The sequence below is a fragment of the Cellulosimicrobium cellulans genome (genome assembly GCF_007679345.1).
GTDB lineage: Bacteria > Actinomycetota > Actinomycetes > Actinomycetales > Cellulomonadaceae > Cellulomonas > Cellulomonas cellulans_A.
Genome location: NZ_VEGH01000004.1, coordinates 286,398 through 336,660, shown reverse-complemented (window position 1 = coordinate 336,660; position 50,263 = coordinate 286,398). Strand labels below are relative to the sequence as shown.

The 50,263-nt window shown below is 76.3% G+C and carries 37 protein-coding genes (1 of these 37 running past the window's edge); 11 read left to right on the top strand and 26 right to left on the bottom strand.

Annotation, left to right across the window (positions count from 1 at the left end):
• A partial coding sequence (locus tag FS882_RS07900; protein WP_158372498.1) for an HNH endonuclease signature motif containing protein occupies nucleotides 1-1,209 on the top strand: 1,209 nt, incomplete at its 5' end.
• Between the two features lie 25 nt (nucleotides 1,210-1,234).
• Here the strand turns inward: FS882_RS07900 and FS882_RS07895 are convergent.
• From FS882_RS07895 to FS882_RS07835, 13 genes are all read right to left on the bottom strand, one after another.
• A complete protein-coding gene (locus FS882_RS07895; protein ID WP_158372497.1) occupies nucleotides 1,235-3,199 on the bottom strand; it encodes an RDD family protein in 1,965 nt (654 codons plus the stop codon).
• A complete protein-coding gene (locus FS882_RS07890; RefSeq protein WP_158372496.1) occupies nucleotides 3,196-5,844 on the bottom strand; it encodes a transglutaminase-like domain-containing protein in 2,649 nt (882 codons plus the stop codon). Before FS882_RS07890 ends, FS882_RS07895 begins: the two co-directional genes overlap by 4 nt.
• On the bottom strand, nucleotides 5,841-7,010 hold the full coding sequence (locus FS882_RS07885) for a DUF58 domain-containing protein (protein WP_158372495.1): 1,170 nt from the start codon (nucleotides 7,008-7,010) through the stop codon (nucleotides 5,841-5,843). The genes FS882_RS07890 and FS882_RS07885 overlap by 4 nt, the downstream gene beginning before the upstream one ends.
• 37 nt (nucleotides 7,011-7,047) lie before the next feature.
• Nucleotides 7,048-8,001, bottom strand: a complete 954-nt coding sequence (locus FS882_RS07880; protein ID WP_158372494.1) for an AAA family ATPase — start codon at nucleotides 7,999-8,001, stop codon at nucleotides 7,048-7,050.
• 78 nt (nucleotides 8,002-8,079) lie between these two features.
• Nucleotides 8,080-13,947, bottom strand: a complete 5,868-nt coding sequence (locus FS882_RS07875; RefSeq protein WP_158372493.1) for an Ig-like domain-containing protein — start codon at nucleotides 13,945-13,947, stop codon at nucleotides 8,080-8,082.
• A complete protein-coding gene (locus FS882_RS07870) occupies nucleotides 13,944-15,563 on the bottom strand; it encodes a serine/threonine-protein kinase (RefSeq protein ID WP_158372492.1) in 1,620 nt (539 codons plus the stop codon). Before FS882_RS07870 ends, FS882_RS07875 begins: the two co-directional genes overlap by 4 nt.
• Entirely contained in the window at nucleotides 15,560-17,005 is a 1,446-nt protein-coding gene (locus FS882_RS07865; RefSeq protein ID WP_158372491.1) for an FHA domain-containing protein, read from the bottom strand. The genes FS882_RS07870 and FS882_RS07865 overlap by 4 nt, the downstream gene beginning before the upstream one ends.
• The gene (locus tag FS882_RS07860) at nucleotides 17,002-17,838 is read right to left on the bottom strand and encodes a PP2C family protein-serine/threonine phosphatase (protein WP_158372490.1); all 837 of its coding nucleotides are present in this window, start codon (nucleotides 17,836-17,838) and stop codon (nucleotides 17,002-17,004) included. Before FS882_RS07860 ends, FS882_RS07865 begins: the two co-directional genes overlap by 4 nt.
• Nucleotides 17,839-17,914: 76 nt before the next feature.
• Complete coding sequence (locus FS882_RS07855; RefSeq protein ID WP_316043627.1) at nucleotides 17,915-19,411, bottom strand: alpha/beta hydrolase family protein; 1,497 nt, start codon at nucleotides 19,409-19,411, stop codon at nucleotides 17,915-17,917.
• Nucleotides 19,412-19,479: 68 nt separating this feature from the next.
• The gene (gene era, locus FS882_RS07850; protein WP_158372489.1) at nucleotides 19,480-20,397 is read right to left on the bottom strand and encodes a GTPase Era; all 918 of its coding nucleotides are present in this window, start codon (nucleotides 20,395-20,397) and stop codon (nucleotides 19,480-19,482) included.
• A gap of 1 nt (nucleotide 20,398) precedes the next feature.
• Entirely contained in the window at nucleotides 20,399-21,715 is a 1,317-nt protein-coding gene (locus FS882_RS07845) for a hemolysin family protein (RefSeq protein WP_158372488.1), read from the bottom strand.
• A complete protein-coding gene (gene ybeY / locus FS882_RS07840) occupies nucleotides 21,712-22,164 on the bottom strand; it encodes an rRNA maturation RNase YbeY (protein ID WP_154729469.1) in 453 nt (150 codons plus the stop codon). Before ybeY ends, FS882_RS07845 begins: the two co-directional genes overlap by 4 nt.
• A complete protein-coding gene (locus FS882_RS07835; protein WP_222848164.1) occupies nucleotides 22,161-23,171 on the bottom strand; it encodes a PhoH family protein in 1,011 nt (336 codons plus the stop codon). Before FS882_RS07835 ends, ybeY begins: the two co-directional genes overlap by 4 nt.
• Nucleotides 23,172-23,377: 206 nt before the next feature.
• Here FS882_RS07835 and ppdK point away from each other — a divergent pair, with 206 nt between their 5' ends.
• Both ppdK and FS882_RS07825 read left to right on the top strand, forming a co-directional pair.
• On the top strand, nucleotides 23,378-26,089 hold the full coding sequence (gene ppdK / locus FS882_RS07830; RefSeq protein WP_158372486.1) for a pyruvate, phosphate dikinase: 2,712 nt from the start codon (nucleotides 23,378-23,380) through the stop codon (nucleotides 26,087-26,089).
• An 87-nt stretch (nucleotides 26,090-26,176) separates the two neighbouring features.
• Nucleotides 26,177-26,596 carry a PIN domain-containing protein gene (locus FS882_RS07825; RefSeq protein ID WP_316043628.1) on the top strand — a complete coding sequence of 140 codons (420 nt, stop codon included), beginning with the start codon at nucleotides 26,177-26,179 and terminating at the stop codon, nucleotides 26,594-26,596.
• A gap of 57 nt (nucleotides 26,597-26,653) precedes the next feature.
• Here the strand turns inward: FS882_RS07825 and FS882_RS07820 are convergent, their stop codons facing one another.
• The 8 genes from FS882_RS07820 to FS882_RS07785 form a co-directional block, all read right to left on the bottom strand.
• Entirely contained in the window at nucleotides 26,654-27,598 is a 945-nt protein-coding gene (locus FS882_RS07820) for a carbohydrate ABC transporter permease (protein WP_262348142.1), read from the bottom strand.
• Nucleotides 27,595-28,542 (bottom strand): carbohydrate ABC transporter permease, encoded by a 948-nt coding sequence (locus FS882_RS07815; RefSeq protein ID WP_262348141.1) that lies wholly within the window; start codon nucleotides 28,540-28,542, stop codon nucleotides 27,595-27,597. Before FS882_RS07815 ends, FS882_RS07820 begins: the two co-directional genes overlap by 4 nt.
• 48 nt (nucleotides 28,543-28,590) lie before the next feature.
• Nucleotides 28,591-29,859, bottom strand: a complete 1,269-nt coding sequence (locus tag FS882_RS07810) for an ABC transporter substrate-binding protein (protein ID WP_158372484.1) — start codon at nucleotides 29,857-29,859, stop codon at nucleotides 28,591-28,593.
• A gap of 102 nt (nucleotides 29,860-29,961) precedes the next feature.
• Nucleotides 29,962-31,914: a glycoside hydrolase family 127 protein gene (locus FS882_RS07805; RefSeq protein WP_158372483.1), complete on the bottom strand. Its 1,953-nt coding sequence runs from the start codon at nucleotides 31,912-31,914 to the stop codon at nucleotides 29,962-29,964.
• 263 nt (nucleotides 31,915-32,177) lie between these two features.
• Nucleotides 32,178-33,293 (bottom strand): LacI family DNA-binding transcriptional regulator, encoded by a 1,116-nt coding sequence (locus FS882_RS07800; protein ID WP_262348140.1) that lies wholly within the window; start codon nucleotides 33,291-33,293, stop codon nucleotides 32,178-32,180.
• A complete protein-coding gene (locus tag FS882_RS07795) occupies nucleotides 33,290-34,297 on the bottom strand; it encodes a LacI family DNA-binding transcriptional regulator (protein ID WP_158372482.1) in 1,008 nt (335 codons plus the stop codon). The genes FS882_RS07800 and FS882_RS07795 overlap by 4 nt, the downstream gene beginning before the upstream one ends.
• 117 nt (nucleotides 34,298-34,414) lie before the next feature.
• Nucleotides 34,415-35,731, bottom strand: coding sequence for a S1C family serine protease (locus tag FS882_RS07790; RefSeq protein ID WP_158372481.1), 1,317 nt, complete (start codon nucleotides 35,729-35,731; stop codon nucleotides 34,415-34,417).
• 201 nt (nucleotides 35,732-35,932) lie between these two features.
• Nucleotides 35,933-37,156, bottom strand: a complete 1,224-nt coding sequence (locus tag FS882_RS07785; protein ID WP_158372480.1) for an amidohydrolase — start codon at nucleotides 37,154-37,156, stop codon at nucleotides 35,933-35,935.
• Nucleotides 37,157-37,263: 107 nt separating this feature from the next.
• On the opposite strand from FS882_RS07785, the gene FS882_RS07780 reads away from it, so the two are divergent.
• Nucleotides 37,264-38,265 (top strand): ketopantoate reductase family protein, encoded by a 1,002-nt coding sequence (locus tag FS882_RS07780; protein ID WP_158372479.1) that lies wholly within the window; start codon nucleotides 37,264-37,266, stop codon nucleotides 38,263-38,265.
• 202 nt (nucleotides 38,266-38,467) lie between these two features.
• Nucleotides 38,468-38,845: an RNA-binding S4 domain-containing protein gene (locus FS882_RS07775; RefSeq protein ID WP_158372533.1), complete on the top strand. Its 378-nt coding sequence runs from the start codon at nucleotides 38,468-38,470 to the stop codon at nucleotides 38,843-38,845.
• A gap of 166 nt (nucleotides 38,846-39,011) precedes the next feature.
• On the opposite strand, the gene FS882_RS07770 is transcribed toward FS882_RS07775, so the two are convergent.
• Nucleotides 39,012-39,905 carry a DUF72 domain-containing protein gene (locus tag FS882_RS07770; protein ID WP_158372478.1) on the bottom strand — a complete coding sequence of 298 codons (894 nt, stop codon included), beginning with the start codon at nucleotides 39,903-39,905 and terminating at the stop codon, nucleotides 39,012-39,014.
• A gap of 125 nt (nucleotides 39,906-40,030) precedes the next feature.
• On the opposite strand from FS882_RS07770, the gene FS882_RS07765 reads away from it, so the two are divergent.
• Nucleotides 40,031-41,503 carry an MFS transporter gene (locus FS882_RS07765; protein WP_158372477.1) on the top strand — a complete coding sequence of 491 codons (1,473 nt, stop codon included), beginning with the start codon at nucleotides 40,031-40,033 and terminating at the stop codon, nucleotides 41,501-41,503.
• On the top strand, nucleotides 41,500-42,468 hold the full coding sequence (locus FS882_RS07760; protein ID WP_158372476.1) for an alpha/beta hydrolase: 969 nt from the start codon (nucleotides 41,500-41,502) through the stop codon (nucleotides 42,466-42,468). Before FS882_RS07765 ends, FS882_RS07760 begins: the two co-directional genes overlap by 4 nt.
• A gap of 9 nt (nucleotides 42,469-42,477) precedes the next feature.
• Here the strand turns inward: FS882_RS07760 and FS882_RS07755 are convergent, their stop codons facing one another.
• Nucleotides 42,478-43,074 (bottom strand): TetR/AcrR family transcriptional regulator, encoded by a 597-nt coding sequence (locus FS882_RS07755; RefSeq protein WP_222848163.1) that lies wholly within the window; start codon nucleotides 43,072-43,074, stop codon nucleotides 42,478-42,480.
• A gap of 96 nt (nucleotides 43,075-43,170) precedes the next feature.
• Here FS882_RS07755 and FS882_RS07750 point away from each other — a divergent pair, with 96 nt between their 5' ends.
• The 4 genes from FS882_RS07750 (at nucleotide 43,171) to mtnN (ending at nucleotide 46,367) form a co-directional block, all read left to right on the top strand.
• Nucleotides 43,171-44,004 (top strand): alpha/beta fold hydrolase, encoded by an 834-nt coding sequence (locus tag FS882_RS07750; RefSeq protein ID WP_158372474.1) that lies wholly within the window; start codon nucleotides 43,171-43,173, stop codon nucleotides 44,002-44,004.
• Nucleotides 44,005-44,065: 61 nt separating this feature from the next.
• Nucleotides 44,066-45,055 (top strand): DNA-3-methyladenine glycosylase family protein, encoded by a 990-nt coding sequence (locus FS882_RS07745; protein WP_262348139.1) that lies wholly within the window; start codon nucleotides 44,066-44,068, stop codon nucleotides 45,053-45,055.
• A gap of 116 nt (nucleotides 45,056-45,171) precedes the next feature.
• Nucleotides 45,172-45,624 carry an S-ribosylhomocysteine lyase gene (locus tag FS882_RS07740; protein ID WP_158372530.1) on the top strand — a complete coding sequence of 151 codons (453 nt, stop codon included), beginning with the start codon at nucleotides 45,172-45,174 and terminating at the stop codon, nucleotides 45,622-45,624.
• Entirely contained in the window at nucleotides 45,621-46,367 is a 747-nt protein-coding gene (gene mtnN / locus FS882_RS07735) for a 5'-methylthioadenosine/S-adenosylhomocysteine nucleosidase (RefSeq protein WP_262348138.1), read from the top strand. Before FS882_RS07740 ends, mtnN begins: the two co-directional genes overlap by 4 nt.
• Nucleotides 46,368-46,405: 38 nt before the next feature.
• Here the strand turns inward: mtnN and FS882_RS07730 are convergent, their stop codons facing one another.
• The 3 genes from FS882_RS07730 to FS882_RS07720 form a co-directional block, all read right to left on the bottom strand.
• Entirely contained in the window at nucleotides 46,406-48,007 is a 1,602-nt protein-coding gene (locus FS882_RS07730) for a sensor domain-containing diguanylate cyclase (RefSeq protein WP_187365200.1), read from the bottom strand.
• Nucleotides 48,008-48,135: 128 nt separating this feature from the next.
• The gene (locus FS882_RS07725) at nucleotides 48,136-49,902 is read right to left on the bottom strand and encodes a glycoside hydrolase family 35 protein (RefSeq protein ID WP_158372472.1); all 1,767 of its coding nucleotides are present in this window, start codon (nucleotides 49,900-49,902) and stop codon (nucleotides 48,136-48,138) included.
• Nucleotides 49,903-50,002: 100 nt separating this feature from the next.
• Nucleotides 50,003-50,263, bottom strand: the final stretch of a protein-coding gene (locus FS882_RS07720) for an ABC transporter substrate-binding protein (RefSeq protein WP_154729590.1). Its footprint extends 1,053 nt past the window's final position; only the last 261 of its 1,314 coding nucleotides appear in the window; the start codon falls outside the window, past its right edge; it ends in the stop codon at nucleotides 50,003-50,005.

Genomic DNA, 50,263 nt, shown 5'->3' with positions numbered 1-50,263 from the left:
TACCAGGCCGCGCACGCCGTGGAGGACGCGGTCCTGCCCGACGCCGCCCAGTGCTCCCGCCGGCAGCTCGAGCAGCGGGTCGCCCGCGAGGTCCGGATCGCCGACCCCCAAGGGGAGGCCGGACGCCACACGCTTGCCCGCCGCGGTCGGCGGGTCACCCGCCCCCGGCGCCGCCCGCACGGGATGGCGGCGATGTGGGTGGTGCTGGCCGCCGAGGACGCCACCCGCGTCGACGGGGTCCTGCACCACGCGGCCCGCACCGCCAAGGCCCTGGGCGACCCCCGCACCCTGGACCAGCTCCGCGCCGACGGACTCCGGGACCTGGTCGTGGGTGACGTCCCCGAATCGGACGGGCCGGCGTTCGAGGTCCACCTCGACCCACCCGCACCGGTCCCCACCCAGCGCCGGGCATCACGCCGGTGGCCGGAGACCACCACCCGTGGCGCTCCCACCCGGCCGGCCGAGCCGATCCCGACCGCCACGCTCACCCCGGTGAGCGACCCCGAGGCCAGCACGGCACCGACCGAACCGACGGCGACGGCGACGGCGACGCCGACGGCGACGGCGACGGCGACAGTCCCAGGCATGCCCTCGACCCCGGGCATGCTCGCTTCCGATCGCGCGACCGCCGCCGCGCGCCGCAGCTGCACCCGGTGCGCCGGGCGCCCCGGCGCCGAGGTCAACCTCACCATCGCCGCCTCCACCCTCCTGGGCCTGGACGACCACCCCGCCGACCTCGACGGCTACGGACCCATCGACGCCGTCCGCGCCCGGGCCCTGGCCGACGGCGGCACCTGGCGGCGCATCATCACCGACCCCCTCACCGGCCAGGTCCTGGACGTCGGACGCCAGCGCTACCGACCACCAGCCGGCCTCGTCGAGTTCGTCCGCACCCGCGACACCACCTGCGCCGCACCCGGCTGCACCGTCCCGGCCCGCAGCGCCGACCTCGACCACACCATCGAGTACCACCCCCAGCCCGGGGCTCCACCCGACACACCCGTGGGCAGAACCGACGCCGACAACCTCGGACCCCTGTGCCACCGCCACCACCGCCTCAAGACCGACGGCGGCTTCCGGCTGCGCCAGATCGCACCCGGACTGTTCGAGTGGATCACCCCCGCCGGACACCGGTACCTCACCCGACCCGGCACCGGGCGTGCGCACGACGCGACGGCCGACCGCGCCGACACGCCCCCGCCGTTCTAGGGGCGGTCCGCTCCTCCGTCGACGCCTACGCGAGCAGCCCCACGGCGAGCGCCAGGTCCCCGAACGCCACCAGGGAGCCGTCCGCGAGCCGCACCCGCCGGTCCGGCAGGCACACGATCCGCTGCCCGTCCGCGAGCGTCACCAGGGTGCCGTTGGTCGAGCCACGGTCCACGACCCACGGGCCGTGCTCGTCGGCACCCAGCATCAGGTGGGTCTTCGACACCGAGCGGCCCGGGTCCGCGACCGCGACCACCCGCACGCCGTCCTGCGGGTCGGGGTTCCGGCCGATGAGCAGCGGGGCCTCGAGGTCGGCGACGGTGCCGTCCGGGAGGCGGACCGCCCACCCCGCGCGGACGGCGGGGACGGGCGCTGCCGCGGGGAACGGCGCGGGCGGCAGCGGCGCGGCGGGCGGCACGGACGGCTGCGACGCCGCGTGGGGTGCCGGGGGCGGCGGGACGGGGGGCACCGCGGGCGCGAGCGACGGCCCGGGAGCCTGCCACGGCGCCCCGGAGGCCTGCCCCTGAGCAGGCGGGACCGACGGCGCGGGGGGCGGCGCGGCGTCCGGGTGCACGGGGGCGCCGGGGACGACCGCGTGCCGGCCGGTCCGGGTCGGTGGCTCGGTGGGGCCCGGGCCCGACACCGGGCCGAGAGCATCCCGCCACGCGGCCTGCTCCGCGGAGGGCGCTGCCGGCGACGGCCAGCCACCGGGGCCTGCGGGGTCCGCGGCCGACGCCGGGGGGACCGACGGCCGGGCGTCCGGCCCCGCGGGCTCTGCAGCGGGCGCGGACGCGACCGGCGGCCAGCCGCTCGAGCCCGCCGGGTGCACGGCCGGCAGGGGCTCGTGGGCGGGCGCGGACCCCGGCACGGTCGGCGGGGGCTCGTAGGCGGAGGCGGACCCCGGCACGGTCGGCGGGGGCTCGTAGGCGGAGGCGCCCCCCGGCACCGCCGGCGGGGGCTCGTAGGCGGAGGCGCCCGTCGGCACTGCGTGCGGGGGCTCGTGGGCGGGCGCGGCCCCGGGCATGGGCGGCGGGGGCGTCGAGGTCGGCCAGGTCGCTCCCGGGGGCTCCGGCGCCGGCGCCGCCGGGCCGGCCGCAGGCGTCGCGGCCGCGGGCCCGGGCGCGAGCGGCACGGGCGCCGCGGGGTGCGCGGGCACGACCGCGGCCGGGACGACGGGGATCTGCCGGGTGTCGAGGTCCGGACCGAGGCCCGGCGTGCCCAGCGGCGGCAGCACGAGGTCCGGGGCGTCGAGCCGGCGGTCGGCGGCGAGGGCGCTCCACCGGGTGCGGGTCGGCTCGGACGGCGTGGGGTCGGTCGGGGCCGCCACGGCGTCGCCGGGCGCGGCCGGGTGCGGCACGCCCGCCCTGGCGGGTCCCTCGCCCGCAGGCGCGCCGGGTCGGGTCGCGCCGGCCAGCCCCGCCGCGGCGTCCGCGCGGACCGGTCCGTCGCCCCAGGCCGCGACACGCCGCGCGGGGACGAGGCCGCGCACGTCGACGACCACGCCCTCCCCCACCCGGTCGTGCCAGCCGCGCCGGCGGCCGGTCGAGTCGAAGAGGGGTGACAGCAGCACCACGAGCTGACCGACCCCGCAGGCGAGCGAGCCCAGCGCGACGATCAGGGCGCGCACGAACGCCCGCCCGAGGCCGACCGGCCGACCGGTGCGGACGTCCACCAGGCGCAGGCCGAGCAGGCGGCGCCCGACGGTCCAGCCGCGCGTGCCGTTCCACACCCACTGCGCGACGCCCCAGGTGGCGAGCAGCACGGCGCCGACCGCGAGCAGGACGCCGGACGGCGCGGCGGGCTCGGCGACGGTCGCGGAGCCGGGGGCCGACGCCGCACGCACCGTCGCCGCGAACGCCGGGGCCCAGGCGAGCCACAACGGGGCCGCGGCCACGGCGGTCAGCGCGGCGTCGACCAGGGAGGCCGCGACGCGGCGCCCGACGGGTGCGGGGGGTGCGCCGGGCGGGACCACGCCGCCGGTGGTGCTGCTCATCCGTCCGCTCCGTCCGCTCGTCGTGCCCGTCGTGCCCAGCGCCCCCGCTGCTCCCGCCCGTCGGGCACGCTCCGGCGCGCCCTGTCCGCCGCCGCGGCCGCCCTGCGCCGCTCCGAACGGCGCAGGGACCGGGTCGCCACCCGCCCGCGCCAGCGCTCCTTGCGCGGGGTCGCCGCGCGCATCGAGGCGAGGGTGCGGTCGACGTCCGCCCAGTACTCCCGGGCGTCAGCCGTCGTCGGTGCGGCGGCGCCGAAGACCGCCGCGTCCGCCCGGTGCGCGAGCGCGACCACCGCCGCGCCCGCCTCGGCACCGGCCGGGGTCGGGGCGACCGGCGCACGGGGCGCCCGCCGACGGCGGCGGCCCTCGTCGGGCGCGGGCGGCGTCGTGAACGCGCGGTCCAGGGCGCGCGCGCCCTCGCGCCGGGTGGCGACCGGGTCGACGTCGCGGCGCAGGTCGGTCGCGAGGTCGAGCACCTCCTGCCAGCCGCCGACGACGCGGTTCACCGGCACCGGGTCGCGCCGCCGACGCCGGCGGCGCCGCGCCTTGAGCCCGGCGATCACGAGGAAGGGCGCGAGCAGCACCAGCAGCAGGCCGGAGCCGGCCGCGACGCCGAGGGCGACCCGCTGCCAGAGCGCCAGCGCGGCGTCGTCCTCGCCGTCCTGGGTCTGGGGCTGGTCGGTGTCGTCCGACGGCGGGTCCACCGGGTCGGCGGGCGGCGGCGGGGGCTGGGCGACCTGGGGCTCCGGGTCGGCCTGGCTGGTCTCCTGCTCGTCCTGCGGGGTCTGGCTCTCGGGCGGGGTCGGGTCGAACGTGACCCAGCCGTGGCCCTCGAACGCGATCTCGACCCAGGCGTGCACGTCCGCGCCGGTGACGACCACCGGCGCGTCCGGGTCGACCGGGGCGTCGGGCGCCGGGGCGGCCGGGTCCTCGTCGTCCTCGCCGGGCACGAAGCCCATGACGACCCGGGCGGGCAGGCCCATCTCCCGGGCCATGAGCGCCATCGCGGAGGCGTACTGCTCGTCGTCGCCGACCATCAGGTCGCCGCCGAGCAGCGTCGCCACCCGGTCCGCCCCGTGCCCGGACAGCGACGGGTAGTCGCCCTGGTCGGCGCGGCCGTGCGAGAAGAAGCCGCGCTCGGACAGCGCCTGCTCCAGCGCGCGGGCGACCTGCGCGGGGGTCTCGGCCTCGCGCGCGGCGTCGCCGGCCGCGGTGGACACCGCGTCGGGGACGGCCTGGGGCTCGGGGAGGTCGAGGGCGCTGCCGGCTGCGGAGCCGAGCTGCTCGTCGTCGGGCTCGGCCGGCACGACCGCGTCGAGGGAGTAGGTCAGTCCGTCGTCGAGCCCGCCGGTGAGCACGGCCGCACCGGTCGCGTCGTTGAACCGGAGCCGGGACTGCGCCTCGGTGTCGTCGAACCGCACCGACACCGCGTCGCCGACGGTCGGCAGCCACACGCCGGTCAGGCCGTCCACCTGGACCCGCACCTCGACGCGCTCGCCGCCGGTGCCGGACGCCTCGACCGCGTCGGCCTCCTCGGCCGCCTGCTCGCTGACGACCTCGCCGACCCGGCGGAACTCGCCGGACGCGCGCGAGGAGCCGTCCCCGGCGACGTTCCACACGACGCCGTCGAACCGGTCGAACGTCGCGAGCCGGACCCGGGCGCCCGCGGGCAGCCCCTGCACCGTGAACAGCTCCACCGTGTCGTCGTCCTTGACGTACTTGCGGAACGCGGACAGCGGGCTGGCGTAGTCGCGGGGGTCGAACGGGGGCACGAGCGCGTCGCGCAGGACGTACCGGTCGCGGCCGGACTCCACCGCGGTGCCCGCGGCGACGCCGGCGCCGCCGGCCAGGGCGACCAGCAGCACGAGCGCGACCGGGCGCCGGGTCCGCAGCCGGCCGGACCGCCAGGACGCCCAGACCAGCAGGACGACGGCGACGGCGGTGCCGACGGCGACCGGGGCGACGGTGGTGTGCGCGCCGAGCAGCACGGCGCCGGCGAGGACCACGGGCGGCAGCAGGGCGGCGGCGGGGGCGGCACGGCCGGAACCGAGGGCGAGCCGCACCGCCACGGCGGTGCCGACGACGGCGAGCAGGTAGGGCGGGACCAGCAGCCAGCCCGACCCACCGAGCGGCGGCTGCAGGGTCAGCACGTCCTTCCAGCCCAGCGCGGCACCGCGCACGACCGACACGATCGAGGCCAGCGTGGGCACGACGCCCCCGACCGTCTGGTCCGGCGTCGCCAGCGGCCCGCCGAGCACCACCGTCACCACGAGCAGCACGGCGGTGGTGACCGGCGGCGACCAGCGCGCCCAGGCGGACAGCACGGCCACGCCTGCGCCGAGCAGCACGCCGCCCAGCACGGGGGCGAGCAGCACCGAGCCGCCGTACACGGGCAGCAGCGGCGTCAGGGCGGCCAGCACGGCGCCGGCGAGCACCAGCACGTCGACGACGGCCCGGCCACCGCGGGGCACGCCGCGGCGTGCACGCTCCGCGCCCGCGGGCTGCGGGCCGGAGCCGCCGGAGCGCGGGCGGCCGTCGTCGGGCGGGCCGGGCGGCGTCGGGACGCCGGGCGCCGGGGTCCCGCTCGCGGCGGCGGTCGGGGGGCCGGCGGGGCCGGGCCCCGTGTGCGTCTCGGTCGTGGTCGTCATGCCGCCGCCGCCAGTCGCAGGGCGCGGGGCAGGTCGTCCAGCGCGCCGAGCCGCACCAGGCTGAGGGTGCGCTGCGTGCGCACCTCGACCTCGGCGCCGGGCACGCAGCTCACGACGAGCGTGCGGGTGCCCTCGGGCACGTGCCGCGCGGCCGCGCGCAGGTCGGCCGCGGGCACGACGGAGCCCGTGACCAGGAACGCGAGCGTCACGTCGGGCGCCTCGCGGGCGACCCGCCGGCCGAGCAGGCGCGAGCCCGTGCCGTCCGGGCCGCAGGTGATGCCGGAGCAGTCGTCGAGCAGCGGGCGCCGGGCGGTGGTCCGGACCCGGCCCGGGCCCGCGAGCACGGCGAGCGGGTGCTCCTCGGCCAGCACGTGCACGCCCAGGGAGGCGACCACGCTGACGGCGAGCTCGAGCTCCGCGTCGTCCTCCGCGTGGCGGTAGTCCCGCGGGTCCGTGGCGAGCGCGACGGCGGTCTGGGTGCGCCGGGTGTCCTCGTACTGCTTCACGGTGAGCTGTCCGCGGCGCGCGGTGGTGCGCCAGTGGATCGACCGCCGGTCGTCGCCGACCACGTAGTCGCGCAGCGCGTGGAACGCCAGGTCCATGTCCGACAGGTCGCGGGTCGACCCGCCCTCCAGGTCGCGGAGCAGGCCGGCGTCGGCGCCGGTGAGCATGACGACGCGCGGGTGCACGTAGAGCTCCTCCGAGCCGGTGGTGACCGCGTGCCGCGTCGCGAGGCCGAGCGGGTCGCCGCGCACCGCGCGCACGGGTCCCACGGTGACGACGGCGCGCCGGTCCGTGGGGACGGCGAACAGCTCCTCGTGCTCCGCGCCCGGGGCGAGCGACGGCACGTCCAGCTCGGCCCTGCCCTCGCCGACCTGCAGCTCCAGCCGCACGGCCCGCGTGCGGCGACCGCCGGGGGCGGACACGACGACGCCGCCGAACGCCCGCTCCCCCACGCGCACCCGCCGGTCGGCCAGGTCGAGCCGCACCGCGTGCGGCAGCCTGCCCCAGGTCATCGCGACCGCGACCAGCAGCGCGGCGACGCCGACCGCGCCGAGCGCGGTCAGCTCGGCCCAGCCCAGCAGCACGCCGGCGGTCAGCGCGGCCGCGCCGAGCAGCCCCGCGCCCCAGCCCACGCCGGAGAGCCGGGTGCGCGAGCGCCTCACGCCGCACCTCCCGGGTGCACCCCCACGTCGGCCGACCTCACGCGCGCGCCACCGGCGGCGGGGTCGCGGACAGCACGCGCTCGACCACCTGGGTGGTCGTCGCCCCGAGGAAGTCGGCCTCGGGGTCGAGCACCAGGCGGTGCGCCAGCACGGGCACCGCGAGCTCCTTCACGTCGTCGGGGACGACGTACGCGCGGCCCGCGGCCGCGGCCTGGACCCGCGCGGCGCGCACCAGCGCCAGGCCGCCGCGGACGCTCGCGCCGAGCGCGGTCTGCGGGTCCTCGCGGGTGCCCTCGATCAGGCGGGCGACGTAGTCGAGCACCGAGCCGTCGACGTGCACCGTCTGCGCGAGCTCGGCCATCTCCACCACGCCGGCGGTGGTGACGACGGGGTCCAGCTCGCGGGTGCGGTCCCGGGCGCCGGACAGGATCTCCACCGTCGCGGTGCGGTCCGGGTAGCCGAGCGAGGTGCGCACCAGGAAGCGGTCGAGCTGTGCCTCGGGCAGCCGGTAGGTGCCCGCCTGCTCGATCGGGTTCTGCGTCGCGATCACGACGAACGGCCGGCCCACCGGGTGGGTGTCCCGGTCGACCGTGACGTGCCCCTCCTCCATCACCTCGAGCAGCGCGGACTGCGTCTTGGGCGAGGCGCGGTTGATCTCGTCCGCCAGCAGCACCGAGGTGAACACCGGGCCCGGGTGGAACTGGAACGTGCGCGCGCCCTGGTCCCAGATCGTGACGCCGGTGACGTCGCTGGGCAGCAGGTCCGGGGTGAACTGGATGCGCTGGTGGGTGCCCTGGACGGACGCCGCGATCGCCTTGGCCAGCGAGGTCTTGCCGGTGCCCGGGGCGTCCTCCAGCAGCACGTGGCCCTCGGCGATCATCGCGGTCAGCACGAGCCGCACCGGGCGGTCGGCGCCCAGCACCGCGCGGGACACGTTGCCCACCAGGCCGGCGAACGTCTCGGCGAACCAGGCGGACTGCTCGGGGGTCATCGGGGGTGTCTCCTGTCGGTGCTGTCTGTCGTGGGGTCGTGTCGTGCGGGGCCCATCACCCGATCGGCAGGTGGGGGGTCATCCGGAGGAGCCGTCGCCGCCGGGCTGCGGTTCGCCTCCAGGGTCCGGCTCGGTCGCCGGCTGCCACGGCAGGTTCACGTCGCGCGTGGCCGTCCCGCCCTCGAACCCGTCGGTGAGGGACTGGACCCGGACCCGGAACTGCCCGTCCTCCGGCACGTCGGACAGGGGGATCGTCGCGCTGGTGGCGCCGCCCTCGTACCGCCCGATCTCGTTCCAGGAGCCGCCGAAGAGGCCTGCACGGCGCTCGACCACCACGACGTACCGCAGGTTCTGGCCGCCGCCGGCGGTGACGCCGCCCCAGGACACCGAGGCCGCGGTGGGCTGGCGTCCGTCCCAGGCCGAGGGCTGCGCCCCGATGGTGCCCGAGTCGACGGTGCCGGGGTTCGTGACCGGCGTCGCCGACGCGGCGTCGCTCCAGTCGCTGCACCCCGCGGAGTTGCACGCCTGGACGGTGACGGTGACCGTCGTCCCGCCCTGGACGCCGCGGATGGTCGTGTTCGTACCGGTCACCCACTGCGTGCCCTGGCCGCTGGCGACGTTGTAGCCGGTGATCGGCGCCCCGCGGACGTTGTCGGGGGCACGCCACGACACCTGCACGGAACCGGTGCCCGGGTCGCCGCCGGAGGACGCCTGCGCGGTGACAGCGCTCGGGCGGTCGGGGATGCCGAAGGCGGTCGCGTTGGCGATGCCCGGCGCCCCCGGGCCCGAGCGGTTCACTGCCCGGACCCGGAACTCGTAGGGGACGCCGTTCTCCGCGTCGGTGAAGGCCCACGACGTCGAGGTGCCGATCCCGGGAACGGTCGTCCACCCGCCGCCGTTGGCGCTGTACTCGAGCTGGTACCCGGAGATCGCCGACCCGTTGGTCCCGTTCGGCGACCAGGTGACGTTGATCTGCCGGCCCAGCGCCGTGTTCACGCGCTGCGCGCTGATCGACGGCGCGTCCGGCGGGGCCGAGGGCGTCTCGGTCGCCGACGGCGCGCTCCACGCGCTCGGCTCCGGGGCGCGGTTGTGCGCCCGCACCTGCACGGAGTAGGCCGTGCCGTTGGCGAGCCCCCGGAACGTGTACGACGTCCCGCTGGTGGTGACCGAGGCGGAGCCGCCGGGCGGAGCCGGCGAGATCATCAGCGTGTACGACGTCACCGGCGACCCGGTCGTGGCCGGCACGTCCCACTGGGCGGTGAGCTCGCCGTCGCCGAACGCGGTCCACCGCGGGGCGTTCGGCGTGGACGGGACGGCGTCCGGCCGCGCCACGGCGGACGCCGGGCTCGGGTCGGACCAGCCGACGGCGTTCTCCGCCGCGACCGTGAAGGTGTACTCGACGTTGTTCGTCAGCCCGGTGATCGTGCACGTGGTGCTGGCGCAGGACGTCATCGGGCCGCCCGCGCTCGGGGTCACCCGGTAGCCCTTGATCGGCTCGCCGCGGTCGTAGGGCGCGGTCCAGGACAGCACCACGGTGCCGTCGCGGACCTCGCCGACCCGCGGGGCGGCCGGCGTCTCCGGCTTGCCGCGCACCCGCAGCGTGATGCTGGAGGCGACCTCGCGGGCGCTGTCGTCGGTGGCGTCCCGGACCCGCACCCGGACGACCATCTGCCCGACCAGGTCGGCCGACGGGCGCACCACGACGTCCGAGCCGGACACCGAGGCGGTGCCCGTCCCGGGGGTCTCCACGGTGGCGCTGACGACCCGGAGCGGCTGGTCCGGGAACGGGTTCGACGCGCCGGCGAGGACGTCGACCACGCGCTCCTGGCCCTGGACGGCGTCCCCGATGGAGATGTTCTGCAGCGTGGCGACCCGCCGGGTGCTCGCGACGGTCCGCACCTCGACCTGGACGGCCATCTTGCCGGCGCGCCCGTAGCCGAGCTCGAGCGCGAGCGTGCCGCGGGTGCCCTTGGGGGTGCCCACGTCGGAGGCGACGGACAGCCGGCTGCCCTGCAGGGAGGCGGTGAAGCCCGCGGGCACGTCGCCGGTCAGGCGGTAGGTGAAGGTGTCCTGCCCGGACGCGCCCTCGACCCCCTGGGTGAAGGCCTGCAGGTCGACGGTGGTCGGCGCCTCGCCCGGCCCGACCTCGAGCATGGACGGGACGAACGTCGGCGGGTAGTCGTCGAGCGTGTAGACCGTGATCGGCAGCGTGATCACGGAGGTCCGCGCGGACGTGTCCCCCGGGCCGGTGCGGTCGGTCACGGGCACGGTGATCGACGCGGGGCCGACGTAGCCCTCGGCGGGCCGGAACTGCACGGTGGTGGAGTCGGCGACGAGCCCGGAGCCGTCGGAGCGGGTGGCCGTGACGGCGGTGGCGTCGGCGACCTGGGCGGTGCGGCCGGGCGCGACCTGCACCTGCTCGTCGAGCGGGATGGTCAGGGTCTCGCCGTTCGCCACCCGCAGCTCGGGTGCGCGGGGCCGGGCGGTGGGCGGGAAGAAGCCGAGCGCGGGGACCGAGATGAACGCGTAGGCGCTGACGTCCTCGGCGGTGGTGTTGGTGAGCTGGTACGGGATGGTCTGCGCGGTCTCGGCCAGCGTCACGGTGATGGTGCCGTCGGCGCGGACCGTCGCCACGGACGCCGCGCTGCCGGGCACGGACACCCGCAGGTCCCCGATCGGCCCGCTCGGGTTCTGGGCGACGCCCAGCACGTCGACGTCCACGCTGGTGCGGCCCACCGTGTCGACCGGGGGCACGACGACGTCCCGCGGGATCGGCGCGAGCACCGGGGCGTCCGGGTCGACGGTCACCGAGAGCGTGGCGCCGTTGGACGCCCCGCGCTCGTTCACCGCGGTGTACCCGATGGTGAACACGCCCGCGGCGTCGCCGCGCACGACCACGCGGCTGCCGGTCAGCGTCGCGGTGATCCCGGGGTCGACCTCCAGGTCGTCCCGGACGGAGAGCTCGCCGCCGAGCACGTCGGTGTCGTTCTCCAGGACCCGCACCTCGACGGTCTGCCCCGGGCGGACGGTGATGGTGTCGTCCCGGGCGACCACGCGGTTGCTGTCGCCGGGCCGCGCCGCGATGCCGACGCGCACGGTGGCGACGGCGCGCTGGCCGGTCCAGTCCTCGACCGCGTAGGTGAACGTGTCGGTGCCGGCCTCGTCGGGCAGCGCCTCGTACTCCAGGTAGTCCGCGCCGACGGTGGTCACCCGGCCCTTGGTGCCCGCGGAGGCGACGCCGAGCAGGGTGATGCCGTCGCCGTCGGCGTCGATGCCGACCAGCGGCACCGGGATCCGCACGGTCTCACCGGCGAACACGCGCGCGGTCAGGGCGCGCGGCTTCGGCGGCGCCTTGGTCTCCGGGTCGGACTCGTGCACGCGCACGGTCACGGTGGCGGCCGTCTCCATGCCGGTGGCGTCCCGCACGACGAACGTCGCGTGCACCGTCATCGGCGTCGCCGGCGCCTGGTACCGCAGGTTGTCCCCGGAGACGAACATCAGGCCCTCGCCCTCGCCCAGCGGCTCCGCGAGGTCGGGCTGCAGCGCGATCGCGTCGCCGTCGGGGTCGGACGCGCCCTCCAGGACCGGGATCGTGACGACGCCGCCGGTCCGCACGTCGGCGGTCACGTTCGGCACCACCGGTGGCTGCGGCGTCGCGGACGCCGGCACGGGGCGCACGAGGATCTGGCCGGTCGCGCTGGCGGTGCCGTTGGAGACGACGTACTGCAGCGTCACCGGCTCGCTGAGCGCTCCGACCGCCGAGATCGTGACGAGCGTCCGCTGCCGCACGGCGACCCGCAGGCCGTCGGGCGCGGACACGCTCTGCAGCACCAGCACGCCGCCCGCGGGGTCGGTGTCGTTGGCGAGCGGGTCGACGGTGGTCTCGCCGCCCGACGGCAGCCAGGCGTCGTCCGCGACCGCGATCGGCGGCTCGACCTGCTCGGGGCGCTCCCGCACGTCGATGCGCGCGACGCCGGTCGCCTGCTGCGGCGGGGCCGTGACCGTGAAGCTCACGTAGAACGTGCCGGCCTGGGCCGCCCGGAACGAGAACGTGCCGGCGTCCAGGTCGGGGGTGATCGTGGTGCCCTGCACGTCCTCGACGCCTGCCAGCCGCGGCTGCTCCGCGCCGAACGTGCGGACCGCGTCCAGGGGGCGCAGCTCGACCTCCTGGTCGACGTACGTCACGGCGTGCACGGGGTCGATCTGCAGGTCCAGGGAGCCGATCGCGCGCACGTCGACGTCGACGGTGCCCTCGGTGGTGGACGTGCCGTCCGAGACGACGACGTGCACGACGTCCCGGCCGAGCTCGCCGCCGTCGGCCACGTAGCTCAGCGTGCCGTCCTGCCGGAACCGGGCGGTGCCCTTCTCGGCCGTGGCGCCCACCAGGGTCAGCGGGTCGCCGTCCGGGTCGGAGAAGTCGGCGAGCGCCGGGTACGTCGCGGTCTGGCCCTGCTCGACGCGGATCTCGCCGGTGCGGTCCTGCACCGGGGGCTCGTCGAGCGCGGGGTCCCGGACCGTGAGCGTGACCTGCGCCGTGGACGGCGCCGCGGTCCCGCGGCCGTCGCTGATCGAGTAGGCGAACGTCACCGAGCCGGCGGCGTCCGCCGGCACGGCGACCTGGAGCGCCCGCCCGCCGTACACCTGCTGCAGGGCGCCGAACTCGGCGGGCAGCGGGTCCACCTCGCTGAGCACGAGGATGCCGCAGTCCGAGGAGGTGTCGTTGTCGATCACCGGCAGGATCGTGGTGCGGCCGGCGCGCACGCCGAACGCGTCGTCGACCGCGTTCGGGGCGGCGGTGGTGGGCGAGCACTCGGGCACCAGCTCCTGCGTGGTGCGGTCGCCCTCGGCTCGGTCGGTCTCGTCCTCCGGCTGCTCCTCCGGGACGACGTCCGTCCAGTCGGGCTCCCGGACCTCGGTGTCCTCGAGCGGCAGCCACAGCCGGCCGTCGACCGTCTCGTTCAGCGCGACGACCTGCCGGTTCACCCGGAACACCAGGTGGTCCGTCGCGGTGACGCCCGCGAGCGACTCGAGCCGGGGCGCGGCGTCGGCGCACAGCTCCAGGTAGTTGTCGGCCGCCGTGGGCCAGGCGGCGTGCGCGCAGGACCCGACCCGGACCGGCGCGGCGGGCGCGCCGGAGCCGCCCGCCTCGTGCTCGGCGGCGACGTCGCCCGAGGACAGCGCGACCTCGACCAGGCCGGTGCTGCCGGCGACGAGCGCGGCGGCGGCCGCGGGGCCCGGCTGCTGGAGCACGGGCTGCGCGAGGCCGAGCGTGCTGGACCCGCCGGGGGTGCGCACGGTGTCGCCGTCGAGCCCGACCGGCACGTCGCCCACGGCGGTGAGCTGCTCCACCGGGCCGTCCAGCGCCGGGCCCGCCTCGGCCGCCGCGGGGCCGCCCGCGGTCGGCGTGAGCCGGGTGACCTCGCCGGTCGCGCCGGCGACGGCGAACGCGTCCCCGGTCACCGAGGCGGTGATGACGCCACCCGCGCCGACGTCGGCGTCCGGCTCGTCGGCGGTCACCTGGAGCAGCGGCAGGTCGTCGAAGGACCGGACCCACGCCCGGCCCTCGGTGTCCATCACCGCGACGGTGCCGCCGGCCATCGACACCTGCGCGCCCGCGGGCACCGCGACCTGCGCGGCGGCGGTGACGCCGGCGGGGTCGACGACGGTGAGCGTGCCGGCCTCGACGACCAGCACGTCGCCGGCGTCCTGCAGCACGTCGAACTCCGTGCTGCTCGCGACCAGCCCCGCGTTCAGCTCCTCGACCTGGGCGTTGTACCGGCCGACCTGGAGCGTGCTCGTGGAGGTCAGCCAGACCGCGCCGTCGTTGAGGTCGACCTGCGCGAGCGGGAACCCGGGGTTCACGATCGCGAGCGTGGCGAGCACCGCGGGCACGGTGACGACGGCCGCGGTGGACGCGACCTTCTTGCGGTTCCAGGGGGTCCTCACGCGGCGCACCCCTCCGCCGGGACGGTGGACGCGCGGCGGTCGGCGCGCACGATCGAGACCTCGACGCACACCTCGCCGCCCTCGGCCGGCGGGGTGACGGTCACGGTGGGCTCGTCCACGATCTCCAGCTGCGGCTCGCCGGTGGCGGTGCGCACGCCCCAGAGGTACGTGTCGCCGTCCTGCTCGTCGGGGTTGGTCCAGGTGAACACGACGGTGCCGTCCGGCTGGCGGGCGCCGAACAGGTTCGTCGGCGCCGGCACGGTCTGCCCGAGGGTGCTGGCCGGGCCGGGGAACTCGGTGCCGGCGGCCGGGCCGGGATCGGTCTCCGGCCGGTCGGCGAACCACACGACGGCGACCACGGCGGCGGCGATCGCGACCACGGAGCCGATCGCCGCGAGCACCCGCCCGGTGCGGGACCGGGCTGCCGAGCCGGGGTGCACCTCGTGCACCGGGGCGGCGACCAGATCGGGGCCCGCGTCCCCGCCCGCGGGAGCCGCACCGGCAGGAGCCGGGCCGGCGGGGACGGCACCGGGGCGCACGGCGACGACCGGCCGGAGCCGGGTGGCGTCGGGGCCGGAGCCGAGGTCGAGCGGCGGGCCGACGGGCGCGACGGCGGCCGCGGGCGCGACCGGGCCGCCCGGCGCGGCGGCCGACGGGGCGCCGTGCGGGGCGACCTCCACGACCGGCCGCACGCGGGTGGCGTCGGCCGGCGCCGCGGCGGACGCGGCGGGGGCGCCGCCCGGTCCCGGGTGCTCCTCGACGTCGAGCGCCGTGACCGGCAGGCCGAGGTCGGCCTGCACCGCACGCAGGTCCTGCGCCAGGTCCAGCGCGCGGGCGTGCCGCTGCTGCGGCTCGCGGGCCATCGCGCGGGCGAGCACGGTGCGCAGCCGGTCCGGGACGTCGTCCCGGGCGAACGGCACCGGGGCGCCGCGCTCGATGCGGCCCACCAGGTCGGCCGCCTCGTTGCCGCCCCCCGGGCGCTCGAACGGGGACCGGCCCGCGAGCGCCGAGAACAGCGTCGCGGCGAGCGAGTAGACGTCCGAGCGCGCGTCGCCGTGCGGCTCGACCGCCAGCAGCTCGGGCGCCGCCCACGGGATCGACATGCCGACGGCGGGGCCGCCCGCGTCCACGGTGGACGCGATGCCGAAGTCGGTGAGCACCGGGCGGCCGAAGTCGTTGGTGAGCACGTTGCCGGGCTTGATGTCGCGGTGCAGGATGCCGGCGCGGTGCGCCGTCTCGACCGCCGAGGCCAGCCGGACGCCGAGCTCCAGCACCTCGGCGACCTCGAACCGCTCCGACCGGTACCGCTGGCCCAGGCCGGGTCGCGCGCAGTACTCCATCACCAGGTACGGCCGGCCGTCGCGGGCCACGCCCGCCTGGTACACCGTCACGATCGACGGGTGGTGCGAGAGCCGGGCCGTCAGGTCCGCCTCGCGCTCGAAGGCCTCCCGCGCCTCCGCGTCCACGCTGCCGAGCAGCACCTTGACGGCGACCGGGCGCCGCGGCAGGTCCTGCTCGTACAGGAACACGTCGGCGGAGCCCCCGGAGCCCAGCAGCCGCTGCACCGCGTAGCCGGGCAGGTGCGGCGGCTGCGAGGCCTCACGACGACGGTTCACGCACCCGGCTCCACGGTGAACGTCACGCCGTCGCCCAGGTCGACGACGTCCCCCTCCCCGACGGCGACGGGCTCGCCCGCGGTGACGCGCCGCGGCGGCAGGGCGCCGGACGCGACGGTGATGCCGTTGGTGGAGTACAGGTCGGTGACCAGCACGCGGCCGGCCTCGAGGCGGACCTCGGCGTGGGTGCGCGAGATGTCCTGCTCGGGGCTGGGCACGGTGACGAGGCGCGCCTCGGTGCCGTCGGGCGCGCGGTCGGCCTGCGGCGCGCGGCCGATCAGCACGACCCCGTCGACGGGGACGAGGGCGCCCGTGGACAGCGCCAGGCGCGGCGCCGGGGCGGCCGCGGCGGCGGTGACCGGGAGCGCGCCGGACACCCCCGGCGCGGGGGTCGGCGTCGGCACGACCCCGCCGGACGGCCAGTCGCCGGTCTGGGACACGGCCCAGGACGGCAGGTGCTGGCGGATCGAGGCGAGCTCGCCGCTGAGGATGGTCAGGCCGTCGTGGTCGTCCGCGGACGCCGGGCCGGGCAGCACGGGGGCTGGGGCCTGCGGCGGGACGTACGGCTGCGCGGGGGCCGGGATCACCGGGGCGCCGGCGGCCGACGGGGCGGCCGGGGCGGGGGCCGGAGCCGGGGCCGGGGCCGGGGCCGGGGCCGCGTCGGCGGCGTCGTGCTCCCGCACCTCCGCGGGCAGGTCCTCGACCGGCGCGTCCGCGGGCGCGTCCTCGACCGGAGCCGCCACCTCCGGCGCGTCCTCGACCACCTCGGCCTCGACGAGCTCGCCCGCCACGACCTCGCCGGACAGCGGGTCGCCCTCGACGACCTCGGTGCCCGACGGCCGGTCCGCGGACGCGGTCGCGGCGACGTCGGCCCGGGCCGGCGCGACCTCGGCGGGCGCGGCCGGTGCCTCCGCCTCGCGCGCGGGCGCCACGGCCACGGGGGTCGGCGCCGCGGGCAGCACGACGGGCTCGGACGGCGCCGCCTCGACCTCGCGCGCCGGCTCGGTGCCGGTCAGCCGCACGCGGACCCGGGAGGCGCGCACCACGCCGCTCACGATGGGCAGCGCGGGGCCGCGGCCGGCACCGGACACCCGGACGGTGACCTCCTCGGCGGAGCCCACGGAGCGCTCGGACCAGGACACGACCTCGGGCGCGGACAGCACCTCGGCGCGCGTGCCGCGGACGACCTCGACCTCCACGTCGCCGCGCAGCGCGGTGTGCACCCGGCCGCCGGCCAGGTCGACCGCGGCGAACGGGTGCAGGCCGCCGATGCCGTGCCGGACGAGGGCGTCGAGCTGCGCGCCCAGGCCGCCCCCGCGCTCGGGCGCGGTGGCCCAGACGTCACGGACGACCTCGGGCGGGGTCGACGGGGCGAGCAGCAGCACGACGCCTCCGGCGACGACGGCGTACCACTCGCCGGGGGTGTACTCGGGCACGATCACCGACGGTCCTCCTGGTGGCTTCTCGGTCGCGGGATGGTGGCCCCGTCGACCGTCTCGTCCCATGTCCTATCGGCAGGAGCGGTGCCGAACGCGAGCCATCCGGGTGAATCCGTCCCGTCCGCGTCGTCGTCGACCGCGTCCACCACGACCGCGGTGGCGTTGTCCCGGCCGCCCGCCTCGACGGCGCGGCGGACGAGCTCCGCGGCGGCCGCACCGGGCCCCGGGACCCGGTCCAGGACGTCGGCCAGGTCGGCGGGCGCGAGCTCGCCGGTCACGCCGTCGGAGCACACGAGCAGGCGGTCGCCCGGCCGCGCCGGGAGCATCCAGTAGTCGGGCTCGGGGTCCGCCCCCGTGCCGAGCGCGCGGGTCAGGACGTGCCGCTCGGGGTGCAGCTCGGCCGCGTCCCGGGTGAGCGCGCCCGAGTCGACCAGCTCCTGCACCACCGAGTGGTCGACGGTGAGCTGCGCGAGCTCGCCGTCCGCCCACCGGTAGACCCGCGAGTCGCCCACGTTGAACACCAGCCAGTGCGGGGCGCCGTCGTGCTCGCCCAGGGCCACCCCCGCGACCGTCGTGCCGCCCTCGCGCCGCTCGAAGGCGCCGCGGATCCGGCGGGCGGCGCTGCGGAAGCAGGCGTGCAGGTCGGACGGGTCCACCGCGGACCGGCCGGCGAGCGCGCCGAACTCCTCGACGGCGAGCCGGCTCGCGACGTCGCCCGCCTCGTGCCCGCCCATGCCGTCGGCGACCAGGAACACCGGCGGGTGCGCCAGCAGCGCGTCCTCGTTGAGCGCGCGCACCCGCCCGCGGTCGGTCGCCGAACCCCACGTCGTGCGCACCCGTGCTCTCCCCTCGTCGCCCTGGCAGGCACCATGGTGCCTGGTCGCGGCGCCACCCACCGCATCGTCCACACCGTCAGATGCCGAGCTGGTACACGCCCCAGTACGCCAGGACCACCAGCAGGGCGGCGCTGGCGGCGCAGGTGCCCCACAGCACGACGTGCCCGAGCACCCCGTGCGCCATCGGCTGCCCCGCCCGTCGCAGCCGGCGCAGGCGCACCACGACCGCCGCCGCGGCGTACACCGCGACCAGCCCGAGCAGCCGCACGCCGAGCCAGCCGCCCTGCACGACCCACCCGTTGCGCTCGTAGCCGACCGCGAGCCGCGCGACGGCCACGAGGTACCAGACCAGCACGACGACGGTCGCGACCGACGCCGCGGACAGCAGCGCCAGCCGCCGGGTGAGCGTCCGGTCCCGGCCCGGCCCGGGCTCCCGGCCGCGCACCCGCCGCACCCCGACCACCGCGAACCGTCCGACGGGCAGCAGCACGAGCACGCCGACGGCGCCGACGACCAGGAACAGCAGCACGTCCCCGTCCCCCAGCCACCGCGGCTGCGGCACCGGGCCGGCCCAGTAGAGCTGCTCCGGCTGCTGGCCGGCGATCCGCGGCGCCGCGGCCGCGGTCTCCGGCAGCCCCTGGACCCAGCCCGCGAGGTCGTGCAGGAACGCGGGGGCCACGACCTCGTCCACCCGGATGCCGTGGTCGGCGCCCCGGTAGTAGCGCACGGTGTAGTCGGTGTTCCCGGCGATCGCCAGGTCCCGGATGATCTGCTCGGCGCCCTGGACCACCGGCATGGACGCGTCCGCGGTGCCGTAGACGACGAGCACCGGCTGGGTCATGCGGCGCTGGTAGGGCGCGACGTCGAAGTCCGCGTAGTCCAGGCCGCCGCCGGGCAGGGACATGCCGACCGCGCGCGGGATCGCCCGGAACACCTGCTGCGGGACGCCGGTGTTCCGCAGGTAGGAGTCGACCGCGAACGCGGCCTGCTGCCGCGGCGGCACGACCGGCGCGGACGCGAGCACCACGAACGCGATCTCCGGCTGCTCGGCGGCCATCACCGGCGCGATCCAGGCGCCCTCGCTCTCGGCGTAGACGCCGACGCGCGCTGGGTCGACGCCGGGCAGGCCGCGCAGCAGGTCGAACGAGTGCAGGTAGTCGTCGGCCATCGCCACGTAGTCGCGGTGCCGCAGGGTGTAGGTGTCGAGCCGCTTGTTCGGCACCAGCGTCGCGACGCCCGCCTCCGCGAGGGAACGGGCCTGGTCGACGAACGCGTCCTCGTACCGCCCGGTGCCGGCGCCGTGCACGAACACGACGCCGGGGACGTCGCCCTCGACGCCGACCGGCATCAGCAGCCGGGCCTCCACGTCCGCCCCGTCGAGCGCGACGGTGACCACCGACGACTGCACGGGGTAGGTGCCGAGCGCGGGCGCCCCGGTGATCGTCGTCGCCGACTCCTGGACGGTCAGCGGGTCGGTGAGGGGGACCGGTGCCCACTGCGGGCCCATGAGCGCACCGAGCACGGCGAGCACCACCGCGCCCACGACGGTCCCCGCTGCGGTCCGGTAGCGCACGTCGCGATTATCCCCACCGCGGTGCTCCCCCGGGGGCACCTCCCGGTCGCGCTGGGTGGTCGCGGTGCTCAGAAGCCCAGCCGCCCGAGCTGCTTGGGATCGCGCTGCCAGTCCTTCGCGACCTTGACGTGCAGGTCGAGGTACACGCGGGAGCCCAGCAGCGCCTCGATGCCGCGGCGCGCGCGGGTGCCGACCTCGCGCAGCCGGGACCCGCCCCGGCCGATGACGATGGCCTTCTGGCTGTCCCGCTCGACGAACAGGTGGACCCGGACGTCGAGCATCGGCGCCTCGTCCTTGCCGGTCTCGCGCGGCACGATCTCGTCCACCACGACCGCCAGCGAGTGCGGCAGCTCGTCGCGCACGCCCTCGAGCGCGGCCTCGCGGACCAGCTCGGCGACCATCACGGCCTCCGGCTCGTCGGTCAGCTCGCCCTCGGGGTACAGCGCGGGCCCCTCGGGCAGGTGCCCGGTGAGCACCTGCTCGACGACGTCGACCTGGTAGCCCGACTCCGCGGACACCGGCACGATGTCGGCCCAGTCGCCGAGCTCGGAGACGGCCAGCAGGTGCTCGGCGAGCCGCTGCTTGCCGACCAGGTCCGCCTTGGTGGCGATCGCCACCACCGGGGTGCGGCGGCCGAGCTGGGCGAGCTGCTCGGCGATGAACCGGTCGCCCGGGCCGACCTTCTGGTCCGACGGCAGGCAGAACCCCACGACGTCGACCTCGCTCAGCGTGTCGCGCACCAGGTCGTTCAGCCGCTCGCCGAGCAGCGTCCGCGGCCGGTGCAGCCCGGGCGTGTCGACCAGGACGAGCTGGGCGTCGGGGCGGTGCACGATGCCGCGGATCGTGTGCCGGGTGGTCTGCGGCCGCCCGGAGGTGATCGCGACCTTCTGGCCGACGAGCGCGTTGGTGAGCGTCGACTTGCCGGCGTTGGGCCGGCCGACGAGGCAGGCGAAGCCGGAGCGGTGGGGCACGGGGGTCTGGGTCATGTCAGTGGTCCGTCGGTTCGGGGATGGGGGCGGCCGGGCGGTCGGCGGTCTCGCGGGGCTCGCCGGGCTGCTCGTCGTCGTCGGGCTCCGGGGCGCGGGAGACGAGCACCCGCGCGACCCGCTTGCGCCGGCCCTCGGTTCCCTGCGCGACGAGGCGCAGGCCGTGGATCTCGCCGGCCGAGCCCGGGATGGGCACCTTGCCGAGCGCCTTCGCGAGCAGGCCGCCGGCGGTGTCCACGTCGTCGTCCTCGACGTGGACGCCGAACAGCTCGCCCAGCTCGTCCTTGGCGAGCCGCGCCGGCACCAGGTACGTCCCGCCGCCCAGGTCCTCGACCTGCGGGGCGTGCGGGTCGTGCTCGTCGGTCAGCTCGCCGACGATCTCCTCCAGCGCGTCCTCGATGGTCACCAGGCCGGCGATCCCGCCGTACTCGTCGACCACCATCGCGATGTGGCTGGCACCGGCCTGCAGCTCGCGCAGCAGCTCGTCGACCGGCTTGGACTCGGGCACGAACACCGCGGGCCGCACCAGCGACCCGGCCGGGGCCTCGGCGCCGTCCGGGTCGTCCTGCATCCGGCGCACGAGGTCCTTGAGGTAGAGCACGCCCCGCAGGTCGTCCACGCCCTCGCCGACCACCGGCACCCGGGAGTACCCGGAGCGCAGCAGCAGCGACAGCACCTTGCGCAGCGGCGTGGCCTCGTGCGTCGTGACCATGTCGGTCCGCGGCACCATCACCTCGCGGGTCAGCGTGTCCCCGAGCCCGAGCACCGAGCGCACCATCGCGCGCTCGTCCAGGTCGATCGCCGGCGACTCCCCCACCCGCTCGACCATCTCGCGCAGCTCGTCCTCGTCCAGGTCGGTGCCCGCGGCCGGCGCGACCCGCACGAGCGGGCCGGCGACCGCGCGCACCGCGAGCAGCAGCCGGGACGTCGTGGTGAGCACCTGGCGCGGGTACCGGTGCCCGAGCGACCGCGGGCTCAGCCGGGCGAGCACGACCGTGAGGAAGGCGCAGGCGAGGACCGCGACCACCAGCTCGGCCGCCCAGGGCAGCGACGAGGCGGCGATCGCGAGCGTGAGGCAGACCGCCGCGACCATCTCGCAGAGCAGCCGGACGACGCCCGCGGAGCCCGCCACGGCGGCCCGGTCCTCGGTGAGCCGGCGCACCCGCTCGGCGGCCGGGTGCCGGGACGCCAGGAGATCGGCGACGACGCCGCGGGACAGCCGCAGCACCGCCGCCTCGCCCGCCGACAGCACCGCCGCGACCAGGACCGCCAGGACCGTCAGGGCCGCGAGCAGCCCGAGCGGGACTCCGGCGGTCATCGGCCGGCGAGGAAGGTCAGCAGCAGCTGGCGCTGCAGGCCGAACATCTCCTTCTCCTCCTCCGGCTCCGCGTGGTCGTAGCCCAGCAGGTGCAGGATCCCGTGCGTGGTGAGCAGCAGCAGCTCCTCGACGGTGGAGTGCCCGGCGGTGCGCGCCTGCTCGACCGCGACCTCCGGGCAGAGCACGACGTCGCCGAGCAGCCCCGCCGGCGTCGGCTCGTCCGCGCGGCCGGGGCGCAGCTCGTCCATCGGGAACGAGAGCACGTCCGTGGGGCCGGGCTCGTCCATCCACTTCACGTGCAGGTCCGTCATGACCTCGGTGTCGACGAACAGGATCGACAGGTCGGTCTGCGGGTGCACGTGCATCTGGTCCAGGACGAAGCGGGCGAGCGCGGCGAACTCCGCCTCGTCCACCTCGTGGCCGGACTCGTTGTTGACCTCGATGCTCATCTCTTGGTGCTGTCCCAGCGTGCGTAGGCGTCGATGATGTCGCTGACCAGGCGGTGGCGGACGACGTCCGAGGAGGACATCCGGCAGAAGGCGACGTCGTCCACGTCGTCGAGGATCGACTCCACGACGCGCAGGCCGGAGGTCGTGCCGGACGGCAGGTCGACCTGGGTGACGTCGCCGGTCACGACCACCTTGGAGCCGAAGCCCAGGCGGGTGAGGAACATCTTCATCTGCTCGGCCGAGGTGTTCTGCGCCTCGTCCAGGATGATGAAGGAGTCGTTGAGGGTGCGGCCGCGCATGTAGGCGAGCGGCGCGACCTCGATCGTGCCCGCCTCCATCAGCCGCGGGATCGACTCGGGGTCGACCATGTCGTGCAGCGCGTCGTACAGCGGCCGCAGGTAGGGGTCGATCTTGTCGCTGAGCGACCCGGGCAGGAACCCGAGCCGCTCCCCCGCCTCGACGGCCGGGCGGGTGAGCACGATGCGGTTCACCTGGCGGGCCTGGAGCGCCTGCACGGCCTTGGCCATCGCGAGGTAGGTCTTGCCGGTGCCGGCGGGGCCGATGCCGAACGTGATCGTGTTCCTGTCGATCGCGTCGACGTACTCCTTCTGGCCGGCCGTCTTGGCCCGGATGGTGCGGCCGCGGCTGGACAGGATGTTGAACGTCAGGACGTCGGCCGGGCGCGTGGCGGTGCCGGCGGTGAGCATCGCGACGGAGCGCGTGACCACGTCCGGGGTCAGAGGCGTGCCGGCGACGGCGGTCTCGACCAGCTCGTCGACGAGACGGGCGACGAGCGCCACGTCCCCCGCCGGGCCGCCGAGGGTGATCTCGTTGCCCCGCACGTGCACGTCGACGGTGCGGAAGCCGTTCTCCACGGCGCGCAGGACCTGGTCGTCCATCCCCAGGAGCTCGACCATGGACACGCTCGACGGGATCGTGATCCGGTGCTCGACCCGGGCGGCGCCGGGGAGCGATCGCCGCGGGCGATCGGGTGTGGTCTCGGCCATGTGCTCGGCGTGCGCCGTGCGCTCCGTTCCTCGAGGAGGTGCTGGTCCCCCCATCCTACCGACCACCGCCGACGGACCGCCCCCGGATTCTCCCCGCCGCGTCGCGCCTCCGCCAGGGGCCGATGGCCCTACCGGACCGCGACCGCGGGGAGCACAGTAGGGAGGGCGGGTGCAACGACGCCCCCGCGGTCGTACCGGAGGTGCACGTGGCCAGCTATGTCCAGGACTTCTCCGAGGGTGGCAAGGACCAGAAGGACCTGCTCGGCGGCAAGGGCGCGAACCTCGCCGAGATGACCCGCCTCGGCCTGCCGGTGCCGCCCGGCTTCACCATCACCACCGACGCCTGCCGCGCCTACATGCGCACCGGGCACCTGCCGCCCGAGCTGCGCGTGCAGGTCACCATGGCCGTCCGCCGGCTGGAGGACGCGCTGGGCCGCGGGCTCGGTGACTTCCACGAGCCGCTGCTCGTCTCCGTGCGCTCCGGCGCCAAGTTCTCCATGCCCGGGATGATGGAGACCGTGCTCAACGTCGGGCTCAACGACGCGTCCGTCATCGGGCTCGCCGAGCTCGCCGAGGACGAGCGGTTCGCCTGGGACTCCTACCGCCGGCTGATCCAGATGTTCGGCAAGACCGTCCTGGACATCGACGGCGACCTGTTCGCCGACACGCTCGACAAGGCCAAGGCGGCGAAGGGCGTCGAGCAGGACGTCGAGCTCGACGCGGCGGACCTGCGCCAGCTCGTCGGGGCGTACAAGGACATCGTCCGCTCCGAGTCGGGCCGCGAGTTCCCGCAGCACCCGCGCGAGCAGCTGGACCTCGCGATCGTCGCGGTGCTGCGGTCCTGGAACACCGACCGCGCCCGGCTGTACCGGCGCCGCGAGCGCATCCCGGACGACCTCGGCACCGCGGTGAACGTCGTCAGCATGGTGTTCGGCAACCTGGGGCCGACCTCCGGCACCGGCGTGGCGTTCACGCGCGACCCGGCCACCGGGCACTCCGGCGACTACGGGGACTACCTGGCGAACGCGCAGGGCGAGGACGTCGTCGCCGGCATCCGCAACACGCTCAGCCTGGCCGAGATGGAGCAGGTGTCCCCGCAGGCCTACGGCGAGCTGCGCCAGGCCATGCGCCGGCTGGAGACCCACTACCGCGACCTGTGCGACGTGGAGTTCACCGTCGAGCGCGGCAAGCTCTGGATGCTGCAGACCCGGGTCGGCAAGCGCACGGCGCCGGCCGCGTTCCGGATCGCCACCCAGCTGGTCGACGAGCACCTCATCACGATGGACGAGGCGCTCGCCCGCGTCAGCGGCGCGCAGCTGTCCCAGCTGATGTTCCCCCGGTTCGACGCGCACGCCGAGCGCACCCTGCTCACCACCGGCATGGCCGCCTCCCCCGGCGCCGCCGTGGGCCACGCGGTGTTCGACTCGGCGACCGCCGAGGCGCGCGCCGCCGCGGGAGAGGACGTGGTGCTGATCCGCCGGGAGACCAACCCGGACGACCTCGGCGGCATGATCGCCTCGGTCGGCGTGCTCACCGCCCGCGGCGGCAAGACGTCGCACGCGGCGGTCGTCGCACGCGGCATGGGGCTGACCTGCGTGGTCGGGGCCGACGCGCTCGACATCGACCCCGCGGCCCGGTCGATGCGGGTGGCCGGGCACGAGGTGGCGGAGGGCGACGTCGTGGCGATCGACGGCTCGACGGGCGAGGTCTACCTCGGCGCCGTGCCGGTCGTCCCGTCGCCGGTGAGCACCTACCTGGGCGAGGGCCTGGACGCGGCGCTCGACCAGGCCGGCGAGGACGAGCAGACCGCCGACCTCGTCCGCTCCGTGCACCGCGTCCTCACGCACGCCGACGACACCCGGCGGCTGCGGGTGCACGCCAACGCGGACACGGCCGAGGACGCCCGGCGCGCCCGCTCGCTCGGCGCCCAGGGCATCGGGCTGTGCCGCACCGAGCACATGTTCCTCGGCGAGCGACGCGTGCTGGTCGAGCGGGTCGTGCTCGCCGCCGACGACGCGGAGCGCCAGGCGGCCCTGGACGCCCTGCTGCCGCTGCAGCGGGAGGACTTCGGGGCGCTGCTCACCGAGATGGACGGGCTGCCGACCACCATCCGGCTGATCGACCCGCCGCTGCACGAGTTCCTGCCCGACCTCACCGACCTGGCGGTCAAGGTGGCCCTGGCGCGGGAGCGCGGCGAGGAGGACGAGCACGACACCCGGCTGCTCGCCGCCGTCCGCCGGATGCACGAGGCGAACCCGATGCTCGGGCTGCGCGGCGTCCGGCTCGGCCTCGTCGTGCCCGGGCTGTTCGCGCTGCAGATCCGCGCGATCTGCGAGGCGGCGGCCGACCGGCTCGAGGCCGGCGGCACCCCGCACGCGGAGATCATGGTGCCGCTGGTCGGCTCCGTCATGGAGCTCCACCTGGTCCGCGACGAGGCGCTGCGGATCATGGCCGAGGTCGGAGCCGCGCGCGGGGTCGACCTGGACCTCCCGGTCGGCGTCATGATCGAGCTGCCGCGCGCGGCGCTCACCGCCGACCGGATCGCCGAGGTCGCGCAGTTCTTCTCGTTCGGCACCAACGACCTCACGCAGACGACGTGGGGCTTCTCCCGGGACGACGTCGAGGGGGCGTTCTTCCCGGAGTACCTCGCGAACGGGGTGCTCACCGTGTCCCCGTTCGAGACCATCGACACGAAGGGCGTCGGTCGGCTCGTCCGCATCGCCGTCGAGGAGGGTCGGGCCACCCGCCCGGACCTCACCGTCGGGGTGTGCGGCGAGCACGGTGGTGACCCGGAGTCGATCCGGTTCTTCGACGCGGTCGGGCTGGACTACGTGTCCTGCTCGCCGTTCCGGGTGCCGGTCGCGCGGCTCGAGGCCGGCAGGGCCGCGATCCAGGGAGCCGACTCCGACGCCCGGTGAGGGGGCGCGCGCGGCGCCGCCCGCCCGGTTGGGACACCGGGAGGGCGGCGGCGCGGCGCCCGGTCCGCCCGCGGCCGCGGCCGCGCGCTGCCGGGCGGACCGGATGTAGACCCCCGTCTACATTCCGGTACGCTCGCCTCCGACGAGGAGATCGAGATCACGACCCACGGCGATCCCGCCGAGCGGTACGCCGCCAGCATCCTGTCCCGCGCGGAGCTCGAGCTCGGTGTGCTCACGGCGCGCGACCCCCAGGTCGCAGCGGACCGCCTCCGCTGGCTGAACGACCTGGACGAGCGGTTCGACTGGCTCGACTTCGACGTCGCGGCCAGCCGCTCGTACGGCGTCGTCGCGGCGGGCGCGCGCGCCACGGGAGCCAGGATCCGGGGCAAGGACGCCCTGATCGCCGCACAGGCCCACCGGCACGGGGCTGCGGTGATGACGGCGAACCTCGCCGACTTCGCCCCGTTCGACCACCTGGTCCGCGTCCTCGCCCCGCGGGCTCGCTAGCGCCCGCGGGGCGGTCCGGCCCCCGTCCTGTGCGGGGTCGTGACGCGGCCGCGCGGCCTACTTCACGGCGCCCGACAGCAGGCCGCTGACGTAGTACTTCTGCAGCAGCAGGTAGATCACGATGCAGGGCACGACCGTCACCGTGACCCCCGCCTGCATCACGCCCCAGTCCAGCTGGTTGTTCTGCCCGGACGCCAGCATCTGCAGGCTGACCGGCAGCGTGTACCTGTCCTGGTCCACCAGCAGGATCAGCGTCGCGAAGAACTCGTTCCACGCGGTGAAGAACGTCAGCAGCGCGGTCGAGATCACGCCCGGCAGCGCGACCGGGAGCAGCACGCGGCGCATCGCGCCGAGCGTCCCGCACCCGTCGATCATCGCGGCCTCCTCCAGGCTGCCGGGCAGCGCCGCGAACGTGTTCCGCATGAGGAACAGCCCGAACGGCAGGCTGAACGTCGCGATGACGAGGATCAGCCCCGGCAGCGAGCCGAGCAGACCGAGGTTCCGCAGGATCAGGAACAGCGGCGTGATGATCGCCTGGAACGGCACCATGAACGCGACCAGGGCGAGGAAGAAGATGAACCCCGAGCCGCGGAACGGCAGCTTGGCGAAGCCGTAGCCGGCCAGCGTGGCGACCACCGTGGTGAGCAGCGTCACCGACACCGACACCAGCACCGAGTTGCCGAGCGAGCGCAGCAGGCTGATCCCGGACGACGAGTCCGCGAGCGCCCGGTAGTTCTCGAGCGACCAGTCGTGCGGGAACATCGTCGGCGGGACGGCGACGGCCTCGGCGGGCGCCTTGAGGCTCTGCGTGATCATCACGTAGAGCGGGTAGAGGAACACGATGGCGAGGCAGAGGCAGACGACCCACCACGCGAGGCGGGGCATCGAGGCGCGGACCTCGGCGACGGTGCGCGGGATGCGGCCGCGGCGCCGGGGCGCCGGGGCCCGGGACGGGTCGGGGGTGGCGAGGGCCGAGGCGTCGGCGGCGACCAGCGTGCTCATGCGTTGTCCGTGTTCCTCAGCAGGAGCATCTGCAGGGCGCTCACGGCCGCGAGGACGACCATGAGCAGCACCGACATCGCGGCACCGGCGCCGAGCTCGAACTGGATGAAGGAGGTCCGGTAGGTCTGGAACACCGCGGTGATCGTCGAGTTCGACGGCCCGCCCGCGGTCATGATGAAGAACTGGTCGAACGCGAGCAGCGACCCGGCGACCGAGAACACCAGCACCAGCGCGAGCGTCGGCCGGAGCAGCGGCAGCGTGATGTGCCGGAACGCCTGCCACCGCCCCGCGCCGTCGATCCGCGCGGCCTCGGTCACCTCGACGGGGATGGACTGCAGCCCGGAGGACAGCAGCAGCATCTGCAGGCCGACCACCTTCCAGGTGACCATGGCCAGCACGATGACGAGCGCCGACGTGAACGTGGCGAAGTAGTTCTGCGAGGCGTCCAGCAGCCCGGCGCGCTCCCCCAGCGCGGCGGCCGGGCCCAGGTCGGGCTGGAACAGGTACATCCACAGGTAGGACGCGGCGGCCATGCCGATCACCACCGGGATGAACCAGATCGTCTGGAACGCCCGCGCGGCGCGGGTGCCCCCGCGGACCAGCAGCGCGAGGACCAGCGCCACCGCGAACAGCAGCGGCGTGGCGATCAGCGTGTACCGGAGCGTGAAGCCGACCGCCGCCAGGAAGTCGGAGTCGGTCAGCGCGTCGGCGTAGTTCTCCAGGCCGACCCACGTGTGCTCGCCGAGCATCGGCCAGTCGTAGAAGGACATCCGGACCGTCTGCGTCAGCGGCCACAGGAAGAACAGGCCGAGCATGACGACGGCGGGCAGGACCATGAGCACGCCGAGCCGGGTGCGCCGGCGGGCGAGGGTGGCGCGCCTGCGGCGGCGCCGGGGCAGCGCGACGCCGCCGGGTGCGGGTGGGGCCATGACGGGTGCGGTCATCGCTCGGAACTCCGTCGTTCGAGGGGGCGCGGTGCCCCGCGGATGGGGTCAGTCGTTCGCCTTGTCGAGGATCGCCTGGGCGTCCTCCTGGGCCGCGGCCTGCGCGTCGGCGACGCTGCCGGGTCCGAACACGGCGTCCTGGATCAGCCCGGCCCAGACGCCGTTGTTGTCGTTGAACAGCTCGTTCTCGACGATCGAGTACGGCACGTGCCCGACGGACAGCGCGTCCGCGAACACGGCGAACCGCGGGTCCTGCGGCACGTAGATCTCGTCGAGCAGGTCCATCCGGATCGGCAGGATCGCGTGGTCGGCGAGCACCTGCTGCGCGTCGCGGTCCGTCGCCCACTGCAGGAACTCCCAGGCCCCGTCCGGGTTGTCGGCGCCGGTCATCACCGACAGCACGTCACCGCCGGCGAACGAGGCGGACCCCCCGTCCTGCCCGGGGATCGGGGCGACGCCGAAGTCGACCGCGCCGTCGGACACCAGCGTCGACATGAACGACGTGCCGTCGAACCGGATGCCGACCGTGCCGGACTGGAACGCGCTCGCCGCGTTCGGGCCGGCGTCGGTGCGCACCAGCTCGGGCATGGTGCCCGCGTCGTACAGGTCCCGGTACAGCTGGAGGGCCCCGCCGACCTCGTCGGAGTCGAGCAGCGCCTCGGTGCCGTCGGCGTTCAGCACGTCGCCGCCGGACGCCCACACCAGCGGGGTCAGCGAGAAGATGTTGCAGCCGCCGCACGCGCCGGAGAACACGAACCCGTTGCTGCCGTCGCCGAGCGCGGCGACCGCCTCGGCGGCCTGCTGCACCTCGGCCCAGGTGGCCGGCGGGACCTCGGGGTCGAGCCCGGCCTCGGCGAACAGGGTCTTGTTGTAGAACATCACCGACACGTCACCCGTGAACGGGACCCCGTAGGTGCGGCCCTCGTAGGTGACCTGGTCCAGGTGCGCCGGGCTGAGGTCGTCCGCGTACGGCAGCGCGTCGACCCGGTCGGTCACGTCCGCGAGCACGCCCGCCGAGGCGAAGTACGGCGCGAACACCAGGTCCAGCGACGCGATGTCCGGGCCCTGGTAGGCCGCCACCGCGGTGCCGAGCTTCTGCACGAAGCTCGTCGCGGGCACCAGCGTGACCTCGACCTGGGTGTCGTGGGTCGCGTTGAACTCGTCCGCGAGCGTGCCCATGATCGCCTTCTGGTAATCGCGGACCCAGAGCGTCACGGTGTCGTCGTCACCGCCACCGCCGGGCCCGCTCGCGCAGGCGCTCGCGCCGAGCACCACCGCGGCGGCCAGCGCGGCCGCCCTCCTGACCCGTCTGCGCATCGTCGCGCCGTCCCTTCGTCGTGGGGTGCCGGCCCTCGGGGGCCGGGTCGTGCGTCGTGGTCGTCCGGCGCCGGACCGCTCGGCCGCGGCGCCGGACGCCGGTCAGGCGAGCGGGAGCCAGACCCGCATGGCGCCGGGGGCGCGGTTGCCCCACTGCGCGTAGGGGATCGCGGTCAGCCGCACGGGTGCGCCCGCGGCGGGGACGCACGGGCCCGCCCCGTACAGCGGGGCGTCGGCAGCGTCGGCGGCGACGCCCTCCGCGGCGATGCGCGGCAGCGGGTCGTCGCCCGGGACCACCGTGAGGGCGCCGCCGGCGCGCAGCCGCACGTCCTCGACGGACGGCCCGTCGGGGTGGTCGGCCTGCTCGACGCAGTAGACGACCGGGCCCCGCACGAGCGCCACCGAGCCGCGCACGGCGTCCACCCGGGGGTGCGCCGCGACCGCGGTCGCCGGCATGTCCAGGTCGAGCTCGACCCGGCGGGTGCCCGCGGGCAGGACCAGGTAGCCGTCCTCGAGCGGCAGGTCGGCCGGGGTCGTCGCGGCGAGCGGGGCGCCGTCGACGGTCACCCGCAGGCCGGTGGCCCAGCCCGGCACGCGCAGCGCGAGCGACCCGGCGAGCGTGCCGTCGACCTCCACCCGCACGCGCCCGTCGGCCGGGTACGCGGTGTCCACCCGGACGGTGCCGGTGCCGAGGTGCTCGGGGACCTCGATCGTCGCCGCGGAGTACAGGTGCACCCGCAGCGCGTCGTCGGTCGCGGTCGCCAGGTACGCGTGCAGCGACGCGACGAGCCGGGCGATGTTCGGCGGGCAGCACGCGCAGGAGTACCAGGGCGTCCGCCGGGACGGTGCGTTCTCCTCCTCGCGGTGCCCCTCGCGCAGGTGCAGCGGGTTGGAGTAGAAGAACGACCGCCCGTCCGCCGACACCGAGGCGGCGACCGCGTTGAGCAGCGCCCGCTCGATCGCGTCGGCGTACCGGGAGCCGCCGTCGGCCAGCAGCATCCGGTAGGACCACTGCACGTCGGCGATGGCGGCGCAGGTCTCGGCGTAGGCACGGTCCGGCGGCAGCTCGTACGCGTCGCCGAAGGACTCGTCGAAGTGCCGCGAGCCCATCGCCCCGGTCACGTACATCTTCTGGTGGTGCGCCGAGTCCCACTGCGCGCGCATCGCGGCGAGCAGGGTGTCGTCGCCCTGCTCGGTGAACACGTCGGTGACGCCCGCGTCCAGGTAGAGCTGCCGCACGGCGTGGCCGGTCGCCTCGAGCGACTCCCGGACGGGGGCCTGGTCCTGGAAGTAGTGCGCGCCGAGCCGGTCGGGGCCGAGCAGCGCCAGGTCCTGCCCGCGCTCGTCGACCATCCGCCGGGCCGTGGCCAGGTACGGCTCGTGGCCCGTCTCGCGGTACAGCTCGACCAGCGCCGTCTCCACCTCCGGGTGGCCGCAGTAGCCGGCGCGCCCCCCGGGTCCGAACGTGGCGACGACCAGGTCGGCGCACCGGCGGCCCAGCGCGAGGTAGTCGGCCCGCCCGGCGCCGCGGTGCAGGGCGACCGCGGCCTGGATCAGGTGCCCGGCGCAGTACAGCTCGTGCGCCCAGCGCAGGTCCGCCCAGCGCTCGGCGGGCCGGTCGACCTGCACGAACGAGTTGAGGTAGCCGTCGGCGTCCTGGGCCCGGGTGAGCAGGTCGAGGGTCCGGTCGAGGAAGCCGTCGAACACGCCCGTGCCCGTGCGGCCGATCTCCCAGCCGATCGCCTCCAGCACCTTGTAGACGTCCGAGTCGGCGAACTGGTAGCCGACGAACGGGCCGTCGTGCTCCCCGGTGACCCGGCGGAGGTTGGGCAGGGCGCCGCTGTCCTCCAGCATCCCGATGCTGTGCGGCAGCGTGGCGTCGGCGTTCAGCCGCTGCCAGCGGCCGAGGTGGCCGGCCGGGTCGAGGCGGACCGCCGAGGCCGGCAGCGGGCGCTGGACCAGGCGCTCGGCGGCGCGCGGGGCGACCGGGCCGGCGTGCGCGCGCAGCGGCTGCGCGGGGCGGGCGGTGGGTGCGGTGGTGGCCGCGTGCGTCATGGGGCTTCCTCGCCGTGAGCGGTGCAACGGTGCGGACGCCACTCTGCTGTCCGATTACATCGATGTCAACACCGACGACTCGCGCAGTGGGCGCGTGGCGACCGCTGTCGCGCGCCATCCCGGGTGCCGATGGGGCTCCGACCTCCGCGGAGGCCCTGACATCGATGCACGCCACGTCCTCGCGGCAGGCGCACCCCGGTCCCGTCGCTCTGTCGCGACGCCCCCCCTGTCGGACGGCCGGTCCCGGGACGACGGGGTGGGGATCAGGCCACGGGCGTCCGCGGACCGCCGCTCGACTCCCGCACGGCGAGCCGGTGCTCCGCCACCACGACGCGGGGCTCCCCCGCGTACCCGCCGATCCGGTCGACCAGCAGCTCGACGGCCGTCCGGGCGATCTGCTCCTGCCCGGGGTCGACGGAGGTCAGCGGCGGGGTCGAGAACCGGGCCTGCTCGGTGTCGTCGAACCCGACCACCGCCACGTCGTCCGGCACGCGCAGCCCCCGGCTGGCCAGCACCCGCAGGGCGCCGAACGCCATGGCGTCGTTGAAGCAGAACACCGCGTCGAAGGGGGCGCCCGATCCGAGCAGCCGCACCGCCGCCGCGGCGCCCGACGACCGGCGGTCCCAGTCGGGCGCGTCGAGCACCAGGGCGTCGTCGACGGGGACGCCGGCCGCCGCGAGGGCGTCCCGGTAGCCGGCCTCGCGCAGCGCGGCGGACCCGCCCCTCGGCGTCGCGCCGATCGCCGCGATCCGCCGCCGGCCCGTCGCGAGCAGGTGCGCGACCGCGGTCCGGGCCGCCCCGCGGTCGTCCATCACGGCCTGGTCCGCGGGCGGCGCGCCGAGCCGCGGCCCCAGCAGGACGACCGGGCCCTCGACGCGCAGCCGCTCCACCTCGGCGGGGCTCAGCGCCGCCGGCGAGACGATGGCGCCGTCGACCTGCTGCCGGCGCCCGCCGGTGAGCACCGCGCGCTCGGCGGCCGCCACCGCGTCGGTCGGCTCGATGACCACGGTCAGCCCGCGGCGCTCGCCCTCGGCGATGACCCGCTCGGCCAGGTCGCCGAAGTACGGCTGGTACAGGTGCGGCAGCGCGAACGCGATCACGCCCGTGCGCCCCGACCGCAGCCGGCTGGCGAACGGGTTGACCCGGTAGCCGAGGGCCTCCACCGCGGCGAGCACCCGGTCGCGGGTCTCGGGCCGGACGTGCGCGTGCCCGGCGAGGACGTTCGACACGGTCTTGACCGACACCCCCGCCGCCGCGGCGACGTCCGCCATCGTGACGGGGCGGGCGGGGTCGGCGCCGGTGCGGTCCGCTGCGGTGCGGTCCACGGCGGCGTCAGCGGTGCCCGGGGCGCCGGCGGGGCCCTCGACGGCGGCGGTCACGCGACCCCCACCCCGAGCGTGGACTCGCGCAGGCGCAGCTCGACGGCGGCGGCCGCGCGCGCCCCGTCGCCCCGCGGGGCGCGGCCCTCGATCCGGTCCTCGAGCAGCGCCACGGCGGTGCCGGCCACCTCGCTGGTGCCCTGCGCGATCGACGTCAGGGACGGCACGGCGTACCGGGCGTCCTCCGTGTCCCCGGACCCGACGACGGCCAGGTCCTCGGGCACCCGCAGCCCCCGGTCGAGCGCGGCGCGCAGCGCCCCCAGCGCCAGGGCGTCGGTGTGCGCGATCAGCGCGTCGACCGGCCGGCCGGAGTCGAGCAGCCGGGCCGCGGCCTCGGCGCCCGCCTGGCGGCCCCAGCGGGGCCCGACGTCGAGCAGCAGCGCCTCGTCGACGTCGAGACCGGCGTCGCGGGCGGCGCGGCGGAACGCGGCGGTCCGGCGCGCGCCCGGGGACCCTGGGCGGGGATCGGCCCCGAGCACGGCGATCCGCCGCCGCCCCGTCTCGACCAGGTGGGCGACGGCGGCGGCCACCGCGGGGTCGGCGTCGACCGCGGCCGCGGCCCCGGGTGCGACCCGCTCCCCCAGCAGCACCGCGGGCAGCGCCGCGGCGTCGGCGTCCTCGGCTCCCACGCCCAGCGCGTACAGCAGCACGCCGTCCAGCCCGCCGCCGCGCCCGCGCAGCAGCGCGAGCTCGCGGTCCCGGTCGCCGCCGGTCGGGTCGACGAGCACCGTCAGGCCGCGCCGGCCGGCCTGCTGGAGCACGGCGTGCGCGAGCTCGGCGTAGTACGGCTCGCGCAGGTCGGGCAGCCCGAGGCCGATGACGCCCGACCGGCCCGTGCGCAGCGTCCGCGCGGCGGGGTTGAGCCGGTAGCCGAGCTCGTCGATCGCCGCGAGCACCCGCGCCCGCTTGTCCGGGCTGATGTGCGGCTCGTCGTTGACCACCCGGGACACCGTCTTCACGGACACGGCGGCGCGGCGCGCGACGTCCTGCATCGTGACGGCCATGGTGCGTCAGCGTAGGGCCTGCCGGTGCGGCGCGGGCGGGCGCGCCCGGCCGCCGGGCTGCCCGGACGCCCGGCCACCCGGCGAGCGGGCGGCCCGGGGCCCGGGCCGGGCGCCGGGTCAGTCCGCCGGGCCCGCGATCAGGGTGACGGTCGCCGTCTGCGCGGTGCCGTCGGCGGCGGTCCAGGTCAGCGTCACCTGGTCGCCGGGGGCGTGCGCCGCGAGCGCCGCGCTCAGCGCGTCGCCGTCCGCCACGGCGGTGCCGTCGACCGCGGTGATCGCGTCGCCCGCCGCCAGGCCGGCCTGCGCCGCCGGGGTTCCGTCGACGACGCCCGCGACGGTCGCGCCGGTGCCGGTCCAGCCGGTCGCCCCACCGAGGCCCGGGAGGGTCGCGCTGCCGGTCGCCAGCTGCACGCCGAGGAACGCCGGGTAGCCGAGCGTGATCGTGTCGGAGTCGTGGCCCGCGACGATCTGCGTCGCCACGTCCAGGGCGTCGTCGATCGGGATGGCGAAGCCGGTGATGTCCGACGAGCCGGAGGACGCGGCGGTCGTGATGCCGACGACCTCGCCCTGGTCGTCCAGCAGCGCGCCGCCGGAGTCGCCCGAGACCACGTCCGCGTCCACCTGGATCAGCCCGGTCAGCGACTCCCCTGACGAGACCCCCTCGGCCCGGGTGGTGATCGACTGGTCCAGCGCGGTGACGGTGCCGTCCGCCGCGAGGAGCACGCCGCCGCCCTGCGCGTTGCCGACCGCCGTGACCGCGTCGCCCACGGCGAGGTCGCCATCGGCGTCGAGCGTGGCCGTGGTCAGCCCGGACGCGCCGTCGAGCTGGAGGACGGCGACGTCGGCGGTGGCGTCGGTGCCGACGACCTGGGCGGTGTACGTCGCGCCGGTGGTGCCGATCGTGACGGTGATCTCGGTGGCGCCCTCGACCACGTGGTTGTTGGTGAGCACCAGGCCGTCCGAGGTGAGCACGACGCCGCTGCCCGCCGCCTCGGCGGACTGGTAGCCGAGCACCGTGTCGATCAGCACCACGCCCTGCTGCTGGGCCTCGGTGGCGGTGCTCGTGTCCAGGGTGCCGGTGCCGGTCGACGGTGCGGACCCCCCGTACCCGTAGCCGGAGGACGAGCCGCCCTGCGACCCGGTGGCCCCGCTCCACCCGCCGAGGCCGGACGCGGAGCCGTCCGGGCCGGCCGAGGCGGTGAGCCCGGTGCCGGCGGTGCCCGCGGGCCAGCCGAGCGCGACCGCCGACCCGCCGAGGACCAGGGCCCCGGCGACGGCACCCGAGGCGACCAGGGCGACGGCGGTGCGGCGCCGGCGGGAGCGGCGCGGGGCGGGTGGGGCGGCGGCCGCGTCGCCGGGGTACGCGGCGTGGCCGGAGAGCGCTGCGGGCTGCTGCGGATCGGTCGACTGGGCGGCCTGGTCGTGCTGGTCCATTCCGGACACCTCCTGCGGGGCGCCGCTGTGGCGCCGACAGGAGCAAGAGAACGCCCCGATCCCGGACGACCGCTGAACCCTCCCTGAGCGCCGCCCATGAACCGCCGCCGGCGCCCGAGGTCGTCACATCGCGGCGAGGTCGTCACACCGTGGTGACGACCTCACGCGGTTGTGACGACCTCACGGCCGGGGACGCGCCGGTCAGGCCGTGAAGCGCTCCGACCGCTCCACCACGTGGGCCGTCCGGGTCGCTTCGTCCCAGGTGTAGACCGTGCGGCCCTCGATGAGGACGTGCTCCGCGCGGGCGTGCACGTCGAGCGGGTCGCCGGACCAGATCACCACGTCGCCGTCCCGGCCCGGCTCCAGCGCGCCCACCCGGTCGTCCAGGCCGAGGAACGAGGCCGGGTTGACGGTGAGCGCCTCCAGCGCGGTGTCCCGCGGCAGGCCGTCCTTCACCGCGAGCGTCGCCTGGTGCACCAGGAAGTTGATCGGCACCACCGGGTGGTCCGTGGTGATCGCGACCCGGACGCCGGCCTTCGCGAGCGCGGCGAGGTTGGCGATGGCGCGGTCCCGGAGCTCGACCTTGGACCGCGAGGTGAACATCGGCCCGAAGATCACCGGGATGTCCCGCTCGGCGATGACGTCCGCGATCTTGTGGCCCTCGGTGCCGTGGTTCAGCACCAGGCGGTAGCCGAACTCGTCGGCCAGCCGGATGGCCGTCACCAAGTCGTCGTGCCGGTGCGCGTGCTGGTCCCAGGCGAGCTCGCCGTCGAGCACCCGCGCCAGCGCCTCCAGGCCGAGGTCGACCTTGAACGGCTCGCCCTTGGCCTCGGCGGCGGCGCGCGCGGCGCGGTAGTGCTGGGCGTCGGTGAACGCCTGCCGGATGATCAGCGCGGTGCCGAGCCGGGTCGACGGCGTCTGCTTCTTCTCGGCGTACACCCGCTTGGGGTTCTCGCCGAGCGCCGACTTCACGGAGACGGCCGCCTTGATGACCTGCTCGTCGATGGTGCGGCCGCCCCAGGACTTGATCGCGACCGACTGGCCGCCGATCGGGTTGCCCGAGCCCGGCTTCACGACGACCGAGGTGACGCCGCCGGACAGCGCGTCGCGGAAGCCCTCGTCGTCGATGTTCACCGCGTCGATCGCGCGGACGGCCGCCATGTTCGGGCCGGTCATCTCGTTGGTGTCGTTGCCCGCGACGCCCTCGCCCTCCTCGTGGATGCCCACGTGACCGTGCGCCTCGACGAAGCCCGGCAGCACCCAGCGGCCGGTCGCGTCGATCACGGTCGCACCCTCGGGGACCGCGACGTCGGCACCGACGGCCTCGATGCGGCCGTCGCGGATGAGGACGGTGCCGCCGTCGATCGGGTCGGAGGAGACGGGGACGACATGGCCGCCGGTGACGGCGACGACGGAGGAGGTCATGGCCTCCACCGTACGTCGGCGTCCGGGGCGGTCCGCACCCGGGACGCGGGCGTCCGGCGACCGGCCCCGGGCGCCGCGAGGGCGCCGCGTGTGGCACGGTGGCACGCGTGCGATACGTGATCATCGGCGCCGGCGCGGTCGGCGGGACCATCGGCGGGCTGCTGGCCGAGGCGGGGCGCGAGGTCGTGCTCGTCGCGCGCGGCGCCCACCTCGACGCGCTGCGGTCCGACGGCCTGCACCTCACGACCCCCGCCGGCGCGCGGGTCGTGCGCGCCGCGACGGCGGCCGGGCCCGAGGACGTGGACCTGCGCCCGGACGACGTGCTGGTGCTCGCCGTGAAGGGCCAGGACACCGCCGCGACGACGGCGCAGTGGGCGGGTCGTCCGGTCGCCGGCGGGCGCACCGCGGGCGAGGACCTGCTGCTGGTGTGCGCGCAGAACGGCGTCGACAACGAGCGCACGGCGCTGCGCCGGTTCGCCCGCGTCGTCGGGATGTGCGTGTGGCTGCCCGCGACGTTCCTCGAGCCCGGCCGGGTCTCCGCGGCGGGCAGCCCCGTGACCGGGGTGCTGACGCTCGGCTCGTACCCGGCGGGCGCGCCCGACCCCGACCTGGCGGCCGTGGCGGCCGACCTGGAGGCGGTGGGCTTCCGCGCGCCGGTCGTGCGGGACGTCATGGCCTGGAAGTACGCGAAGCTGCTGAGCAACCTCGGCAACGCCGTCGAGGCGCTGTGCGGCCCGGTCCGCGAGCCGGCGGCGAAGGAGCTGCTGACCGCGACGGTCGCGGAGGCGCGCGCGGTCCTCGCGGCGGCGGGGATCGAGCCGACGTCGCCCGAGGACGAAGCGGAGGCCCGCAGCGACTTCACCCTCGTCGAGCTGCCGGGCGTCAGCCGGCGCGGCGGGTCGTCCTGGCAGAGCCTGGTGCGCGGCGCCGGGTCGATCGAGGCCGCGTACCTGAACGGGGAGATCGTGCTGCTCGGCCGCCTGCACGGGGTCGCGACCCCGCTCAACGCGGCACTCCTGCGGCTGGCCGAGGCCGCCGCGGCGGCCGGCGAGCAACCGGGCGGGCACGACGCGGCCGAGATCCTCGGTTCCGCCCGGGCCGCGGCTTGACCGGAGCGGCGACGTGGAGAGCGACGAGCGGGCGGCCGGCGGCGGACCCGGCGGCGGCGACACCCGTCCCGCGGCAGCGGCCCGGCACGCGGTCGCGTCCGGCGGCACAGGCGTCCCCGGCGCGGGTGCGCCCGCTGCCGACCCTCGCGCGCCCGGTGCCGGAGCGGTCGCACCAGGCTCCCCCGCGCCCGCCGCCAAGCCGCTGCCCGCGGGGCCGCCGTCCACCCGTGTCGACCGCTGGGTGTGGGCCGTCCGGCTCACCAAGACCCGCGCCGCGGCGGCGACCGCGTGCCGCGCGGGCCACGTGCGGGTCAACGGCGAGCGCGCCAAGCCGGCGACCTCGGTCAAGGTCGGCGACGAGGTCCGGGTCCGCGGCGAGGGGCCCGAGCGGATCGTCGAGGTCGCGCACGTCCTGGAGCGCCGGGTCGGGCCGGAGCCCGCCGCCCGCTGCTACGTCGACCGCACGCCGGCACCCCCGCCCCCGGACCAGGTGGCGGTGGCGGCGCAGCGCGATCGCGGCGCCGGCCGCCCCACCAAGCGCGAGCGCCGCGAGATCGACCGCCTCCGCGGCCGCGGCTGACCCGACGGGGCCCGCGTACGGCCGGCCGGCGTCGCGCGAATGGATCCTTTCGCACGAACACGCCCGAGCGTGTCCGTGCGAACGGATCCACTCGGGTAGGTCGGGCCGCCCGCGACGGGCCGCAGGCGTCGGACCGCGCGCGCCGGAACGCCCCGGGTCGGCCCCGTCAGTCCCGGGTGGGCGGCGGACCGACGCCCAGGCGAGCCGCCAGGGCCATCGCGTCGACCGGGGCCCGCACCTTCGCGTCGTTGTCGAAGTACACGTAGACGTCCCGGCCCTCCGGCGCCGCGGGGGCCGGCGGACCCAGCCGGCGCGCGTCGTCCGGCTCCCCGCCGGCCGCCCACGCCCGCACCCGCGCCGCCCACCGGTCGAGCGCCGGGTCGTCGTAGCCCGAGACGTACAGCTCGGAGTCGCCGTGCAGCCGCACGTAGACCAGGTCCGACGTCACGTCCTCCAGGTACGGCCAGCGGCCGGCGGTGTCGGCGACCACGAGGCCGATGCCGTGCGCCTGCAGCAGCGCCGGGAACTCCGGGGTCTCGAACGACGCGTGCCGCACCTCCAGCACGTGCCGCAGCGGCCGGTCGGCGTCGGTGGTGGTGAATGCGCGGTCGTCGAGCCGCTCGTCGTGCCGCCCGGCCAGCTCGGCAGCGGCGGCCGTCGTCCGCGGCAGCAGGTCGAAGAACCGCGCCAGCCGGTCCGGGTCGTAGCCGAGCGTCGGCGGCAGCTGCCACAGCACCGGCCCGAGCGCCGGGCCGAGCGCGAGCACCCCGGAGGCGAAGAAGTTCGCCAGCGGCACCTCGACGTCGGCGAGCTTCTTCATGTGCGTGACGAACCGGCCGCCCTTGACGGAGAACACGAAGCCCTCCGGGACCTCCGCGCGCCACGCCTGGTACGACTCGGGCCGCTGCAGCGCGTAGAAGGAGCCGTTGATCTCGATGGTGCCCAGGTGCCGGGAGGCGTGCTCGAGCTCGCGGCGCTGCGGCAGGCCCCGGGGGTAGAACACCCCGCGCCACGGCGCGTACCGCCAGCCGGAGATGCCGATGCGGACGGTCGCGGTCATGGCCGGACCGTAGGCAGGGCCCGCGCGCCCGGCAACCGCTCCGGACGGGTGACGCCACCGCCCGCGTCGCCGCGCGTTCAGCCGTTCGACACGCGCGCGACGCCCGATGACGGTATGCCTGGCGGGTGCACGCCGACCCCGCCCCGCTGCCGCCGACGCCACCCGGGCCGCCCGGCCCGCCGACCCCCGGACCCGGGGACCCGGGCCGCGCCGGCGCCCCCGCGGGCACGCCGGCCCCGGGCTCGCGCGGCCGCATCGTCGCCTGGTCCCTGTGGGACTGGGGCTCGGCGGCGTTCAACGCCGTCATCACGACCTTCGTGTTCACCCGCTGGCTGACCAGCGACGCGTTCGTCGACCCGGCCGTGGTCGCGGAGGGCGGGGACGCCCTGGACGCCGCGCTGGCGCGGCACTCGACCTGGCTCGGCTGGGGCCTGACGGCCGCGGGCGTCCTGATCGCGGTGCTCGCCCCGCTGACCGGCACCCGCGCCGACGGCTCCGGCCGCCGCCGCCGCAACCTCGCGGTGCAGACCGCGGTCACCGTCGCCCTGTGCGCGGCGATGGCCCTGGTCCGCCCGGACCCGGGCTCGCTCACCGCGAACCTCCTGGTCGGCATCGCGCTGCTCGCCACGGCGAACGTCACGTTCGAGCTGGCGAGCGTGCACTACAACGCCCTGCTCCCCCGGGTGGCGACCCCGGCCACGCTCGGCCGAGTCAGCGGGCTCGGCTGGGGCGCGGGCTACCTGGGCGGCATCGTGCTGCTGCTGGTGCTGTTCGTCGGGTTCATCGACCCGGAGGTCGGCTGGTTCGGCGTGACGGGCGAGGACGGCGTCAACATCCGGGTCGCGGTGCTGGTCTCGGCGCTGTGGTTCGGGGCGTTCGCGATCCCGGTGCTGGTCGCGGTGCCGGACGACCCGGCGGGCTCCGCCGCGGCGGGGCGCCGGCCCGGGGTGGCCGAGGCCTACCGCCGGATCGTCGCGGACGTGCGCGACCTGTGGCGGACGTCGCGCAGCACGGTCTGGTTCCTGCTCGCCAGCGCCGTCTACCGCGACGGGCTCGCGGGCGTGTTCACGTTCGGGGCGGTGATCGCCTCCGGCACGTTCGGGTTCTCCGCCAGCGAGGTCGTGGTGTTCGCGATCGCCGCGAACGTCGTCGCCGGTGTCGCGACGCTCGCGGCGGGCGCGCTCGACGACCGCGTCGGACCGCGGGTGCTCATCGTCGTCTCGCTGGTCGGGCTGGTGGTCGCGGGCGTGGCCACGTTCGCCCTGGCCGGCGCGGGGACGTCGGCGTTCTGGGTCTGCGGGCTGCTGCTCTGCGTGTTCGTGGGCCCGGCGCAGTCCGCGAGCCGGTCGCTCCTCACCCGCCTCGCGCCGCCCGGGCGGGAGAGCCAGATCTTCGGCCTGTACGCGACGACGGGCCGCGCGGCGAGCTTCCTGGCGCCGTTCGCGTTCTCGACCGCGGTGGCGCTCGCCGGGTCGCAGCGGTGGGGCATCCTGGGCATCGTGCTCGTCATCGCGATCGGTCTGGCCGCGCTGCTGCCGCTGCACCTGGCCGCGGCCCGGCCCGGGGCGCCCGCGACGGCCGACCGGGGGCGCGCGTGACCGGCTGGCGGCCCGACCCGCTCGGGCCGGGCTGGGAGCAGCGCGCGCTCGCTCTGTCGGCGACGGACCCGGATCTGGTGGCGACCGTCGTGCGCCGGACCCCGGAGCCCGGCGCCGCCCGGGGCGGCAGCGCGGTGCTGCACGTGCACGGGTTCAACGACTACTTCTTCCAGACCCACCTGGCCGACGCGTTCGCCGCCGCGGGGCACACCTTCTACGCCCTCGACCTGCGCCGGTGCGGGCGGTCCTGGCGGGAGGGTCAGGTGCCGCACTACGTCGACGACCTCGCGGAGTACCGCGCCGACCTGGGCCTGGCCGCCCGGCTGCTGCGCGACGAGCTCGGCCACGACCGGCTCACGGTGCACGCGCACTCGACGGGCGGGCTCACGGCGGCGCTGTGGGCGGACAGCCCCGGCGGCCGTGGCGCCGTGGACGCCCTGGTGCTGAACAGCCCGTGGTTCGACCTCAACGCCCGCTGGTTCCAGCGCGTGGTGTCGACCTGGGTGCTGGACAGCCTGGGGCCGGTCGACCGGATGCGGGTGCTGGCCGACGGGCCGTCCGCGTACTCGTGGCACCTGCACGCCGACAACGGCGGGCGCTGGGCGTACGACCGCGCGCTGAAGCCGGCCGAGGGCTTCCCGGTGCGCGCGGGCTGGCTGCGCGCGGTGCGCCGGGGCCAGGCCCGGCTGGCCCGAGGCCTGCGGATCGACGTCCCGGTGCTGGTGTGCACCGCCGCGGAGTCCGGGCCGAACTCCCGGACCAACCCGCTGCTCGACGCGCAGGACACGGTCCTGGACGTGCAGCAGATCTGGGCCCGCGCGCCCCGGCTGGGCGACGACGTCACGCTCGTGACGATCCCGGGCGGCATCCACGACCTCGCGCTGTCGGCCGACGGGCCGCGGGCGGAGTACCTGCGCACGGTCACCGAGTTCCTGGCGCGGGTGCGGGGCGACCGCGCGGCCTGACCCCCGGCGTCAGCGCGGCAGCCCCGCCGCGTCGATCAGGGTCGCCGCCGCGGACCGGGCCTGCTCCGCGGCCTCGGGCGTGCCCGCGATGGCGGCCGTCGTCTGGGCGCCCTCGGCCAGGATCGCGAGCTGCGCCGCGAGCGCAGGCGGGCCACCGGCCTCCGCCACGAGTCCCGCGACGTACTCCTGGAACGTCGCCTTGTGGGCGCGGACGATCTCGGCGACCTCGGGCGAGCACCCGCCGAGCTCGCCGAACGAGTTGATGAAGATGCAGCCGTGGAAGTCGGTCTCGCCGAACCACGCGGCCAGGTGGTCGTACACGGCGAGCAGCCGCTCGCGCGGGGTCCCGGCGGCGTCGACGGCCGCGCGCACGCCGCGCTCCCACAGCGCGCCGCGCCGGCGCAGCACCTCCGCGACGATCGCGTCCTTCCCGCCGAACAGCGCATACAGCCGCTTCAGCGGGACGCCGGCCTCGGTGCGCAGCTCGTCCATGCCGACGGCCTGGATGCCGCGCTCGTAGTACAGCCGGTCCGCCGCGGCCAGGACCCGCTCGCGCAGCTCGTCGGCGGACGCGGCCGGGCGGGCCGCCTCCTGCACCTGGTTCATGGCCGCCTCCTGGGGGTTGCGCGGAAAACGCTCGTTCTCTAGTGTAGGCGACATCGCAGAGAACGACCGTTCTCCGCACCGAGGAGAGGGCTGGCCATGCCGTACATCACCGTGGGCACCGAGAACACCACGTCGATCGACCTCTACTACGAGGACCACGGGACGGGGCAGCCCGTCGTCCTGATCCACGGCTACCCGCTGGACGGCCACTCGTGGGAGAAGCAGGCCGCCGCGCTCCTCGACGCCGGCTACCGCGTCATCACCTACGACCGCCGCGGCTTCGGGCAGTCGAGCCAGCCCACCACCGGGTACGACTACGACACGTTCGCGGCGGACCTCAAGACCGTGCTCGACACCCTCGACCTGCGCGACGCGGTCCTGGTCGGCTTCTCGATGGGCACCGGCGAGGTCGGCCGGTACCTCGGCGCGTACGGTTCGGAGCGCGTGGCGAAGGCCGTGTTCCTGGCCTCGCTCGAGCCGTTCCTGCTGCAGACCGACGACAACCCCACCGGCGTCCCGCAGGACGTCTTCGACGGCATCGTCCAGGCGGTGACCGCCGACCGGTACGCGTACTTCACCAGCTTCTACGCCGACTTCTACAACACCGACGAGAACCTGGGGTCGCGGCTGTCGGAGGAGGCGCTCCGGCACTCCTGGGACGTCGCCGCCGGCTCGTCCTGGTTCGCGTCCAGCGCGGTCGTGCCCGCCTGGCTGACCGACTTCCGGGGCGACCTGCCGAAGGTCGACGTGCCGACGCTGATCGTGCACGGCACCGCCGACCGGATCCTGCCGATCGACGCCACCGGGCGGCCGTTCCACGCGGCGCTGCCGCAGGCCGAGTACGTGGAGATCGAGGGTGCGCCGCACGGCATGCTCTGGACGCACGCCGCCGAGGTGACCGAGGTCCTGCTCGACTTCCTCGGGCGCTGACCGCGGGCGGCGCGGCGGTGGCCGGGCGGGGCCTGTCGGCCCCGTCCGGCATGCTGGTGGGGTGCAGCACCCGAGCCGTCCCGAGCGCGCCGCGGCCGACCCGGCGCCGGCCGGCCACGGCGACGCCCCGCTGACCGGCGGGTTCGTGCCCGACGGGCCGCTCGACGTCCGCCTCACGCTGATGCTGGTCCGCCGCGGCGGCCTCGACCCGGCGCTGCGGATCGAGCGGGACGGCACGGTGTGGCACGCGCTGCGCACCGCGGAGGGCCCCGCCACCCTGCACCTGCGGCCCGGCCCCGGCGGCGTCGCCGCGGCGGCGTGGGGCCCGGGCGCGGCGCGCGCGCTGGCCGGGCTGCCGGACCTGCTCGGCGCGCGTGACGACCCGCGCACCTTCGACGCCGCCGGCCACCTCGCGCTGGCCGCGGCGCACCACCGGCTGCGCGGCCTGCGCATCCCCCGGACCGGCGACGTGCTGGGTGCGCTGGTCCCGGCGGTGCTGGAGCAGCGCGTCGTCACGGTGGACGCCCACCACGCCTGGCGCTGGCTGCTGCTGCGCCACGGCGAGGTGCCGCCCGGTCCCGCGCCCGCGGGCATGCGGGTGCCGCCGGACGCGCTCGGCTGGCGGCGGGTCCCGGTGTGGGACTGGCGGCGCGCCGGCGTGGACGACCAGCGGTCCGCGACGATCCTGCGGGCCGCGGCGGTCGCCCGGCGGCTCCAGGAGGTGCTCGACGTGGCCCCGGACGCCCCCGGCGCCGCCGCGGAGGTGCGGCGCCGGCTGGCGACCGTGCCCGGGGTCGGCGTGTGGACCGTCGCGGAGACCACCCGCCGTGCGCTCGGCGACCCGGACGCGGTGTCCGTGGGCGACCTGCACCTGCCGCGGCTCGTCGGCACCGCGATCGCGGGCCGCCGGGTCGAGCAGGAGGAGGTCCTGGACGTGCTCGCGCCCTGGGCGCCGCACCGCGGCCGGGTCGTGCGGCTGCTGGAGCTCACGGACCGCTCGCGCGCCCCGCGCACCCGGCCGCGGCCCCGGCGCGCCGTCCGGCCGGCCTGAGCCGGGGACACCTCCGTCCGGCCACCGTGCCCGGAATACCGCGGCCCCGCGGACCGCTGCACAATGATCTCGTCCGACCGAGCCACCCTCGAGGGAGTCCCGTGAACCAGCCCCGCATGAACGTCGAGTCGTTCAACCTCGACCACCGGACGGTCGCCGCGCCGTACATCCGGCTGGCCGACAAGAAGGCGCTCCCGGCGGGCGACGTGATCAGCAAGTACGACATCCGGTTCGCCCAGCCCAACAAGGCGCACCTGGAGATGCCGGTCGTGCACTCGCTGGAGCACCTGTTCGCCGAGCACTCCCGCAACCACAGCGACCGGGTGATCGACTTCTCCCCCATGGGCTGCCAGACCGGGTTCTACCTGATCCTGCAGGGCGAGTGGGCCGAGGAGGACGTCCAGGACCTCGTCGCCGAGACCCTCCAGGACATCACCACGGCCGGCGAGGTGCCCGCCGCCAACGAGGTGCAGTGCGGCTGGGGCGCCAACCACACCCTCGAGGGCGCGCAGGGTGCCGCGCGGGAGTTCCTCGCGCACCGCGCCGGGTGGAGCCAGGTGACCGCGTGATCACGACGAGCGCCCTGGCGGGCGTCGACGTCGTCGTCTCGGTCGCCATGCCGGACGAGGCCGCGCCGTTCCTCGAGCGGGCGGACGCGGTCGGCGACCCCGCCACGGTCGGCGGGGCCGAGCACCACGTGCTCACCGTCGGCGGCCGCGACGTGCTGCTGGTCCGGTCGGGCATCGGCCTCGCGAACGCCGCCTCGGCCGCGTCCGCGGCGCTGGTGCTGGTCGCGGCGGCCCGCGGCGGCGCGGCGCCCGCGGCCCTGATCAGCGCCGGCAGCGCGGGCGGCGTCCAGGCGGGCGTGCACGTCGGCGACGTCGTCGTCGGCACCGAGCACGTCTACACGAACGCGGACGCGCGGGCCTTCGGCTACGCGCTGGGCCAGGTGCCCGGCATGCCGGCGACCTACCACGGCGACACCGCGCTGCGCGGGGCGGCCCTCGGTGCCGACGCCGGCGACCTCACGGTGCGGGCCGGCCTGATGCTGTCGAGCGACGCGTTCGTCGACGCGACCCTCGTCGGCCCGGTGCGCGAGCAGTTCCCCGGCGGCCTCTCGACCGACATGGAGACCACCGCGCTGGCGCAGGTGGCGCACGTCCACGGCGTGCCGTTCCTGGCCGTCCGCGGCATCTCGGACCTGTGCGGCCCGGCCGGCGCGGACGACTTCCTCACGCACGTGGACGACGCCGCGGACCGCTCCGCGGCCGTGGTGCTCGGCGTGCTCGCCCGGGTGGGCGCCACCGCCTGACGACGACGACCGGCGCGCCGGGGACACGAGGATCCGCCTCAGCCCCCGGCGCGCCGGCCGCCCTCGTCGTGGGCGGCGCCGGGCGCGGCACCGCGGTCGCCCGCGCGCCGGCCGCCCGCGGGCCCGCGGCGCGCCCCGCCCCGCCCCGGCCGGCCCGCGCCGAGCTTCGCGTCGTACATCACCTGGTCCGCGTCGTGCAGGAGCTTCTCCGTAGTGTGCGCCCGGCCGGCCGACGCCGCGCCGACGCTCGCGCTCACCCGCGCCCACGCGCCGCCGACCGGGACCGACACCTGGCCCATCTCCTGCACCGCCGCGACGGCGCGTCGCACCGCCGCGGGCGTGCCGGTGAGCAGCACCGCGAACTCGTCGCCGCCCAGCCGCGCGACCGCACCGGTCGACGGGACGAGCTCGCGCAGCCGCTCGGCCACCGCCACGAGCACCCGGTCGCCCACGGCGTGGCCGAAGCTGTCGTTCACGGCCTTGAAGTCGTCGAGGTCGACGTAGAGCACCGCGACGGCGCGGCGGCCGTCGACCCGCCCGGCCAGCGCCTCGTCCACCAGCCGGTGGAAGTGGGCCCGGTTCACCAGCCCGGTGAGCGCGTCGTGGTCGACCATGTGCGCCAGGCGCTCCTCGAGCGTCTTCTCCTGGCTCACGTCGACCAGCACCCCGTGCAGCCGGGGCCGCCCGTCGCTGTCCCGCCGCAGCACCGCGTCGTCGCGCACCCAGACGTCGTAGCCGTCGCGGTGCCGCAGCCGGTAGGTGATGGACGGCAGCTGGCCGCCCACGCCGAGCCCCTCGCGCAGCGCCTCCTCGTGGGTGCGCATGGCGCGGTCGGACGGGTGGATGGCGCGCGACCACTCCCCCGGGTCGTCCAGCCACTCCTGGGGCGAGCGCCCGAGCATCCACTCCAGCCGGGGGCTGACGTACTCGAACCGCCCGCCGGGCCCGGGCTCGGCGATGTAGACCACCGCGGGCACGTGCTCGACGAGCAGCCGGTAGTGCAGCTCGGCGGCGGCGAGCTCGTCGGCCAGGCGCTTGCGCTCGGTGATGTCCTGGACCATGCCGATGGCGTAGTCCGGGCGCCCGTCGGCGTCCCGGACCAGCGACACGGTCAGGTCCACCCACAGCGTGCTGCCGTCCTTGCGGACGAACCGCTTCTGCATCGCGAAGCCGTCGCCGTCGCCGTCGCCGTCGACCATCGCGCGGAACAGCCGGTCGTTCTCCGCCTGGTCCTCGGGGACGGTGTAGTCCGCGAACGGCATCGCCGCGAACTCCTCGGTCGAGTAGCCGAGCAGCTGGCGCAGGGTGTCGTTGGTGAGCGGGGTGCGGCCGTCGAGCTGGACCAGGCCGATGCCGACCGGCGCCGCCTCGATCAGCGTCTCGAGCTGGCGGAGCCGGTGCGCCTGCCGGGCTGCGAGGGCGGCCAGCTCCTCGGGCGCGGGCCCGTCGCCGGGCTCGACCCGCCGTCGGCGGCGCGGCAGGCCCGGGACGCGTCCGGCGCCCTCGGCGGCCGACGCGGGCGAGCGCGGCGTGAGCCCGTCGAGGGGAAAGGTGCCGTCGCGGGTGAGCGCCGCCAGGGCCCCGCGCAGCACCCGGGCGCCCTCGGCGGCCTCCCACTCCTGCGACCCTGCGCCGTCCACGTCCCGATCCCTCGCTGTTGCACGCGCCGCCCCGGCGAGCATGCCGGGGACCTGCACGTGTCATCGGCGTCCTCGCAGGTCATCTGAGGGGCCGACCGGGTGGACCGCGGTGGCGGGCGGGTGACTTCTCAGACCTCCGAGGAGCCGAGGTCGGGCCCCGCGGCGAAGGCCACCCGCGCCGCGGCGGCGCCGTGCAGCTCGAGGACGACGACCTCGTTGCCCTCGGCGCGCAGCAGGGGCCCGGGCACGTACAGGGTCGCGGTCGGGCCCGCGCTCCAGTACCGGCCCAGCAGGAACCCGTTGACCCACACCAGACCCTTGCCCCAGCCGTCCGTGCGCAGGAAGTGGTCGACACCCGCGACCGTGTCGAAGGTGCCGCGGAGGAACGTCGGGCCGGCCACCGGCGCCGCGGGCTCGGCGGCGGGCGCGGCGTCCAGCAGGGCGGCCAGCCCCGGCTCCACGCCGTCCAGCCGCAGCGGCGTCACCGACCAGTCCGTCAGCTCCCGGGCGGCGGTGCGCGCGGGCCCGACGAGGCCCTTGGCCTCGCCGATCCGCGGGCCGTAGTTGACCCGGCCCTGGTCCTCGACGAGGAGCGTGAGCTCCCCGTCCCGCGCGGGCAGCGCGATCGTCCGGCTGTGCTCCGTCCGGCTCAGCACCCCGACCGGCTCGCCGTCGAGCGCCACCAGCGCGCGGTCGCGGACCTCGTCGAGCGTGAGCACCCGGTCCTCGGCCGTGACCCGCGTGCGGTACAGCGTGAACCCGGACCAGTGGCCGAGCTCGTCCGTGGTGGGCAGGTGGTCCCACGCCTGCGGGTCGCCGAGCGTCGGCAGCGCCTCGGCGAGGGGGACGCGGCGGTCGAGGTCGACGGCGAGCTCCGGCGCGGGCGTGCGCGGTGCCGGGACCTCGTCGGGCACCCGGGCGTGCCGCGCGATGACGTCGCGCATCGCGAAGTACTTGGGGGTCGGCGACCCGTCCTCGGCGAGCGGGGCGTCGTAGTCGTAGGACGTCGTGATCGGCAGGTAGGTGCCCTTGTCGTTGGCCCCGCTGGTGAAGCCGAAGTTCGTGCCGCCGTGGAACATGTAGAGGTTGACCGACGCACCAGCCGCGAGCAGGTCGTCCAGGTCCTGCGCGTTCACCTCGGCGGGCGCGACGTGGTGGGGCTGCCCCCACGAGTCGAACCAGCCGTTCCAGAACTCCATGCACATGAGCGGGCCGGTCGGCTGGTGCCGGCGGAGCAGCGCGAGCCGCTCGGTGGCGCGCGCGCCGAAGGTCGCGGTGCGGTGCAGCTCCGGGACGCTGCCCCGGCTCTGCATGGCGTCGTCGGCCTGGTCGCAGCTCAGCAGCGGGACGTCGATGCCCCGCTCCCGGTTCATCTTGATGAGCGCCCGCAGGTACTCGTGGTCGTCGCCGTACGCGCCGTACTCGTTCTCCACCTGCACGGCGATCACCGACCCGCCCCGGGTGACCTGGCGCTCGGCGACCAGCGGCAGCAGCTGGTCGTAGTACTCCTCGATCGCGGCGAGGTACCGCGGCTCGTGCCGCCGCACGCCCACGTCGGGGTCGGCGAGCAGCCAGCCCGGCAGTCCCCCGCCGTCCCACTCGGCGCAGATGTACGGCCCGGGCCGCACGATCGCGTGCATCCCCTCCGCCGCGACCAGGTCGAGGAACCGGCCCAGGTCGCGAGGCCCGTCCAGGTCGAACCGCCCGCGCTCGGGGGCGTGCACGTTCCACGCGACGTACGTCTCGATGGTGTTGAGGCCCATGAGGCGGGCCTTGTGGATGCGGTCCGCCCACAGCCCGGGGTGCACCCGGAAGTAGTGCAGGGCGCCGGAGATCACCTGGTGCGGGCGGCCGTCGAGCAGGAAGTCGGTGTCGCCGATCTCGAACGTGGGCATGGCGGGGTCGTGCTCCCGGGTCTCGGTGGGGTGCGCGCCGGCGCTGCTCCAGCCCGGCGGGGCGGGCCGGCGGCGGGTCCCCGCCGCCGGCCCACCGGCGTCACTTCGCGGTGAAGCCCTGCTCGTTGCCGTAGTCCACGGACTGCTGCTGCCAGTCCGCGAGGCCCTCGGTCAGGGTGGTGGAGCCGACGTAGGCCTGGCCCACCGTGTCGTTGAAGATGCTGTTCGCGTACACCTGGTACGGCAGGTACTGCCAGCCCTCGACGACGTCGGCCGCGGACTGCGAGAGCACCTCGTTGATCTTCTGGCCGCCGAAGTAGTCGGACTCCTTGTTCAGGAACTCGTCCGACTCGAGGTCGGC

Coding starts and splice junctions, on each gene's coding strand:
- FS882_RS07725 (WP_158372472.1), bottom strand. CDS start 49,902: ATGCCCACGTTCGAGATCGGCGACACCGACTTCCTGCTCGACGGCCGC.
- FS882_RS07895 (WP_158372497.1), bottom strand. CDS start 3,199: ATGAGCAGCACCACCGGCGGCGTGGTCCCGCCCGGCGCACCCCCCGCA.
- FS882_RS07820 (WP_262348142.1), bottom strand. CDS start 27,598: ATGAGCACGCTGGTCGCCGCCGACGCCTCGGCCCTCGCCACCCCCGAC.
- FS882_RS07880 (WP_158372494.1), bottom strand. CDS start 8,001: ATGACCCCCGAGCAGTCCGCCTGGTTCGCCGAGACGTTCGCCGGCCTG.
- FS882_RS07755 (WP_222848163.1), bottom strand. CDS start 43,074: ATGAACCAGGTGCAGGAGGCGGCCCGCCCGGCCGCGTCCGCCGACGAG.
- FS882_RS07795 (WP_158372482.1), bottom strand. CDS start 34,297: ATGGCCGTCACGATGCAGGACGTCGCGCGCCGCGCCGCCGTGTCCGTG.
- FS882_RS07750 (WP_158372474.1), top strand. CDS start 43,171: ATGCCGTACATCACCGTGGGCACCGAGAACACCACGTCGATCGACCTC.
- FS882_RS07790 (WP_158372481.1), bottom strand. CDS start 35,731: ATGGACCAGCACGACCAGGCCGCCCAGTCGACCGATCCGCAGCAGCCC.
- FS882_RS07805 (WP_158372483.1), bottom strand. CDS start 31,914: ATGACGCACGCGGCCACCACCGCACCCACCGCCCGCCCCGCGCAGCCG.
- FS882_RS07810 (WP_158372484.1), bottom strand. CDS start 29,859: ATGCGCAGACGGGTCAGGAGGGCGGCCGCGCTGGCCGCCGCGGTGGTG.
- FS882_RS07815 (WP_262348141.1), bottom strand. CDS start 28,542: ATGACCGCACCCGTCATGGCCCCACCCGCACCCGGCGGCGTCGCGCTG.
- era (WP_158372489.1), bottom strand. CDS start 20,397: ATGACCCAGACCCCCGTGCCCCACCGCTCCGGCTTCGCCTGCCTCGTC.
- FS882_RS07785 (WP_158372480.1), bottom strand. CDS start 37,156: ATGACCTCCTCCGTCGTCGCCGTCACCGGCGGCCATGTCGTCCCCGTC.
- FS882_RS07835 (WP_222848164.1), bottom strand. CDS start 23,171: ATGGCCGAGACCACACCCGATCGCCCGCGGCGATCGCTCCCCGGCGCC.
- FS882_RS07845 (WP_158372488.1), bottom strand. CDS start 21,715: ATGACCGCCGGAGTCCCGCTCGGGCTGCTCGCGGCCCTGACGGTCCTG.
- FS882_RS07740 (WP_158372530.1), top strand. CDS start 45,172: ATGAACGTCGAGTCGTTCAACCTCGACCACCGGACGGTCGCCGCGCCG.
- FS882_RS07770 (WP_158372478.1), bottom strand. CDS start 39,905: ATGACCGCGACCGTCCGCATCGGCATCTCCGGCTGGCGGTACGCGCCG.
- FS882_RS07890 (WP_158372496.1), bottom strand. CDS start 5,844: ATGACGACCACGACCGAGACGCACACGGGGCCCGGCCCCGCCGGCCCC.
- ybeY (WP_154729469.1), bottom strand. CDS start 22,164: ATGAGCATCGAGGTCAACAACGAGTCCGGCCACGAGGTGGACGAGGCG.